General features: G+C 71.9%; 36 protein-coding genes. 28 read left to right on the top strand and 8 right to left on the bottom strand.

The window, feature by feature from the left end:
• The 17 genes from SSP24_RS36340 to SSP24_RS36260 form a co-directional block, all read left to right on the top strand.
• The coding region (locus SSP24_RS36340) for a biotin/lipoyl-containing protein (protein ID WP_141314481.1) at window positions 1–862 on the top strand (862 nt) is incomplete at its 5' end.
• A gap of 5 nt (window positions 863–867) precedes the next feature.
• Window positions 868–1,830 carry a questin oxidase family protein gene (locus SSP24_RS36335; RefSeq protein ID WP_141314479.1) on the top strand — a complete coding sequence of 321 codons (963 nt, stop codon included), beginning with the start codon at window positions 868–870 and terminating at the stop codon, window positions 1,828–1,830.
• A 64-nt stretch (window positions 1,831–1,894) separates the two neighbouring features.
• Window positions 1,895–3,361, top strand: coding sequence for an FAD-dependent monooxygenase (locus SSP24_RS36330; RefSeq protein ID WP_141314477.1), 1,467 nt, complete (start codon window positions 1,895–1,897; stop codon window positions 3,359–3,361).
• A gap of 50 nt (window positions 3,362–3,411) precedes the next feature.
• A complete protein-coding gene (locus SSP24_RS36325) occupies window positions 3,412–3,741 on the top strand; it encodes a TcmI family type II polyketide cyclase (protein ID WP_141314475.1) in 330 nt (109 codons plus the stop codon).
• The gene (locus tag SSP24_RS36320) at window positions 3,738–5,009 is read left to right on the top strand and encodes a beta-ketoacyl-[acyl-carrier-protein] synthase family protein (RefSeq protein ID WP_141314473.1); all 1,272 of its coding nucleotides are present in this window, start codon (window positions 3,738–3,740) and stop codon (window positions 5,007–5,009) included. The genes SSP24_RS36325 and SSP24_RS36320 overlap by 4 nt, the downstream gene beginning before the upstream one ends.
• Window positions 5,006–6,226 (top strand): ketosynthase chain-length factor, encoded by a 1,221-nt coding sequence (locus tag SSP24_RS36315; protein WP_141314471.1) that lies wholly within the window; start codon window positions 5,006–5,008, stop codon window positions 6,224–6,226. The genes SSP24_RS36320 and SSP24_RS36315 overlap by 4 nt, the downstream gene beginning before the upstream one ends.
• Before the next feature lie 398 nt (window positions 6,227–6,624).
• Window positions 6,625–6,897, top strand: a complete 273-nt coding sequence (locus SSP24_RS36310; protein WP_141314469.1) for an acyl carrier protein — start codon at window positions 6,625–6,627, stop codon at window positions 6,895–6,897.
• A 133-nt stretch (window positions 6,898–7,030) separates the two neighbouring features.
• On the top strand, window positions 7,031–7,816 hold the full coding sequence (fabG, locus tag SSP24_RS36305) for a 3-oxoacyl-ACP reductase FabG (protein WP_141314467.1): 786 nt from the start codon (window positions 7,031–7,033) through the stop codon (window positions 7,814–7,816).
• A 54-nt stretch (window positions 7,817–7,870) separates the two neighbouring features.
• Window positions 7,871–8,815 (top strand): aromatase/cyclase, encoded by a 945-nt coding sequence (locus SSP24_RS36300; protein WP_141314465.1) that lies wholly within the window; start codon window positions 7,871–7,873, stop codon window positions 8,813–8,815.
• Window positions 8,767–11,238: an SDR family oxidoreductase gene (locus tag SSP24_RS36295; RefSeq protein WP_373306760.1), complete on the top strand. Its 2,472-nt coding sequence runs from the start codon at window positions 8,767–8,769 to the stop codon at window positions 11,236–11,238. The genes SSP24_RS36300 and SSP24_RS36295 overlap by 49 nt, the downstream gene beginning before the upstream one ends.
• A gap of 4 nt (window positions 11,239–11,242) precedes the next feature.
• Entirely contained in the window at window positions 11,243–12,661 is a 1,419-nt protein-coding gene (locus tag SSP24_RS36290; protein WP_229865694.1) for an MFS transporter, read from the top strand.
• 48 nt (window positions 12,662–12,709) lie between these two features.
• Window positions 12,710–13,159, top strand: a complete 450-nt coding sequence (locus SSP24_RS36285; protein ID WP_141314459.1) for an acyl carrier protein — start codon at window positions 12,710–12,712, stop codon at window positions 13,157–13,159.
• Entirely contained in the window at window positions 13,156–13,965 is an 810-nt protein-coding gene (locus tag SSP24_RS36280; RefSeq protein ID WP_229865711.1) for a 4'-phosphopantetheinyl transferase family protein, read from the top strand. Before SSP24_RS36285 ends, SSP24_RS36280 begins: the two co-directional genes overlap by 4 nt.
• Before the next feature lie 10 nt (window positions 13,966–13,975).
• Window positions 13,976–15,619 (top strand): acyl-CoA carboxylase subunit beta, encoded by a 1,644-nt coding sequence (locus SSP24_RS36275; protein WP_141314457.1) that lies wholly within the window; start codon window positions 13,976–13,978, stop codon window positions 15,617–15,619.
• Window positions 15,616–15,846 carry an acyl-CoA carboxylase subunit epsilon gene (locus tag SSP24_RS36270; protein ID WP_229865719.1) on the top strand — a complete coding sequence of 77 codons (231 nt, stop codon included), beginning with the start codon at window positions 15,616–15,618 and terminating at the stop codon, window positions 15,844–15,846. Before SSP24_RS36275 ends, SSP24_RS36270 begins: the two co-directional genes overlap by 4 nt.
• A gap of 133 nt (window positions 15,847–15,979) precedes the next feature.
• On the top strand, window positions 15,980–16,933 hold the full coding sequence (locus SSP24_RS36265) for a nuclear transport factor 2 family protein (RefSeq protein WP_141314455.1): 954 nt from the start codon (window positions 15,980–15,982) through the stop codon (window positions 16,931–16,933).
• Window positions 16,934–17,100: 167 nt separating this feature from the next.
• Window positions 17,101–18,066 carry an NAD-dependent epimerase/dehydratase family protein gene (locus SSP24_RS36260; RefSeq protein WP_141314453.1) on the top strand — a complete coding sequence of 322 codons (966 nt, stop codon included), beginning with the start codon at window positions 17,101–17,103 and terminating at the stop codon, window positions 18,064–18,066.
• 298 nt (window positions 18,067–18,364) lie between these two features.
• Here SSP24_RS36260 and SSP24_RS36255 read toward each other — a convergent pair whose 3' ends face one another.
• The 5 genes from SSP24_RS36255 to SSP24_RS36235 form a co-directional block, all read right to left on the bottom strand.
• Entirely contained in the window at window positions 18,365–19,528 is a 1,164-nt protein-coding gene (locus tag SSP24_RS36255; protein ID WP_141314451.1) for a serine hydrolase domain-containing protein, read from the bottom strand.
• 66 nt (window positions 19,529–19,594) lie between these two features.
• Window positions 19,595–20,044, bottom strand: a complete 450-nt coding sequence (locus tag SSP24_RS36250) for an organic hydroperoxide resistance protein (RefSeq protein WP_141314449.1) — start codon at window positions 20,042–20,044, stop codon at window positions 19,595–19,597.
• Between the two features lie 69 nt (window positions 20,045–20,113).
• On the bottom strand, window positions 20,114–20,860 hold the full coding sequence (locus tag SSP24_RS36245; protein WP_141314447.1) for an energy-coupling factor ABC transporter ATP-binding protein: 747 nt from the start codon (window positions 20,858–20,860) through the stop codon (window positions 20,114–20,116).
• Complete coding sequence (cbiQ, locus tag SSP24_RS36240) at window positions 20,848–21,609, bottom strand: cobalt ECF transporter T component CbiQ (RefSeq protein WP_141314445.1); 762 nt, start codon at window positions 21,607–21,609, stop codon at window positions 20,848–20,850. The genes SSP24_RS36245 and cbiQ overlap by 13 nt, the downstream gene beginning before the upstream one ends.
• 1 nt (window position 21,610) lies before the next feature.
• Window positions 21,611–22,669, bottom strand: coding sequence for an energy-coupling factor ABC transporter permease (locus SSP24_RS36235; protein WP_141314443.1), 1,059 nt, complete (start codon window positions 22,667–22,669; stop codon window positions 21,611–21,613).
• 167 nt (window positions 22,670–22,836) lie between these two features.
• Between SSP24_RS36235 and SSP24_RS36230 the strand changes: the two genes are divergently transcribed.
• Complete coding sequence (locus SSP24_RS36230; RefSeq protein WP_141314441.1) at window positions 22,837–23,196, top strand: SsgA family sporulation/cell division regulator; 360 nt, start codon at window positions 22,837–22,839, stop codon at window positions 23,194–23,196.
• Window positions 23,197–23,207: 11 nt separating this feature from the next.
• On the opposite strand, the gene SSP24_RS36225 is transcribed toward SSP24_RS36230, so the two are convergent.
• From SSP24_RS36225 to SSP24_RS36215, 3 genes are all read right to left on the bottom strand, one after another.
• Window positions 23,208–24,884 (bottom strand): penicillin-binding transpeptidase domain-containing protein, encoded by a 1,677-nt coding sequence (locus SSP24_RS36225; protein ID WP_141314439.1) that lies wholly within the window; start codon window positions 24,882–24,884, stop codon window positions 23,208–23,210.
• A 133-nt stretch (window positions 24,885–25,017) separates the two neighbouring features.
• On the bottom strand, window positions 25,018–26,649 hold the full coding sequence (locus SSP24_RS36220) for a penicillin-binding transpeptidase domain-containing protein (RefSeq protein ID WP_141314437.1): 1,632 nt from the start codon (window positions 26,647–26,649) through the stop codon (window positions 25,018–25,020).
• Between the two features lie 79 nt (window positions 26,650–26,728).
• Window positions 26,729–28,474: a dolichyl-phosphate-mannose--protein mannosyltransferase gene (locus SSP24_RS36215; protein ID WP_141314435.1), complete on the bottom strand. Its 1,746-nt coding sequence runs from the start codon at window positions 28,472–28,474 to the stop codon at window positions 26,729–26,731.
• 62 nt (window positions 28,475–28,536) lie between these two features.
• Between SSP24_RS36215 and rsmI the strand changes: the two genes are divergently transcribed.
• The 10 genes from rsmI to SSP24_RS36165 all read left to right on the top strand — a co-directional run bounded on the left by rsmI (window position 28,537) and on the right by SSP24_RS36165 (window position 40,721).
• On the top strand, window positions 28,537–29,376 hold the full coding sequence (rsmI, locus tag SSP24_RS36210) for a 16S rRNA (cytidine(1402)-2'-O)-methyltransferase (RefSeq protein ID WP_141314433.1): 840 nt from the start codon (window positions 28,537–28,539) through the stop codon (window positions 29,374–29,376).
• A 205-nt stretch (window positions 29,377–29,581) separates the two neighbouring features.
• The gene (locus tag SSP24_RS36205) at window positions 29,582–29,965 is read left to right on the top strand and encodes a hypothetical protein (protein ID WP_141314431.1); all 384 of its coding nucleotides are present in this window, start codon (window positions 29,582–29,584) and stop codon (window positions 29,963–29,965) included.
• Between the two features lie 34 nt (window positions 29,966–29,999).
• Window positions 30,000–30,875, top strand: a complete 876-nt coding sequence (locus SSP24_RS36200) for a TatD family hydrolase (protein ID WP_141314429.1) — start codon at window positions 30,000–30,002, stop codon at window positions 30,873–30,875.
• A 119-nt stretch (window positions 30,876–30,994) separates the two neighbouring features.
• Entirely contained in the window at window positions 30,995–32,410 is a 1,416-nt protein-coding gene (locus tag SSP24_RS36195) for a resuscitation-promoting factor (RefSeq protein WP_141314427.1), read from the top strand.
• A 21-nt stretch (window positions 32,411–32,431) separates the two neighbouring features.
• The gene (gene rsmA, locus SSP24_RS36190; protein WP_141314425.1) at window positions 32,432–33,292 is read left to right on the top strand and encodes a 16S rRNA (adenine(1518)-N(6)/adenine(1519)-N(6))-dimethyltransferase RsmA; all 861 of its coding nucleotides are present in this window, start codon (window positions 32,432–32,434) and stop codon (window positions 33,290–33,292) included.
• Window positions 33,289–34,191, top strand: a complete 903-nt coding sequence (locus SSP24_RS36185; RefSeq protein ID WP_141314423.1) for a 4-(cytidine 5'-diphospho)-2-C-methyl-D-erythritol kinase — start codon at window positions 33,289–33,291, stop codon at window positions 34,189–34,191. The genes rsmA and SSP24_RS36185 overlap by 4 nt, the downstream gene beginning before the upstream one ends.
• 121 nt (window positions 34,192–34,312) lie before the next feature.
• Window positions 34,313–36,121, top strand: coding sequence for an ABC-F family ATP-binding cassette domain-containing protein (locus tag SSP24_RS36180; RefSeq protein WP_141314421.1), 1,809 nt, complete (start codon window positions 34,313–34,315; stop codon window positions 36,119–36,121).
• Window positions 36,122–36,315: 194 nt separating this feature from the next.
• A complete protein-coding gene (locus SSP24_RS36175; protein ID WP_141314419.1) occupies window positions 36,316–38,061 on the top strand; it encodes an outer membrane protein assembly factor BamB family protein in 1,746 nt (581 codons plus the stop codon).
• 52 nt (window positions 38,062–38,113) lie between these two features.
• The gene (locus SSP24_RS36170; RefSeq protein ID WP_141314417.1) at window positions 38,114–39,838 is read left to right on the top strand and encodes an outer membrane protein assembly factor BamB family protein; all 1,725 of its coding nucleotides are present in this window, start codon (window positions 38,114–38,116) and stop codon (window positions 39,836–39,838) included.
• Window positions 39,839–40,031: 193 nt separating this feature from the next.
• Complete coding sequence (locus SSP24_RS36165) at window positions 40,032–40,721, top strand: helix-turn-helix transcriptional regulator (RefSeq protein ID WP_141314415.1); 690 nt, start codon at window positions 40,032–40,034, stop codon at window positions 40,719–40,721.
• Window positions 40,722–40,765: the final 44 nt, after the last annotated feature.

The raw sequence follows: 40,765 nt of genomic DNA, 5'->3' as shown, positions 1-40,765 counted from the left end.
GGTGCGGGAGATGTTCCGCATCGCCGACGGTGAGGAACTGGGCTACGGCGACCCGGAGTTGCGTGGCCATTCCTTCGAGTTCCGCATCAACGGAGAGGACCCGGGCGGGGGTTTCCTGCCCGCGCCGGGCACGGTGACGCTGTTCGCGCCGCCGTCCGGGCCGGGCGTCCGGCTGGACGCGGGGGTGGAGTCGGGCAGCGTGATCGGCCCGGCCTGGGACTCGCTGCTCGCCAAGTTGATCATCACCGGCCGTACTCGCAAGGAGGCGCTGCAGCGGGCCGCGCGTGCGCTGGAGGAGTTCAAGGTGGAGGGCATGGCAACGGCCGTCCCGTTCCACCGCGCGGTGGTCAAGGACCCGGCGTTCGCGCCCGAAGTCCACGGCGGGGACGGCCCTTTCACGGTCCACACCCGGTGGATCGAGACAGAGTTCGTCAACGAGATCGAGCCCTTCACCGCCTCCGCCGCCGACACCCAGGACGAGGACTCCGACCGCGAGACGGTCGTCGTCGAGGTCGGCGGACAGCGGCTGGAGGTGACGCTGCCGACGTCGCTCGGGCGGGTGCCGGAGCTGAGCCTCGTCGGGGCGGCCGCCGCTCCCAGGCCGCGGCGCCGGAGCGCGGGCGGCGGCGCGGGCGCCGGGGTCTCCGGTGACACGCTCACCTCGCCGATGCAGGGGACCGTCGTCAAGGTCGCCGTGGCGGAGGGGCAGCGGGTCGAGCAGGGCGAACTGGTCGTCGTACTAGAAGCGATGAAGATGGAGCAGCCGCTCACCGCGCACAAGTCCGGCACCGTCACGGGGCTGGCCGCCACGGCCGGTCAGGCCCTGTCCTCGGGTGCCGCCGTCTGCGACATCAAGGACTGATCCACGTGGCAGCACTCACCTACAGCGACGCCGTGAGCGAGGCACTCCAGCGACTGCGCGGCGTGGGCTTCGAGCACGGCGGGTCCTTCGTCAACCACGCGCCGATGGCCGCGGAGGCGCTGGCGCACATGGGGTACGCCGACGAGGTGCCCGGCTGGGTCGACCACAACCTGCGCAACCGGGAGTACCACGACGTCCCCGAACGCCGCTGGGACATCGACCCGGCCGACGAGGTGGACTGGCGTGGCGCGCTCGGGAACTTCTCCCGGGTCGCCGACTGGACCGCCCTGTTCGAGCGGGAGCTGACCGGGGCGCCGTGGACCGAGGTGCTGGCCCGCTGGTGGCCCCGGCTGCTGCCCGGCATGTCGGGGATGCTGACGCACGGGGTGATCCGCACCGCTCACGCGGTGCGGGCCGTCGCCGCCGCGGGCGAGGAGAACAAGCTCCCACTGGCCGAGCTGGCCCAGGGGCTCGGCTACTGGGCTGCGCGGCACTCCACCGGCGGGGTGACCGTCGGCGAGGAGCCGGGGCTGGTCCTGCCGGAGGGGGACGACGGGCGGGAGCCGGTCGTCCGGGCGCTGGACGACCTGGTCGCCGAGTACGCCGGGATCTACGCCACCGTCGCCCAGCGGCACCCGATCCCGCTGATCCACGCGGTCACCGGGCCGGCCGCCGTACGGCTGGTCGTCGAGCATCTGCCCGAGGAGCAGCGGCTGCCGTCGTACCGGGTCGCCCGGGCCGTCAGCCGCAGGATGCTCGACTGGTTCCACGCCAGCCCCCGTCCCACGGCCGCGCTGCCCGAAGCGCCGGGCGTGGCCGAGGTGTTCGCGCGGGCCGCCGAGATCGGCGACGAGCACACCATCAAGCTCGCCGAGGTCGCGGTGCGGCACGAGGCGATCGCACCCGACCCGCGGCACGCGGCCGCCGCCCACGTGGCGAACGAGGGGATCGGCCGCTTCTACCGCTGAACCGACGATTCCTGATCTGACCCGTTCCTTCCCCGCCCGGAGGGCGGGTTTCCCGAGGAGTGTCATGGACGCAACTGTCATCGTCGTGGGCGCCGGACCGGCCGGGATGATGCTGGCCGGTGAGCTGCGGCTCGCGGGCGTCGGCGTCATCGTGCTGGAGAAGCTGGCCGCGCGCACCGGGGAGTCGCGCGGCCTCGGCTTCACCGCCCGCACCATGGAGGTCTTCGACCAGCGCGGACTGCTGCCCCGGTTCGGTGACATCGAGGTCAGCAACGTGGGCCACTTCGGTGGCCTGCCGGTCGACTTCGGTGTGCTCGACGGAGCCCACCAGGCCGCCAAGACCATTCCGCAGTCGGTCACCGAGACCGTTTTGGAGGAGTGGGCCACGCAGCTCGGCGCGGACATCCGGCGCCGGCACGAGGTGCTGTCCGTCAAGGAGAAGGAGGACAGCGTCGAGGTCGAGGTGCGCGGCCCCGAGGGCGTGCACCGGCTGCGCGCCGAGTACCTCGTGGGCTGCGACGGCGGCCGGTCCACCATCCGCAAGGCCGCCGGTTTCGACTTCCCCGGCACGGCGGCCACGCTGGAGATGTTCCTCGCCGACGTCAAGGGCATCCAGCTGGAGCCCCGGATGATCGGTGAGACCCTGCCCGGCGGCATGGTCATGGTCGGCCCGCTGCCCGGCGGGATCACCCGGCTGATCGTGTGCGAGCGGGGCACCCCGCCGCAGCGCCGGGAGAAGCCGCCGACGTGGGAGGAGGTGGCCGCCGCCTGGCGGCGGCTGACCGGCGACGACATCTCGCACGCCGAGCCGGTGTGGGTGTCCTCGTTCGGCGACGCGACCCGGCAGGTCACCGAGTACCGGCGGGGCCGGGTCTTCCTCGCGGGCGACTCCGCGCACATCCATCTGCCCGCCGGCGGCCAGGGCATGAACACCAGCATCCAGGACTCGGTCAACCTCGGCTGGAAGCTCGGCGCGGTGGCACGGGGGCGGGCGCCGGAGGCGCTGCTCGACACCTACCACGCCGAGCGGCATCCGGTCGGCAAGCGGCTGCTGATGAACACGCAGGCCCAGGGGCTGCTGTTCCTGTCCGGGCCCGAGGTCCAGCCGCTGCGCGACGTGCTGACCGAGCTGATCCAGTACCCCGAGGTCAGTAGGCACTTCGCGGCGATGGTGTCCGGCCTTGAGATCCGCTACGACCTCGACGGCGGCCCGCACCCGCTGCTCGGCCGCCGCCTGCCCGACGTGAAGCTGACCGGGCACCGGCTGCTCTCCTCCAGCACCGAGGCCCTGCACGCGGGCCGGGGTGTGCTGCTGGACCTCGCGGACAACGAGCGGCTGCGCGACCGCGCCTGGGACTGGCAGGACCGCATCGACATCGTCACCGCCGAGCCCGTCCTGCCCGCCGACAGCCCCCTCACCGGCACCACGGCCGTCCTCGTCCGCCCCGACGGCTACGTGGCCTGGGCGGCCCCGGGCAGCCACGCGGACCTCCCGATGGCCCTGGAGCACTGGTTCGGCCCGGCGCGCTGAGGACGTCCGCCCCTGCCACCCCCTCCGACGTACCGCTGAATGGAGAGACCATGCACAGCACCTTGATCGTCGCCCGGATGGACCCGGGTCACAGCGCCGAGGTGGCCCGGCTGTTCCAGGAGTTCGACACCACCGAGATGCCGCATCTGATGGGCACCCGGCGCCGTCAGCTCTTCGCCTACCGCGGCCTGTACTTCCACCTCCAGGACTTCGACACCGACAACGGCGGCGAGCTGATCGAGGCGGCCAAGACCGACCCCCGCTTCGTGCAGATCAGCGAGGACCTCAAGCCGTTCATCGAGGCCTACGACCCGGCGACCTGGCGGTCCCCCGCCGACGCGGTCGCCACGCGCTTCTACGACTGGGAGGGCCGGGCGTGAGCGCCAGGCGAGTGGTCATCACCGGGGTCGGTGTCACGGCCCCCGGTGGTGTCGGCACCAAGGACTTCTGGAACCTGCTCAGCGAGGGACGCACCGCCACCCGGGGCATCACCTTCTTCGACCCGTCCTCCTTCCGCTCCCGTGTCGCCGCCGAGATCGACTTCGACCCGGAGGAGCACGGGCTGAGCCCGCAGGAGATCCGCCGGATGGACCGCGCGGCCCAGCTGGCCGTGGTCACCGCACGCGAGGCGCTCGCCGACAGCGGACTGGACCTGACCGGCGCGGACCCGCACCGGGTCGGCGTCACCATCGGCAGCGCGGTCGGCGCCACCATGGGCCTCGACCAGGAGTACCGCGTCGTCAGCGACGGCGGCCGCCTGGACCTGGTGGACCACGCCTACGCCGTACCGCATCTGTACAACTACCTGGTGCCCAGCTCCTTCGCCGCCGAGGTGGCGTGGGCGGTGGGCGCCGAGGGCCCCGCCACGGTGGTCTCCACCGGCTGCACCTCCGGCCTGGACTCGGTCGGCCACGCCGCCGAACTGATCCGGGAGGGCTCGGCCTGCGCGGTGGTGGCGGGCGCGACGGACGCCCCGATCTCGCCGATCACCCTGGCCTGCTTCGACGCCATCAAGGCGACCACCCCGCGCAACGACGACCCCGAGCACGCCTCGCGCCCCTTCGACGGGACCCGCAACGGCTTTGTGCTGGGGGAGGGTTCCGCGGTGTTCGTCCTGGAGGAGCTTCAGGGGGCGCTGAAGCGGGGCGCGCACATCTACGCCGAGATCGCCGGCTACGCCTCGCGCTGCAACGCCTTCCACATGACCGGCCTGCGCCCGGACGGCGTGGAGATGGCCGAGGCCATCACGGTGGCGCTGGCCGAGGCCCGGCTGAACCCCGAGGCCATCGACTACGTCAACGCGCACGGCTCGGGCACCAAGCAGAACGACCGGCATGAGACGGCCGCGTTCAAGAAGAGCCTGGGCGAGCACGCCTACCGGACCCCGGTGTCCTCCATCAAGTCGATGGTCGGGCACTCGCTGGGCGCGATCGGCTCGATCGAGATCGCCGCCTCGGTCCTCGCCATGGAGCACAACGTCGTGCCCCCGACGGCGAACCTGCACACCCCCGACCCGGAGTGCGACCTGGACTACGTGCCGCTGACGGCCCGTGAGCACCGCACCGACGCGGTGCTGACCGTAGGCAGCGGCTTCGGCGGCTTCCAGAGCGCCATGGTGCTCGCCCGACCGGAGAGGAGCGCGGCATGAGCACGGCCGCGACGCGCACCGTCGTCACGGGGATCGGCATCGCCGCACCCAACGGCCTCGGTACGAGCGACTACTGGGCCGCGACCCGCTCGGGCAAGAGCGGCATCGGCCGCATCACCCGCTTCGACCCCACCGGCTACCCGGCCAAGCTGGCCGGGCAGGTGCCCGGCTTCAACGCCGGCGACCACCTGCCCAGCAGGCTGCTCGCGCAGACCGACCACATGACCCGCCTCGCCCTGGTCGCCACCGACTGGGCGCTGGCCGACGCGGGCGTCACGCCCGCCGAGCTGCCCGCGTACGACATGGGGGTGGTCACCGCCAGCTCCTCCGGCGGCTTCGAGTTCGGCCAGGGTGAGCTGCAAAAGCTGTGGAGCCAGGGCAGCCAGTACGTCTCGGCGTACCAGTCCTTCGCCTGGTTCTACGCCGTCAACAGCGGCCAGATCTCCATCCGCAACGGCATGAAGGGCCCGAGCGGGGTGCTGGTCTCCGACCAGGCCGGTGGTCTGGACGCGCTCGCGCACGCCCGGCGGCAGATCCGCAAGGGCACCCAGCTGATCGTCTCCGGGTCGATCGACGCCTCGGTCTGCCCGTGGGGCTGGGTCGCGCAGCTGGCGAGCGGGCGGCTGTCCGAGGGGGAGGAGCCCGACCGGGCCTACCTGCCCTTCGACGCGGCCGCCGCCGGACACGTGCCCGGCGAGGGCGGCGCCATCCTGATCCTGGAGTCCGCGGAGGCCGCCGCCCGGCGCGGTGCCCGGGTCTACGGCGAGATCGCAGGCTACGGCGCCACCTTCGACCCCGCGCCCGGCACCGGGCGCCCACCCGGCCTGCGCAAGGCCATCGAACTCGCCCTCGCCGACGCGGGCGTGGACGCCGGTGACGTCGACGTCGTGTTCGCCGACGGGGCGGCGGTGCCCGAGCTGGACCGCATCGAGGCGGACGCGCTGAACGAAGTCTTCGGTCCGCACGGGGTCATGGTCACCACCCCCAAGACGATGACGGGCCGCCTCTACTCCGGCGCCGCCCCGCTCGACGTCGCGACCGCGCTGCTCGCCATCCGCGACGGCGTCGTCCCGCCCACCACCAACGTGCGCCCCGACGCCACCTACGACCTCGACCTGATCACCGACGAGCCCCGCCCCACCGACCTCCGCACCGCCCTGATCCTGGCCCGCGGCCACGCGGGCTTCAACGCGGCGACGGTGGTTACGGCGGCGTAGCCGTCCGGCGGTTCCGCGAGGGCGCGTTGCGGGCCACGCCGGCTTCATCGCGGCGATGGTTGTGACGGCGGTGTGGGGCTGTCCGGCGGCCGCCCTTGAACGCGACCTGTGGCCAAGGGTCGTTGCGGCGGTCCGGCGGTGCGCCCGAGTGTGCCTTGCGGCAACGGTCGTCACGGCCGCCGCGCAGGCCGCCCGGCGGTCCCCCCGAGCGCCGCCCTGCGGCTTCCCCGTAGTGCCGTCCGGCGGAGCCCCGCGTACGCCCTGCCGCTGCCGCGCAAGGCGCCCCGCGCCGCCCCCCGAACGCGCCCGCGTGTCCGGTCCGTTCGTATCTCCCGCGTCTGGGCCGGGCCGCGGGCGTTCGTACGTTCCCCGAAAGACTCAGACGAGAGGAACCACCCGTGTCCACCCAGTCCTTCAGCCTCGACGACCTCAAGCGCATCCTCCTGGAGTCCGCCGGGGCCGACGAGAACATCGACCTGGACGGCGACATCCTCGACACCGACTTCGAGGAGCTCAGCTACGAGTCGCTGGCCATCCTGGAGACCTGCGGTCGCATCGAGCGCGACTACGGCATCTCCCTGGACGACAGTGTCGTCACCGAGGCCAAGACGCCGCGCGCCCTGCTGGAGATCGTCAACACCCAGCTGGCGGAGTCGGCGCAGGCCGCCTGAGCCACCACGGCGGCGCAGCCCCCGAGGCCGTACCCCTCGACCAGTCACCCCCACCGTGCGCCGGTGCCCGTCCCCGAGTCGGGCACCGGCGCACCCCCAGACATGCACACATGCCGACAAGGGAGCAGCAGACATGTCCGACAAGCACGAGCGGGTCGCCCTCGTCTCCGGGGCCACCAGCGGAATCGGCCTCGCGGTGGCGCGGCTGCTGGCCCAGCAGGGTCACCGCGTCTTCCTCGGCTCCCGCGACGCCGACAACGTCGCCCGGACCGTCAAGGAGCTGACCGCCGAGGGCCTCGACGTCGACGGCGCCACCCTCGACGTGCGCTCGGCGCTGTCCATCCAGAACTTCGTGCAGGCCGCCGTGGACCGCTTCGGCACCGTCGACGTCCTGGTCAACAACGCGGGCCGGTCCGGCGGCGGCGTCACCGCCGACATCGACGACGAGCTCTGGTACGACGTCGTCGAGACCAACCTCAACAGCGTCTTCCGGCTCACCCGCGCGGCCCTCACCACCGGCGGCATGCGGCACAAGAACCGCGGCCGGATCATCAACATCGCCTCCACGGCCGGCAAGCAGGGCGTCGTCCTCGGCGCCCCCTACTCCGCCTCCAAGCACGGCGTCGTCGGCTTCACCAAGGCCCTCGGCAACGAGCTCGCCCCCACCGGCATCACCGTCAACGCGGTCTGCCCCGGTTATGTGGAGACCCCCATGGCGCAGCGGGTGCGCGCCGGTTACGCGGCGGCGTACGACACCACCGAGGACGCGATCATGGAGAAGTTCACGGCGAAGATCCCGCTCGGCCGCTACTCCACCCCCGAAGAGGTCGCCGGGCTGGTCGGCTACCTCGCCTCCGACACCGCCGCCTCCATCACGGCACAGGCCCTCAACGTCTGCGGCGGCCTCGGCAACTTCTGATCCGCCCGATCCGCCCGATCCGCCCGCCCCCCGTACCCTTCGAGGAGTTCACGCATGTCCGCATCCGAGCTGCGGGAAGTCGAGCACGAGATCGCGATCTCGGCCCCGGCCGCCGACGTCTACCGGCTGATCGCCGACGTGGCGAACTGGCCGCGGATCTTCCCCCCGACCATCTACGTCGACCACCTGGAGCGCTCCGGCAACGAGGAGCTGATCCGGATCTGGGCCACCGCCAACGGTGAGCCCAAGAACTGGTCCTCGCGCCGCGTCCTGGACCCGGACGCCCTGCGGATCACCTTCCGCCAGCAGGTCTCCACCCCGCCGGTCGCCTCCATGGGCGGCACCTGGATCATCGAGCCGCAGGACGAGACCACCTCGCGCGTGCGGCTGCTGCACGACTACACGGCCGTCGACGACGACCCGGCGAGCCTGAAGTGGATCGACGAGGCCGTGGACCGCAACTCCCGCTCGGAACTCGCGGCCCTGAAGAGCAACGTCGAACTCGCCACCGCGGCCGAGGAGCTGACGTTCTCCTTCGAGGACACCATCGAGGTCGAGGGGTCCGCCAAGGACGTCTACGACTTCATCAACGAGGCCGGTCTGTGGTCCGAGCGGCTGCCGCACGTGGCGACCGTCCGGCTCACCGAGGACACCCCGGGCCTGCAGACCCTGGAGATGGACACCCGCGCCAAGGACGGCTCCACGCACACCACCCAGTCGTACCGGGTGTGCCTGGAGGGCCGGAAGATCGCCTACAAGCAGACCACGCTGCCGGCCCTGATGAACCTGCACACCGGCTACTGGACGTTCACCGACACCGGCACCGGCTGCACCGCCTCCTCGCAGCACACCGTCGTGCTGCGCCCGGAGAACATCGAGAAGATCCTCGGGCCCGAGGCGGGCGTCGCCGAGGCCCGGGAGTACGTGCGCTCGGCGCTGAGCACCAACAGCTGCGCCACCTTGGGCCACGCCAAGGCGTACGCCGAGGCGAGGCGCTGACCATGGCCGGCGCCGACGCTGTCGATACGGACGTCGTCGTGGTCGGCGCCGGACCCGTCGGGCTGATGCTCGCCGGGGAACTGCGGCTCGGCGGCGCCGACGTGACCGTACTGGAACGCCTGGACGCTCCGACCACGGAGTCCCGGGCCTCCACGCTGCACGCGCGGACCATGGAGCTGCTGAAGCAGCGCGGGCTGCTCGACGGGCCGGACGGCTTCGGCGACCCGCTGCCGCCGCACGAGCCGCGCGGCCACTTCGGCGGACTGCCCCTGGACCTCACGCTGCCCAGCCCCTACCCCGGGCAGTGGAAGGTGCCGCAGGTGCGCACCGAGGAACTCCTCGGCGCCCGCGCGGCCCGCCTCGGCGCGCGCGTCCTGCGCGGCCACGAGGTCACCGAACTGACCCAGGACGAGAGTCATGTGACGGTGACGGCCCGGCACGCCGGGCGGGTGGTGACGTTCACCGCGCGGTACGTCGTCGGCTGCGACGGCGAGCAGTCCGCGGTCCGGCGGCTCGCGGGCGTCGGCTTCCCCGGCAACGACGCCGAGCGGGAGCTGATCCGCGCCGACGTCGACGGCATCGAGATCCCGGGCCGGCGCTTCGAACGGCTGCCGAAGGGGCTCGCCATCGCCGCCCGGCGCGGGGACGGTGTCACCCGCGTGATGGTCCACCGGTTCGGCACCCCGCCCCGCGCCGGCGAGGCCCGCTTCGCCGACATCGTCGCCGCCTGGCGGGAGGTCACCGGCGAGGACATCGCGCACGGCACCCCGCTGTGGGTCAACGCCTTCGGCGACGCCTCCCGGCAGGCCGAGCGCTACCGCTCCGGTCGCGTGCTGCTCGCCGGTGACGCCGCCCACCAGCAGATGCCGATCGGCGGCCAGGCCCTCAACCTCGGCCTCCAGGACGCGGTCAACCTCGGCTGGAAACTGGCGGCGACCGTCCACGGCCGCGCCCCCGAGGGACTCCTCGACACCTACCACGAGGAACGGCACGCGATCGGCCGCCGGGTCCTGTCCAACATCCGCGCCCAGGCCCGGCTGCTGCTGGGCGGGCCGGAGGTGGAGGCGCTTCGCTCGGTGATCGGCGAGCTGACGTCGTACGAGCGGGTGCGGGCGCATCTGGCGGGGACGATCAGCGGGCTGGACGTGCGGTACGCGGCGACGGATTCGCTGCCGCTCGCACCGGCGGGGGCGACCGAGGACGGGCGGCGCCGGGCCGTCGTCGACGGGCGTGCGGAAGCACCGCGACCGGCTGTCGGCGGGAGCGCGGGCGGGCCGCACGGGTCCACCGGCGCGCCCATGCTCGTCGGGTCCCGGCTGCCCGAGGCCTCCCTCCTGGGAACCGACGCTCCACCGACCACCCTGGACCTGCTCCGCCCCGCACGCGGCGTGCTGCTCGTGCTGACCGGCGCCGCGGAGGCGTTCGCAGAGGTGGCGCGGCAGTGGTCCGGTGCCGTCGACACCGTGACCGCGCGCCCCGCCGACGGCGGCGCACTGCCCGACGTGGCCGCCCTCCTCGTACGCCCGGACGGATACATCGCCTGGGCCGGCGACACCCCGGACGGCCTCGAAGCGGCGCTCGCCCGGTGGTTCACACCCGGCGTGCGCACCGCACCCCACTCCCCGCACCGCCACCGACAACACAACGTCAGGAGAAGGAAGATGGGCAACCTGACCGGCAGGACGGCGCTCGTCACGGGCGCCAGCCGAGGCATGGGCCGGGCCACCGCCGAGCGGCTCGCCCGCGACGGCGCGCTGGTCGCCGTGCACTACGGCACCAACGAGGACGCGGCCGCCGAGGTCGTCGCCGGGATCGAGAAGGACGGCGGCCGGGCGTTCGCCGTACGCGCCGAACTCGGCACGCCCGGCGATGTGCACGAGCTGTTCCTCGCCCTGGAGGAGGGCCTGAAGGAGCGCACCGGCTCCACCGAGCTGAACATCCTGGTCAACAACGCCGGTGTGATGGGCGGGGTGAAGCCGGAGGACACCACGCCGGAGCAGTTCGACCGGATCTTCGCGGTCAACGCCAGGGCGCCGTTCTTCATCATCCAGCGCGCCCTGACGAACATGCCCGACGGCGGGCGGATCGTGAACATCTCCTCGGGGCTGACCCGGTTCGCCAACCCCGACGAGATCGCCTACGCGATGAGCAAGGGCGCCATCGAGCAGCTCGCCCTGCACTACGCCAAGGCGCTCGGCCCGCGCGGCATCACCGTCAACAGCGTCGCCCCCGGCATCACCCGCAACGGCAACCCGCTGTTCGACATCCCCGAGGCCGTCGAGGCGATGGCGGCGCTGTCCACCTTCAACCGGGTCGGCGAACCGCGGGACGTCGCCGACGTCGTCGCCTTCCTCGTATCCGACGATGCCCGCTGGGTCACCGGCTCCTTCGTCGACGCCAGCGGCGGCACCCTCCTGGGATGACGCCATGACCAGGACGCACCCCGCGCCCGAGGTCGGCACCGGGGACGGGCGGTGGAGCCCGCGGCTGTGGGGGCTCCTGCTCGTGCTCGCCGGCAACATGCTCATCGACGCGCTCGAAGTGTCCGTGGCGGTCGTGGCGCTGCCCGCGATCGGCACGGACCTCGGGCTGCCGCTGACCGATGTGCACTGGGCGATGACCGGCTTCGCCGTCGGCTTCGGCGGTCTGCTGCTGTTCGGCGCCCGGGTGGTGAGCCTGCTGGGGCGCCGCCGGGTCTATCTGGCGGCGCTGCTCGCCTTCGCCGCCGCCTCCGCCCTGAGCGCGCTCGCCCAGGAGCCGGCGCTGCTCGTTGCCACCCGTGTCGTCAAGGGCTTCTGCGCGGCGCTGACCGCCCCCACCGGCCTCGCCATCATCGCCACCGCCTTCCCGCAGGGCCCGCCCCGCGACCGGGCGGTGTCCGTCTACGCCCTGTTCGGCGCCGGCGGCTTCACCGCCGGCCTGCTGCTGTCCGGCTGGCTCACCGAGTTCAGCTGGCGGCTGTCGTTCGCGTTCCCGGCCCCGGTCGTGCTGATCCTGTTCGCCCTCGGCCTCAAGCTGATCCCGGACGAGGAGACGGGGAAAGCGAACAACGCCCCACGCCGCTACGACATCCCCGGCGCCGTCACCTTCACGGCGGCGCTCCTCGCCCTGGTGTACGGCATCGGCGCCGTACCCGCGCACGGCTGGACCGCGCCCCGGGCCGCCGGGCCGCTCGCCGCGGCCGTGCTGCTGCTCCTGGCCTTCGCGGTCGTCGAACGCAGCACGCCCGAACCGCTCGTGCGGCCTTTGCGCAACGCCGCGCTGATCCGTTCGGCGCTCGGCGCGGCCTGCCTCAACGGCTCCTATCTGGGGCTGCTGTTCGTGCTGACGTATCAGATGCAGACCGTCGCGGGCTGGTCGCCGCTGACGGCCGCGATGGCCCTCGTCCCGGCCGCCGTCCCACCGGCGGTCACGGCGCTCGCGTCCGGGGGCCTGGTCGCCCGCTTCGGCGCACCCCGGCTGATCGCGGCCGGCGCCGCCTGCGCGTTCGCCGGGTACCTGCTCCAACTCGGCCCGTCCTGGCCGCTGGACTACCCCGCCCGGCTGCTGCCGACGCTCCTGCTGGTCGGGGCCGCCTTCGTGCTGTCCTTCGCCGCGCTGAACATGCGGGCCACCTCGGAGCTGAGCCCCGCCGACCGGGGCGCGGGCAGCGGCCTGTACCAGACGGCCGTCCAGCTCGCCGCGGCGATCGCCGTCGCGGCCGTCGCCGCGCTGCTCGCCTCCGCCGCGGTACCCGGCGCCAGTGCCGCCGAGGCGGTCGAGGCCTGCCGGCCCGCGCTGGTGTTCGTGGCCGCACTCGGCGGCGTCGGACTGCTGGTCGGCCTCACCGGTCTCCGGCGCGGATGAGCCATCCCGCCCTTCCTTTCACCCTTCGACTCCCAACGGGGCACGCCCATGGACCAGACAACGAAGACCTGGGTCTTCGACGACCTCGATGATTTCGACGACTTCGACTACGAGTTCGAGCAGGACACCGTCGTCGACGTGGACCCCCCGGACCCGGCCCACCTGGCCGCCTGCGACGAGACCGAGCGGGTCCGGCTGATCGACGCGTACGTACGGGCCGAACTCGCCCGAGTGCTGCGGGTGCCGCCGCACAGCATCGACACCGAGGGCCGCCCGATGAACAGTCTCGGCATCGGCTCCATCAACGGCCTCGAACTCCAGCGCCGGATGGAGGCGGCCCTCCACCTCGACGTCAACCTCAACATGCTGCTGCGCGCCAACAGCGCCGCCGAACTCATCGAGTGCCTGTCCGGGCAGCTCGGCCCCGGGGACAGCCCGCACAAGCGCGGCGGGCAGGGCGCCCACCTGGTCTCGCACGACGGGCCGGGCACGACGTGATTCCGGAGCTGGTGGTCCGCGAGGGACCCGAGACCGCGAGGACGCGGCTGCCGGCCCCGGGGCAGCTCGACGTGTGGCTGGTGCGCCGCCCCCGGCTGGAGACGGCGGCCGAGCTGCTGGACCTGTCCGAGCTGGACGACGCGGAACGCCGGCGCACCGCCTCCTTCGTCCGCCCCACCGACGGCATCACCTACGCCTCCGCGCATGTCGCGCTGCGCCGGCTGCTCGGCGCCTACCTGGGGCTGGCGCCGCGCGAGGTGCCGTTCGTGCGGGAGCCCTGCCCCGGGTGCGGCAAGCCGCACGGGCGGCCCGCCGTCGCCCACCCCGACCCGCCGCTGCACTTCTCCCTGGCGCACAGCCACGGCATGGCCGTCGTCGCCGTCGCCGCCACCGTGCTCGGCGCCGACGTGGAGCGGCTGCCCAGGGACGAGACCGTCGAGGTGTGCACCCCGGCACTGCACCCGGGGGAGCAGGCGGAGCTGGCGGGCCTGGCCGTCGAGGAGCGGCGTGAGCTGTTCGGGCGGATGTGGACCCGCAAGGAGGCCTACCTCAAGGCGCTGGGCACCGGCCTGTCCCGGGATCCGGGCCAGGACTACCTGGGGGCCGACCGGCGCCGCCGCCCGCCCGGGTGGACGCTGCTGGACCTGCCGTCCGGGCCCCGCCACAACGCCGCCGTCGCGGTGCTGGGCGGGCCCCCGGAACGGGTCACCGTGCGCTGGGTACCGCCGACCGCGCTGTACGCGGGCGGGACGGTGGACCTGGACGCCGACGGCATGACCACGCATGAACCTGACTGGGGAGCGTGAGACCCACCAAATGACGACCGACCAGAAGTCCGACCAGAATTCCCATCAGAAGTCCGACCAGGGGTCCGACCGGCCGAGCCTGCACGACCGTGAGCACCGCGGTCAGTGGAGCGCCGCGGAACGGTTGGAGGAACTGAGCCTGATCAAGCAGGCCGCCCGGCACGGCGATCCGCTGGCCACCGAGCGGCAGCACGCCAAGGGCAAGCTCACCGCCCACGAGCGGATCGAACTCCTGCTCGACGAGGGGTCGTTCACCGAGGTCGAGATGTTGCGCCGGCACCGGGCCACCGGCTTCGGGCTGGAGAAGAAACGTCCCTACACCGACGGTGTGGTCACCGGCTGGGGCACGGTCCACGGCCGTACGGTCTTCGTCTACGCGCATGACTTCCGCATCTTCGGCGGCGCGCTCGGCGAGGCCCACGCCCAGAAGATCCACAAGATCATGGACATGGCGGTGGCGGCGGGCGCGCCGCTGGTGTCGCTGAACGACGGCGCGGGCGCCCGGATCCAGGAGGGCGTCAGCGCGCTCGCCGGCTACGGCGGCATCTTCCAGCGCAACACGCGCGCGTCCGGCGTCATCCCGCAGATCAGCGTGATGCTCGGCCCGTGCGCGGGCGGCGCCGCCTACAGCCCCGCCCTGACCGACTTCGTCTTCATGGTCCGCGACATCGCCCAGATGTTCATCACCGGACCTGACGTGGTCAAGGCCGTCACCGGCGAGGAGATCTCCCAGAACGACCTCGGCGGCGCCGACGTGCACGCGACCACCTCCGGCGTCGCCCACTTCGCGTACGACGATGTCCGCGCATGCCTGGAGGACGTGCGCCACCTCCTCTCCCTGCTGCCGTCCAACAACCGCGACCTGCCGCCCAGAGCGCCGAGCGGCGACCCGGCCGACCGGCGCACCGACCGGCTGCTGGACGTGGTGCCCGAGGACCCCAGCCGGGTGTACGACATCCGGGCCGTCATCGAGGAGATCGTCGACGACGGCGACTACTTCGAGGTCCACCCGGGCTGGGCGACCAACGTGGTCTGCGCGCTGTCCCGGCTGGACGGCGAGGTCGTCGGCATCGTCGCCAACCAGCCGGCCTCCTACGCCGGCGTGCTCGACATCGACGCAAGTGAAAAGGCGGCGCGGTTCGTGCAGTTCTGCGACGCCTTCAACATCCCGATCATCACGCTGATCGACGTACCGGGCTTCCTGCCGGGCGTCGACCAGGAGCACAACGGGATCATCCGGCGCGGCGCCAAGCTGCTGTACGCGTACTGCAACGCCACGGTGCCGCGGATCTCGCTGGTGCTGCGCAAGGCGTACGGCGGCGCGTACATCGTGATGGACTCCCGGTCCATCGGCACCGACCTGGCGCTGGCCTGGCCGTCCAACGAGATCGCGGTGATGGGCGCGGAGGGCGCGGCGAACGTCATCTTCCGCCGGGAGATCGCCGCCTCCGCCGACCCGGACGCCACCCGCGCCCAGAAGATCAAGGAGTACCAGGCGGAGCTGATGCACCCCTACTACGCCGCCGAGCGCGGCCTGATCGACGATGTGATCGACCCCCGGGACACCCGCGGGGCCCTGGTCCGCGCCCTGTCCATGCTGCGCAGCAAGCACGCCGACCTGCCGTGCCGCAAGCACGGCAATCCGCCGCAGTGAGCACGGGGGACGCGCTGGTCATCAAGGTCGTCAAGGGCACCGCCACACCGGCGGAACTCGCCGCCCTGACCAGCGTGCTGCTCTCCCGCGCCGCCGCCCTCGCGGCCCTCGGCCCCGGTCTGCAGGACCAGGCCCCCACCCCCACGGCGACCTGGCGCCGTCCGGAACGCGTCCCGGCGCACCGCGATCCACGGGGGTGGCGGGTCTCGGGGAGCCGGGCGGCGTAGGCGCTCTGCCGGAGGTGCCGCGCGGTGCCGTCGATCGTCTGCGGCGCCGTCGTGGCTGGTCGCGCAGTTCCCCGCGCCCCTTTAGGGCGCTGCCGAACCGCCGATCCGATCGTAGAAACGGAGCTTCTTCCCCATGACCTCCCCGCACCTCGAACAGACCGGCACCGTCACCCTCCCGCGGGCCGAACTCGACGCCCTGAAGGAGCGGTTGCGCGAACTGGCCGACCGGGCCGAGATCACCGAACTCGTCGACCGGTACGTCACCCTGCTCGACGCCCAGGACGCCCACGGGTACGACGACGGCTGGCCCCGCACGGTCTTCACCGAGGACTGCCGACTGGAGTTCCCGGTCGGCACGGTGCGCGGCCTGGACACCGCCGCCGCCTTCCACTTCGACCGGAAGTCACGCTTCGCCCGCACCCACCACCTGGCCGCCAACTACGGGATCACCCTGGACGGCGACACGGCTCGGGTCCGCGTCCACATCTTCGCCTCCCACGTCCACCACGACGACGGCCCCGACCCCGGCGGCCGCTTCGACATCGGCGGCTACAGCGAGGGCGAGGCCCGACGCACCCCGGACGGCTGGCGGATCAGCCGCTGGCGTTTCCACCTGGTGTGGTCCGACGGCGCGGGACCGCGCCCGGGCCCCGCACCCGCCGCCCTGCGCAGCTCCCAGCCCCGCCCGCGCGCCCAGCGCCCGACCGCCGACCCCGCATCCCGAAAGGACGACACCGTGTCAGCAACTCCGGCCGCCACCCTGGACCTCGGCAGCCTGCGCACCGCCTCTGGCGAGGCCCGGCTGCGGGCCATCGAGGCGTTCGTCTGCCGCACCCTGGAGACGTACCTCGACGTCCCGCCCGCCCACCGCATCCACCGCAACCGCCCGCTCTACGCCCAGGGCATCGACTCCCTCACCGCCCTGGCCTTCCAACGCAAGCTGGAGAACGCCCTGCGGATCCCGGTACCCACCCACCACCTCCTGCGCGAGCAGTCGGTCAGCGAACTCGCCGCCACGCTCGACGACCTGCTCACGCACGCGGACCGGGCCGAGCGCCGCCGGGAGGCCGCGACGGCCTCCGTGTAGACGGGCGCCACCGAGGGGGTGGCGCCCCCCGCCCCCTGCGGCCCCGACCTACCGACCCAACCGATCCCAAAGACCCTTGCCGCCAGGACCGTTGGTGTAGAAAAGTGACGCCACGACACGTCCGATCACCCACCTGATCACCGACCCCCCCCGGCGGAAGGCCGCACTTGAGCCCCGAACGCATCCTGGTGACCGGCGGCACCGGTTTCATCGGCTCGCACGTCGTTCCCCTCCTGCGCACCGCGTCCGCCACCCCCGACGGCCCCGCCCTCCGCCTGCTCACCCACCGTCGCCCCGGCCCCGACGCCCCCGGCGGCGACCTGGAGACCGTGCACGGCGACCTCGCCGACCCGGCTTCCCTGCACGGCGTCTGCGAAGGCGTCACCACCGTCCTGCACCTGGCCGCCCGCATCGGCGGCACCCCCGAGGAGTGCCGGACCGTCAACGAGGAGGGCACCCGCGCCCTGCTCGACGAGGCCGCCAGGGCGGGCGTACACCGGATCGTGCAGCTCGGCACCGCCGCCGTGTATGGCGACGGACCGCACCGCGGCGAGCGCGAGGGCCGGATCCCCGAGACGCCGGTCTCTCCGACCAGCGAGACCCGCCTCGCCGGCGAACGGCTGGTCCTGGCCGCCGGCGGCACCGTCGTACGCCCGTACCTCGTCTACGGCGAGGGCGACACCTGGGTCGTACCCGGCCTCGTCCAGCTGCTGCGCCGCCTGCCCCACTGGGTGGACGGCGCGGGCGCCCGCCTCTCCCTGATCTCGGCGCCGGTCCTCGCCCACGCCCTCACGGAACTGACCCTCGCCCCCCAAGAGCCGACGCCGCCCGAGGGCCGAGTCCTGCACGCGGCGCACCCCGACCCCGTAACCCTGCGGGACCTGATCACGACCGTCTGCGAATCCCTGGACCTCCCCCTGCCCACAGGCGAGATCACCCTCAACGAGGCCCTGCACCGCCTCGACACCCACGGCCCCGCCGCCCGCCGCCCACTCGCCCTGGTCACCGTCGACCGCTGGTACGACACCGGCACCCTGTGGTCCCTACTGAACACCGACCCGGGACCCCCCTTCACGGAGACGTTCAAGGAGTGCGCCCCTTGGTACCGCCGGGCGTTGACCGACGCCCGGTAGGCCCGTTCAGGTGTCCCAGACCCCGCGCGGCGCCGGACGTCTGCTCGCCTGGTGATCGTCGGCCGTTGGCACGACAGCCACGCGCCGCCTGGTACCGCCGGGCCCTGGCCGACGCCCGGTGGGCCCCGTTCAGGTGTCCCACACCCCACACCCCACACCCCGCTCAGCGCCGGGCGCCTGCTCACCGCCGACCGCTGGCACGACAGCGGCGCGCCCCTGGGACCGCCGGGCCCTCGCCGACGCCCTCTAAAAGACAACCTCAGGCTGAATAGACACCCTCAGGCGCCCAGCTGACCCCTCAGGCCTCCAACACCCCCCGCAGCGCCCGCACCAGTGCCTGTGCCCGGGGATCCGCCGTCACGCTCTTGCGGAAGCCGTTGGTGACATAGCCGAAGGCGATGCCCGACTCGGGGTCCGCGAAGCCGAGGGCGCCGCCGCGCCCCGGGTGGCCGAAGGAGGCGTCGGACAGCAGCGGGGACGCGCTGCCGTGCAGCATGTAGCCGAGCCCGAAGCGGGTGCCGATGACGAGCACCCGGTCCGGGCCCGCCGACTGCTCCGCGCGCGCCAGTTCCATCGTCTCCGGCGTGAACAGCCGTGTCCCGCCGTCCACTTCGCCGATCAGCGAGGCGTAGAAACGGGCCAGTCCGTCCGCCGTCGCGATGCCGTTGGAGGCGGGCAGGGCGGCGGCCTGGTAGACCGGGTCGTTCTCGTCCGGCGTCGGGGATATCGCGCCGAAGGCGCGGCGGGTGAGGGAGTCCCGGTCGGCGTACGCGTCGGCCACCGCCCGCTTGGGCCGCGTCCTCAGGCCGTTCGCCGCCTCCGGGGCTTCCACCTTGCCGACTCGCCCCACGCGCCCCGTCTCACCCTCCGGCAGCCCGAGCCACACGTCTGCCCCGAGCGGTCCGGCGATCTCGTCGGCGATCCACTGCCCGACCGAACGCCCGGTGACCCGCCGTACCACCTCACCGACCAGCCAGCTGTACGTCTGCGCGTGATACCCGTGCGCACTCCCCGGCTCCCACACCGGCGCCTGCGCCGCCACCGCCGCGGCACCGAGGTCGGGGTCGGCGGCCTCGGCAACGGTCAGCGGCCGGTCCAGCACGGGCACCCCGGCCCGGTGCGCGAGCAGATGCCGTACGAGGGTCCGCTCCTTGCCCGCCGCCTTGTACTCCGGCCACAGCTCCCCGACCGGCGCGTCCAGGTCCAGCTCGCCCCGCTGACGCAGCATCAGCACTACGGCCGCGGCGACGCCCTTCGTCGCCGAGCGCACGATCTGCGCGGTGCCGTGCTCCCAAGGCGCCGTACCGTCGACGTCCTTCGTGCCGCCCCACAGGTCGACGACCTTGCGCCCGTCCCGGTAGACGGTCACGGCGGCGCCCCGGTCGCCGAGCACCTCGAAGTTCCGTACGAACGCTTCCCTGACCGGCTCGAAGCCCTCGGCCACTGCGCCGTTCACGTCCACGTCCGTACTCCGTTCACTCCACTCACCGCGACAGTGGATGCAACGCACACGGACAGCCCGCGATTCCTAACCCAGCAGGATCGTGACGTCGATGTTGCCGCGGGTGGCGTTGGAGTACGGACACACCTCGTGGGCCTGGTCGACCAGCTTCGCCGCGATGTCCGGGTCCAGCACCGGCAGCGAGACGCTCAGGGCGACCGCGAGTCCGTAGCCGCGCTGCTTGTTGGGGCCGATGCCGACCTTCGCGGCGACCGTGGAACCGGTCAGGTCGTAGCCGGACCGGTTGCCGACCAGGATCAGGGCGTTGTGGAAGCAGGTGCTGTAGCCGGCCGCGAACAGCTGCTCCGGGTTGGTGCCGTTGCCGTCGCCGCCCAGCTCCGGCGGCATCGCCACCTTCAGCTCGATCTGCCCGTCCTGGCTCGTGACATAGCCGTCCCGGCCGCCGTGCGCGGTGGCCTCGGCGACGTACATGATCTTCGTCGGACGGGTGTCCATGGCGGTGGCCTCGTCGGTCATGCTCGACAAGGTACTGACTGGTAGGGAGCCTGTTGTTACCAGGGGGTAGAAACCGTCGGTAACCCGAGATCAGCGACTCGGGTCGAAGCCGAACGGCAGTTCCAGGCGGTGGGTGCGCATCAGCTCGTCGTTCGCCAGGAGCTCGGCCGTCTTGCCGTCCGCCGCGATGACGCCCTCGCTGAGGACGAGGGAGCGGGGGCACAGCTCCAGGGCGTACGGCAGGTCGTGCGTGACCATGAGGACCGTGACGTCCAATGAGCGCAGGATGTCGGCCAGTTCGCGGCGCGAGGCGGGGTCGAGGTTGGACGACGGCTCGTCCAGGACGAGGATCTCCGGCTCCATGGCGAGCACGGTCGCCACGGCCACCCGGCGGCGCTGCCCGAAGGACAGATGGTGCGGCGGGCGGTCCTGGAACTCGGCCATCCCGACCCGCTCCAGCGCCCGCTCCACCCGCGCCTGAAGCTCCGCCCCCTTCAGCCCGGCCGCCGCCGGTCCGAAGGCCACGTCCTCGCGGACGGTCGGCATGAAGAGCTGGTCGTCGGGGTCCTGGAAGACGATGCCGACCTTCCGCCGGATCTCGGCCATGTGGGCCCGGTCCACGGGCAGCCCGGCGACCCGCACCGAGCCCGTACCGCCGTCGAGGATGCCGTTGAGGTGCAGCACCAGCGTGGTCTTCCCGGCACCGTTCGGCCCGAGCAGCGCGACCCGCTCGCCGCGCTCGATGCGGAAGTCCACGCCGAACAGGGCCTGGTGCCCGTCGGGGTAGGCGAAGGCGAGGCCGGAGACCTCCAGGGAAGCTTCAGTCACAGCATCCATCCCAGCAGACAGACGATCAGGGCGGCACACGGCAGGGCGAGGGCGTACGACCACTGCGCCCGGGACGCGGTCACCTCGTCGATCACCGGCATGACCCCGGCATACCCCCGGCTCACCATCGCCAGATGGACGCGCTCGCCGCGCTCGTAGGAGCGGATGAACAGCGCCCCCGCCGACTTGGCGAGCACCCCCCAGTGCCGCAGACCGCGTGCCTCGAAGCCGCGCGACTCCCGTGCGATCCGCATCCGCCGCATCTCGTCGGTGATGACATCGCCGTACCGGATCATGAAGGAGGCGATCTGCACCAGCAGCGGCGGCAGCTTCAGCCGTTGCAGGCCGAGCAGCAGCTCGCGCAGTTCGGTGGTGGCGGCCAGCAGGACGGACGCGGCGACGCCCAGGGTGCCCTTGGCGAGCACGTTCCAGGCGCCCCACAGTCCGCTGACGCTCAGCGAGATGCCGGCCACCTCGACCCGCTCGCCCTCGGCCACGAACGGCAGCAGCACCGCGAACGCGACGAACGGCACCTCGATCAGCAGCCGTTTGAGCAGAAATCCGAACGGAACGCGCGCGAGCCCGGCCACCACGCCCAGCAGTACGGCGTACATCCCGAACGCCCACATCGCCTCGCGCGGTGTGGAGACCACGACCACCACGAAGGCGAACGTGGCGGCGAGCTTGGTGTGCGGCGGCAGGGCGTGGACGGGCGACGAGGCCCGCCGGTAGAGCTTGTGGGCGTGCCCCGCACCCATGTCAGACGCTCGTGTTGGTGGGCGACGACGCCTCAGGCGCCTCGCCCGTACGACGCCGGCGCACCGCCCAGAAGACCGCGCTGCCCGCCACGATGGTGACGCCGACGCCGATGACACCGGCGAGGCCGCCGGACAGGCGGGCGTTGTCGATGTCCTTGACGCCGTAGTCGGCGAGCGGGGAGTCGGCGGTGTGGTGGTCCTCGGCGGACGCGGCGAAGCCCTTGTCCTCGGCTACCTTCTCCAGGCCGTCGGGGCTGGCGGAGGCGTAGAAGCTGACGAACCCGGCGAGGACGAGGGAGGTGACGAGGCCGCTGATCCACAGCGTGCGGCGGGAGGTCCGGGCGGCGGGCGCGGGCGTCTCGGCGGCGGGGGCGTCGACGAGCTCGCCGCCGACGCGCAGCTTGAGCGGCCGGCGCAGGTCGCGGGCGCCGTAGACCAGGTCCGGTCGTACGGCGATCACGGCGCCCACCGTCAGTGCGGTGATCGCGGCCTCGCCGATGCCGATGAGGATGTGCACGCCGACCATGGCGGTGGCGACCTTGCCGATGGCGACGTCGGTGGTGCCGCCGATCGCGTAGAACGCCGTGAAGGCGAGGGCGGCGGCCGGTACCGAGATCAGTGCGGCGACGAAGGAGGCGGCGGTGATCGACCGCCGGGTGCGCGGCAGCACCTTCACCAGGGCGCGGAAGACGACGTAGGCGACGGCGACACCGACGATCGACATGTCGGTGATGTTCACGCCGAGCGCGGTCAGGCCGCCGTCCGCGAAGAGGAGGCCCTGCATGAGCAGGACGACGGATATACAGAGGGCGCCTGTGTAGGGGCCGACGAGTATCGCGGCGAGGGCACCGCCGAGCAGATGTCCGCTGGTTCCGGCCGCGACCGGGAAGTTCAGCATCTGCACGGCGAAGATGAACGCCGCCACCAGACCGGCCAGCGGCGCGGTCCGCTCGTCCAGCTCACGCCGCGCGCCGCGCAGGCTCACGGCGACGGCACCCGCGGCGACGACTCCGGCCACGGCGGAGGTCGGGGCGTTGATGAATCCGTCAGGTACGTGCACCGTTCGATGATAGTGGCTTAATGCGAATGCCTTGCAAGAGCGAGGCTCTCCCCGTTGTGAAGATGAGATAAGCCGCTCCGGCAGGCATAAGCCGGGAAATATGGGACATTGGATGGGAAGCGGATTCATAGTTTCCGCATAGGTGACGCACGGTAAGGGGTCGTCCGATGTCCGTAGTCGAGCAGTACGCGCGAGCCCATATCGTCATGGACACCGACGTCCAGGTGCTGGATGAGCGAGGAGCGATTCCGGTCGTCCTGCGCTACGACCCGGACCAAGATCCGCGCGCGGTGCGCATAGGCCTGCCCGGCCCGCACGAGTGGACCTTCGCCCGTGACCTCCTCGAACAGGGCCTGCGCGCACCCGCCGGGTCCGGCGAGGTCCGGGTGTGGCCGTGCGGGCGGGTGCAGGCCGTCGTCGAGTTCCACTCCCCGCAGGGGACCGCGGTCGTCCAGTTCGACACCAAGGCGCTGATCCGCTTCCTGCGGCGCACCTACCTGGTCGCCGCCACTCCCGTACGAAGCTGATCGCTTCGCCGTCAGCCGCCCTGCTTCAGCAGCGCCGCCACGATCGGGCCCGCCGTCTCCCCGCCGTGCCCGCCCGCCTGGACGACACCGGCGGCGGCGAGATCGCCCCGGTACGCGGTGAACCAGCCGTTGGGCTTCTTCTGCCCGTCGACCTCCGCCGAGCCGGTCTTGGCGCCGACGTCACCGGTGACCCCCGCCATCGCCTCCGCCGCCGTACCGTACGCCGCCGTGTAGGCCATCAGCTCGCGCAGCTTCGCCAGGGTGTCCGCGGACATCGTGCGCGAGGCCGTGGCCAGGGTGCGGTCGTCCACGGACGGGGCGACCAGGTACGGCTGGTGGAAGACGCCCGCCTTGACCGTGGCCGACACCGACGCCATGTTCAGCGGGTTCATCCGGACCCCGCCCTGACCGATGAGCGACGCCGCCATCGGCGCCTTCGACTGCACCGGTACGGAACCGTCGAAGGTCGGCACGCCGACCGCCCAGTTGTTCAGCGACAGGCCGAACACCTGCTGCGCCTGCTTGGTCAGGTCGTCGTCGTCCAGCTCGGGCGCCTGACTGATGAACGCGGTGTTGCAGGACCGGGCGAAACTCGCCTTGAACGTGCCGTCCTTGATCTCGAACTTGTCGTCGTTCTGGAACTTCCAGCCGCCGTACGTGAAGTACTTGGGGCACGGATGCGCCTTCTCCGGCGAGGCCAGCCCCTTCTCGATGAGCAGCGACGACGTGATGACCTTCATCGTCGAGCCCGGTGCCAGCGAGCCCTGCAACGCTGTGTTGAAGCCGGGGTTGGAGTTCGCGACCGCCAGGATCTCGCCCGTGGAGGGCCGCAGTACGACCACGGAGGCACGCGCGCGGGAGGCGACCTGCTGCTCCGCGGCCGTCTGCATGCCGGCGCTGAGCGTCGTTTTCACCTCGCCCGGCGTGCCCTCGCTCAGCTCCAGGACCGTCTTGTCGGACAGCTTCTGCTTCTGGGAGGCCGCGCCGCGCACCACCCGGAGTTCGACGCCGGCCGTTCCGCCCGCCGTCTTGCCGTACTTCTCGCGCAGCCCGTCCAGCACGGGACCCAGTGACGCGTACTTCTCGGTGGTCAGCTCGTCGCCGTCCCGGTCCAGTGCCTTGACCGGCGGCGTGCCCGCTTCGCCGGTGACGAGCCGGTCGCCCTCGCGCAGATCGGGGTGGAGGACCGACGGCTGCCAGCCGACCAGCGGCGTGCCGTCCGCCGCCCGCCGTACGACCTTCAGTGAACTCCGGTACGTCAGTGGCTTGCTGACGTCCTCGTACGTCACCGTGCCCTTCACCGTGAACGGCACGGTGTCGCCCGTGCGGGCGCCCGGGGTGAGCGTGAGGTCCTTGATGTGGGCGTCCTTGGCGTAGGCCGCCAGCAGCGTCTTCGCCGCAGTGGCGTCGTCGGTGGCGGCCGCGGCGCCGGTCGTCTCGCCCTGCTGCCAGGCCGTGAGGAACGCCTGGGCGGCGGTGGTGACCTCCTTCGCGGACAGCGGGCCGGTCTTCACCGACTTCTCCCGCCCGGCGGCGGCCGTCGTGGCCGTGCCGTCCTCGGCCGCGGCCCCGGTGCCGAACAGCGCGTAGGCACCGATGCCGGCGCCGCCCACGACCACGGCGATCACCCCGCCGATCACGGCGGGCCTGGTCTTCCGTCGCTCGGCGACGCGCCTTCTCTTGCCCACTGCTTCCCGATCCTCCGCGTGATCCCCGGGCCCGCCCCTGCGCGCGGCGTGGTCCTTACGGCCGTACCGGCCTCGTGGTCCTCACAGTCCCAACGACGGCACCACCCTAGAGTCCCCGCCTGTGCGGGTGACGTCAGCCACCCGCGCGCAGCACGGCCGCCACGATCGGGCCCGCCGCCTCGCCGCCCCGCCCGCCCTGCTGGGCCATGGCCGCCGCGGCGACGTCGTCGCGGTAGCCAGTGAACCAGCTGTCCGCCTTGGCGTTGCCGTCGACCTCGGCCGACCCGGTCTTCGCGCCGATGCTGCCGGACAGCCCGGACATCACGGAGGCGGCGGTGCCGCTGGTGGCGGTGCGGTTCATCATGGCGCGCAGCTGGGCGACGGTGTTCCCCGACAGGCCCTGGGCCTTGGCCAGTTCACGTCCGTCCAGGCTCTGCGGCACGATCACCGGCTGCCGGAAGGCACCCGTCGTCGCGGTCGCCGTGACCGACGCCATGTTCAGCGGGCTCATCTGCACCTGGCCCTGCCCGATCAGGTTGGCGGCGGTGTCCGGGCCGCCGGAGGCGGGGACCGAGCCGTCGAAGGAGGGGACGCCGATCTTCCAGTCGTTCCGGCCGATACCGAACCGTTCCTGCGCCTCCCGGGTCAGGGAGTCCACCTTCAAGTCGTCCGCGAACTTGATGAAGGCGGTGTTGCAGGAGCGGGCGAAGCTCTCGGAGAGGGTGGCGTTGTCGTTCGGGGTCATACCGGTGAGGTTGTGGAAGGTCTGGCTCTGCCAGGTCGCCGTGGGCGGGCAGGGCGCGGGCCCGTTCATGGTGGTGAGGCCGTTGTCGATGAGGGTGGCCGCGCTGAGGATCTTCATCGTGGAGCCGGGCGCCACCTCACCGAGGAACGCCGCGTTCCAGCCGTCCGCGCGGTGGTTGGCGACGGCCAGGATCTCGCCGGTGCTCGGCTTGACGGCGACCACGGAGGACTCGTCGTACTGCGCGACCGCCTTCTCGGCCGCCGCCTGCGCGGTCGCGCTCAGCGTCGTGCGCAGCTTGCCGGGCTCGCCCTCGGAGAGGGTGAGCAGCGTGGTGTCGGCGGCCTCGGTGGTGGTGTGCCGGACGGCGAGTTCGACGCCGGGCGTGCCGCCGGCCTTGTCGCCGTAGCGGGCGCGCAGTTCGTCCAGGATCGGGCCGAGAGAGGGGTACTTGTCCTTCGACAGTACGGTGCCGTTGCGGTCCACCGCCTCGATCTGCGGGGTCGCCGACTCCTCGGTGACAAGGATGTCGCCGTCCTTCAGACCGGGGTGCACGACCGACGGGTCCCAGTCGACCAGCGCCCGCCCGGTGGTCTCCCCGCGCACCACGGTGAGCCGGCTGTCGTACGCCAGCGGCTTGGACTTCCCGTCGTACGACACCGTCGCCTTCACCGAGAACGGCACGGTACGGCCCTGCGCCTGGCCCGGCGTGATCTTCACGTCGGTGATGTGCGCGTCCTGCCCGAAGGACGCCAGCACGGGCTCGGCCGCCTCCGCGAAGTCCGTGTACGACGCCGCCTTCGCGCCCTGCCCCTGCTCCCAGGCCGCGAAGAACTGACGGCTCGTCTCCTGGACCTCCGCACTGCTCGGCGGCCCGGTCCGCACCGGCTCGGGTTCGCTCGCGGACGCCGTCCCGCCGTCACCGTTCAGCGCGGAGACGAAGTTGTAGGCGCCGTACCCGGCCCCTCCCACCATCACCGCGAACACACTGCCGACAACGGCAGCCTTGACCCCCTTGCGCATGGCGCGTCCCCTCCCCGTTCACAGATCTCCGCACTCTAAGCGGGAGATGTGGAGAACGGGGCCGGTGTTTCTCAGATTGTTAGACCCATGTATCCAGCCACATGCGTGAACGCCAGTCGTCTATGGGGATCGCCTGCCCGGTGTAGAGCGGCCAGAAGTAGACGAAGTTCCAGGCGATCAGCAGGACGAGGACGCCCGCGCCCGTGGCGCCCGCGACGCGGCGGGTGTCGGTGGAGCCGGGTGGGCCGACCAGGGCGCCGATCAGCATCGCGACCGCCAGGCAGAGGAACGGCACGAAGATCACGGCGTAGAAGAAGAAGATCGTCCGCTCCTGGTAGAGGAACCAGGGCAGATAGCCGGCCACGACGCCGCAGGCGATGGCGCCCGCCCGCCAGTCGCGACGGAAGAACCAGCGCCACAGCACGTACAGCAGCGCGAAGCAGGCCACCCACCACAGCAGCGGCGTACCCAGCGCCAGCACCTCGCGCGCGCACTTCTCGCCCGCGTCCACCGGGCAGCCGTCCGTGCCGGGGGCGGGGGACTCGTAGAAGTACGACACCGGGCGGCCCAGGACGAGCCAGCTCCACGGGTTGGACTGGTACGTGTGCGGCGAGGACAGCCCGACGTGGAACTCGTAGACCTGGGTCTCGTAGTGCCACAGGCTGCGCCACCAGTCCGGGAACAGCCACGACCAGCTGCTGTCCTTGCCGTCGGTCGCCGCCCAGTTGCGGTAGTAGCCGCCCTTGCCATTGGTGGCGGAGAGGATCCAGCCGGTCCAGGACGCGATGTAGGTGACGATCGCGACCGGCACCGTCGACAGGAACGCCCAGCCCAGGTCGCGCCGGAGCACCGCCTTGTACGGGTGCCGGGCGCCCGCCACCTTGCGGGCCCCGACGTCCCACAGCACCGCCATCACACAGAACGCGGCCAGGATGTACAGGCCGTTCCACTTGGTGCCGATGGCCAGGCCCAGCATCAGGCCCGCCGCGATCCGCCAGGGCCGCAAGCCGATGCGGGTGTGCTCGGCCGTGTGCGCGTGCGGGCGGACCCGGCCGTCGGCGTCCACGGGCAGCGCGGCGGCCAGTTTCGCCCGCGCCCGGTCCCGGTCGACGAGCAGACAGCCGAACGCCGCCAGCACGAAGAACATCAGCACGCCGTCCAGCAGCGCGGTGCGGCTCATCACGAAGTGCAGCCCGTCCACCGCCATCAGCGCGCCCGCGAGGCAGCCGAGGAACGTGGAGCGGAACAGGCGGCGGCCGATCCGGCAGAGCAGCAGGACGGACAGCGTGCCCAGCAGGGCGGTCATGAAGCGCCAGCCGAACGGGTTGAACCCGAACATCAGCTCGCCCAGCCCGATGACGTACTTGCCGACCGGCGGATGCACGACGTACGCCGCGTCCGTCGGGATGGGCACGTTGCCGTTCTGGGACAGGAGGAGATCGTTGACGTTCTTGTCCCAGTTGACCTCGAACCCGCGGTGGACGAGCGCCCACGCGTCCTTGGCGTAGTACGTCTCGTCGAATATCACCGCCTTCGGGCTGCCCAGGTTCCAAAAGCGCAGCAGCCCCGCGAACAGCGTCACCAGCAGCGGCCCGCCCCAGCCCGACCAGCGGGTGATCCGCTCGGCCAGCGGATACCGGATGCCGAGCGCCGCCCACAGCCGCGGGCTCGGCTCGGCGTACGGCGGCACGAGCCGGTCCCTTACGTCGCCGCGGGGTCCGGCCGGCGTGTATCCGAAACGGCGCAGCCGCTGCTGCCACGAGGGCCGCTGCTCGTGGGAGGCCTGGTCCTGCCGGGTGTCCGTGGAGGACGCGGTACTGGTCACCGCGCCATCGTAGGGAACCCTTCTGTGGGAGTCCCGTGGACCGCCCCTGCGAGGATGGAAACGTGACAGGAACCCTTGTTTTGGCAGGCACCCCCATCGGCGACATCGCGGACGCGCCGCCGAGGCTCTCCGAGGAGCTGGCGCGGGCGGACGTGGTCGCCGCCGAGGACACGCGGCGGCTGCGGCGGCTGACCCAGGCGCTGGGGGTGACGCCCAAGGGGCGGGTCGTGTCGTACTTCGAGGGGAACGAGGCGGCGCGCACGCCGGAGCTGGTCGAGGAACTGGTGGGGGGTGCGCGTGTGCTGCTCGTCACGGATGCCGGGATGCCGTCGGTGTCGGACCCCGGGTACCGGCTGGTGGCGGCGGCCGTGGAGCGGGACGTCCGGGTCACCGCGGTGCCGGGGCCCTCCGCTGTGCTGACCGCTCTCGCGCTGTCCGGGCTGCCGGTGGACCGGTTCTGCTTCGAGGGGTTTCTGCCGCGGAAGGCGGGGGAGCGGCTGTCGCGGCTGCGGGAGGTGGCCGAGGAGCGGCGGACGCTGGTCTATTTCGAGGCTCCGCATCGGCTGGACGACACCCTTGCCGCGATGGCCGAGGTGTTCGGTGCGGAGCGGCGGGCGGCTGTGTGTCGTGAGCTGACCAAGACGTACGAGGAGGTGCGGCGGGGGGCGCTGGGGGAGTTGGCGGTGTGGGCTGCGGAGGGGGTGCGGGGGGAGATCACCGTTGTTGTCGAGGGCGCGGGGGAGCCTCCGGCGGTTGAACCGGAGGAGCTTGTGCGGCGGGTGCGGGTTCGGGAGGAGGCGGGGGAGCGGCGTAAGGAGGCCATTGCGGCGGTGGCTTTGGAGGCTGGGGTGCCTAAGCGGGTTGTTTTTGATGCTGTGGTTGCCGCGAAACGTGCGTTGTGAGCTGCGGGTGGTTTGTGGCTGATCGCGCAGTTCCCCGCGCCCCTGAGGGCGTTGTGCCAACCGCCGGTAAAGGGTGACGGGGCGTTTGGCAAGGTAGCGCCAAGGTCCGTCCAATACTGGACAGATCGCGTGCTTTCGGTCTCGGTCGGCAGTCCACTGGGTGACGGAACGCAAACCGTTCCTCCAGCGGACAACAGGAGCTGGTATGAGCGAGATCACAGGACACACCGGCCTTCGCAACGGGGCGACCGCCGTCGTCAACGAGTCGTACTCCTTCGCCTGCATGCGCTGCGGGCACGGTTGGGAGCAGTCGTACGAGATAGAGCACCACGTCGACGGTGCGGGGCATGAGTTCGTCCTGTACGTGGCGGACGGGCGGGTCGTGCCGTCGCCGCTGAGTCAACCGACGTGCGCCAGGTGCGGCGGTCACGTCGTGCGGATCATGCGGCCGGGCCGGGTCTCGGCGGCGCGCAATGCGGCGCGGCGGCACGAGACGCGTCCGCCCGTGGAGGTGCCGTCGGTCCCCCGGCAGCGGCACCACTGGCATCTTTCCGATCTGCTGCACCCCTTCCAGCGCCGGGCGAGCTGAACGGTGAGGTGTGCCCCTTTCGTAGGATCGGGGCATGCCCACCTCCGACAAGAACGCAGCCCCGCCCCTCCCGCCGCCCCTCACGGTGCCCGTCGCCGACTCGCACACGCACCTCGACATGCAGTCCGGCACGGTGGAGGAGGGCCTCGCGAAGGCCGCGTCGGTCGGTGTCACCACGGTCGTGCAGGTCGGCTGCGATGTGAACGGCTCCCGGTGGGCGGCCGAGACGGCGGCGGCGTACGAGAACGTGCACGCGGCCGTCGCGCTGCACCCCAACGAGGCCCCGCGCATCGTCCACGGCGACCCCGACGGCTGGTCCCGGCAAGGGGCGCGCGAGCCCGGCGGGGACGCGGGGCTGGACGAGGCGCTCGCCGAGATCGAGCGGCTGGCCGCGCTGCCGCATGTGAAGGCGGTCGGCGAGACGGGGCTGGACTACTTCCGTACCGGGCCCGAGGGCAAGGCGGCGCAGGAGCGGTCGTTCCGCGCGCACATCGAGATCGCCAAGCGGCACGGCAAGGCGCTGGTCATCCATGACCGTGACGCCCACGCGGACGTGCTGCGCGTCCTCAAGGAGGAGGGTGCGCCGGAGCGGACGGTGTTCCACTGCTACTCCGGGGACGCGGAGATGGCCGAGGTGTGCGCCCGCGCCGGGTACTACATGTCCTTCGCGGGCAACGTCACCTTCAAGAACGCCCAGAACCTGCGCGACGCGCTGGCGGTGGCCCCGCTGGAGCTGGTCCTGGTGGAGACCGACGCGCCCTTCCTGACGCCCGCGCCCTACCGCGGACGGCCCAACGCCCCGTATCTCATTCCGGTCACGGTGCGCGCGATGGCCGCCGTACGCGGTATCGACGAGGACGCCCTGGCCACCGCCATCGGCTCGAACACGGCGCGCGCCTTCGGTTACTGACCTCCAACGCGCTCACGCTGCGCAGTCGCGTCGCTTTGGAGAGTGACGACCGCTCCGCTAGGTTCTGGGGGCCCGATCCGGACCCCTCTGGACCCCTCCGGCCCCTGGAGCGTGTCGGCGTGAGCAACTCGCAGTTCGAGACATACGGGACCAATCAGCCTTACGAGCCCTTCGAGGCATATGAACCGTCGCCGGTGTACGGCGGATTCGACATGCACGGCGCGCCGACGCTTCCCCACGGCGCCACGTACGCCACCACCGCCACCTACGCCGCGTACGGCACATACGGCAGCACATACGGCGACACCTACCGGCCCGCCTACGAGACCGCCGAGCCCGTGCTGCCCCGGCAGGGCGCGCCGGAGGCCGCCGCGGCCGTCGCGCGCCCCCGCGTGGATCGGCGGGCCGCGCGCCGGCGCAGGGGTCGGTACGCCGAGCGCCCGGACGTCTCCGTGCGCCGGCTGCTGCCGCGGGCGCTGGTCGTCGCGTTCCTCGCCGGTGGCACCTCCGCCTTCGTCGCCGAGGACAAGGCCGTCGAGCTGAACGTCGACGGCGAGCCCCGTCGCCTGCACACCTTCGCCGACGACGTCGGTGAGCTGCTCGCCGAGGAGGGCGTCGAGGTCGGGACGCGCGATGTGGTCGAGCCCGCTCCGGGCACCGAGCTGGGCAGCGGCGACGAGATCGCCGTGCACTACGGCCGTCCCGTGCGGCTCACCCTCGACGGTCAGCGGCGTGAGGTGTGGACGACGGCGCGGACGGTGGAGGGGGCGCTCAGGCAGCTCGGGGTGCGTGCGGACGGCGCGTATCTGTCCATCTCGCGCTCCCAGCGCATCGGACGTGCCGGTCTCGCCCTCGACGTGCGCACCGAGCGGTCGGTCACGGTGATGGCCGACGGCCGTGCCCGCACCATCCGCACCAACGCCGCCACCGTCGGCGAGGCCGTCCAGGAGGCCGGGATCGTCCTGCGCGGCCAGGACACCACGTCCGTCCCGCAGGACAGCTTCCCGCGCGACGGGCAGACGGTCACCGTGCTGCGGATCACCGGCGGCAAGGAGGTCCGGGAGGAGGAGATCCCGTTCGAGGTGCGGCGGATCGCGGACGCGACGGTGCTCAAGGGCACCGAGGTGGTCGAGCAGGCGGGGCAGCCGGGGCTGCGCCGGGTCACGTACTCCGTGCGGACCGTCAACGGGGTCCGGCAGAAGCCGCGCCGGCTCGGGACCGAGGTGGTGCGTGAGCCGACCGCGCAGATCGTGAAGGTCGGCACCAAGCCGTTGCCGGCCTCCGTGAAGGGCGCCGACGGCCTCGACTGGCAGGGCCTCGCCGCCTGCGAGTCCGGCGGCCGCGCGAACGCCGTCGACCCGTCGGGCACGTACGGCGGCCTCTACCAGTTCGACGCCCACACCTGGCGCAGCCTCGGCGGCACCGGCCGCCCCCAGGATGCCTCGGCGGCAGAACAGACGTACCGCGCGAAGAAGCTGTACACCAGGCGCGGGGCCAGCCCCTGGCCGCACTGCGGGGCGCGGTTGCATCGCTGAGCCGCGGCTAGGCTTGTCGCCGTGAGCAGCCCCTCCCCCGACGCCCTCCTGGGTCCCGCCGATGTCCGTGAGCTGGCGGAAGCCCTCGGCGTACGGCCCACCAAGCAGCGCGGTCAGAACTTCGTCATCGACGCGAACACGGTCCGCCGTATCGTCCGCACCGCTCAGGTCCGGCCCGACGACGTGGTCGTGGAGGTCGGGCCGGGGCTCGGTTCGCTCACGCTGGCGCTGCTGGAGGTGGCCGACCGGGTCACCGCCGTGGAGATCGACGACGTACTGGCCGCCGCGCTGCCCGCCACCATCGCGGCGCGCATGCCGGCGCGCGCCGACCGTTTCGCGCTGGTGCACTCGGACGCGATGCACGTCACCGAGCTGCCTGGCCCGGCGCCGACCGCGCTGGTGGCGAACCTGCCGTACAACGTGGCCGTCCCGGTCCTGCTGCACATGCTCGACACCTTCCCGAGCATCGAGCGCACCCTGGTGATGGTGCAGTCGGAGGTCGCCGACCGGCTGGCGGCGCCGCCCGGTTCGAAGGTGTACGGCGTGCCGTCGGTGAAGGCCAACTGGTTCGCCGAGGTCAAGCGGGCCGGTGCCATCGGCCGCAACGTCTTCTGGCCCGCGCCCAACGTCGACAGCGGGCTCGTCTCGCTCACCCGCCGCACCGAGCCGATCAAGACCACCGCCTCGCAGCGCGAGGTCTTCGCCGTCATCGACGCGGCGTTCGCCCAGCGCCGCAAGACGCTGCGGGCCGCGCTCGCCGGGTGGGCCGGGTCGGCGGCCGTCGCCGAGGCGGCGCTGGTCGCCGCGGGTGTCTCGCCGCAGGCGCGCGGAGAGTCGCTGACAGTCGAGGAGTTCGCACGGATCGCGGAGAACAAACAGTGAGCGTCACGGTACGCGTCCCCGCCAAGGTCAACGTCCAGCTCGCCGTCGGCGCCGCCCGCCCCGACGGCTACCACGACCTGGCCAACGTCTTCCTGGCGGTCGGGCTCTACGACGAGGTCACGGTCACCGAGTCCGACGAGCTGCGGGTCACCTGCGAGGGGCCCGACGCGGACCAGGTCCCGCTGGACCGCACGAACCTCGCGGCTCGCGCCGCCGAAGCGCTCGCCGCGCGGTACGGCCGTACCCCGGACGTCCATATCCACATCGCCAAGGACATCCCCGTCGCCGGCGGAATGGCGGGCGGCAGCGCGGACGGTGCGGGCGCGCTGCTTGCGTGTGACGCGCTGTGGGGCACGGGCGCCTCGCGTGCTGAACTCCTCGAAATCTGCGCCGAGTTGGGCAGTGACGTGCCGTTCAGCCTGATCGGCGGGGCGGCGCTCGGCACCGGGCGGGGTGAGCAGCTGACGGTGCTCGACGTCGGCGGGACCTTCCACTGGGTGTTCGCGTTGGCGGACCGGGGGCTGTCCACCCCGGCGGTCTTCCGGGAGTTCGACCGCCTCGTCGAGGGCACGGACGTCCCCGAGCCCGTCGCCTCCCGGGATGTCCTTCAGGCCCTCGCCAAGGGCGACCCGGACGCGCTCGCCGCCGCCGTCTCCAACGACCTCCAGCCCGCCGCCCTCTCCCTCTTCCCGACCCTCGCCGACACCCTCACGGCGGGCCGCGCCGCCGGCGCCCTCACCGCGCTGGTCTCCGGTTCCGGCCCGACCACCGCCTTCCTCGCCCGCGACCCGGAGTCCGCGGCGAAGGTGGCGGAGACGCTGCGCACGTCGGGGACGTGCCGGACGGTGCGTACGGCGTCGGGACCGGCGCCGGGCGCGACGGTGACTACAGGGCGTTAGCGGGCGTCACACCTTCCTCACCGAGGTCGGCACGGCTGCCGCCCGCTGAGCTGCGCGGATCGGTCGGCTTCCGGCGACCGTTAGGCTGGGAGGCTGACCGATCCCCGCGAGCAGGAGCGAAATGGCCGTCAACCTGGTCAATGTCGAGAACGTCAGCAAGGTGTACGGCACCCGCAGCCTCCTCGACGGCATCTCCCTCGGCGTCTCCGAAGGGGACCGCATCGGCGTCGTCGGCCGCAACGGCGACGGCAAGACGACCCTGATCCGGATGCTCGCCAAGCAGGAGGAGGCGGACTCCGGCCGGGTCACCCACTCCGGCGGCCTGCGCCTGGGCGTCCTCACCCAGCACGACTCCCTCGACCCCGAGGCCACCGTCCGCCACGAGGTCATCCGCGACCTGGCCGACCACGAGTGGGCGGGCAACGCCAAGATCCGCGACGTACTGACGGGCCTCTTCGGCGGCCTCGACCTGCCCGGCTTCCCGCAGGGCCTCGACACCGTCATCGGCCCGCTCTCCGGTGGCGAACGGCGCCGCATCGCGCTCGCCAAGCTGCTCATCGACGAACAGGACCTGATCGTCCTCGACGAGCCCACCAACCACCTCGACGTCGAGGGCATCGCCTGGCTCGCCCAGCACCTGCGCGAGCGCCGCTCCGCGCTGGTCTGCGTCACCCACGACCGCTGGTTCCTCGACCAGGTCTGCACCCGCATGTGGGACGTGCAGCGCGGAGTGGTCCACGAGTACGAGGGCGGCTACTCCGACTACGTCTTCGCCCGCGCCGAGCGCGAGCGGATCGCCGCGACCGAGGAGGTCAAGCGGCAGAACCTGGTCCGCAAGGAGCTGGCCTGGCTGCGCCGCGGTGCCCCCGCCCGTACGTCGAAGCCGCGGTTCCGCGTGGAGGCCGCCAACGAGCTGATCAAGGACGTACCGCCGCCCCGGGACAGCTCCGAGCTGATGAAGTTCGCGTCCTCGCGGCTCGGCAAGACCGTCTTCGACCTGGAGGACATCACCGTCCAGGCCGGTCCCAAGGTGCTGCTGAAGCATGTGACGTGGCAGCTCGGCCCCGGTGACCGCATCGGCCTCGTCGGCGTCAACGGCGCGGGCAAGACCTCGCTGCTGCGCGCCATGGCCGACGCGGCACGGACGCAGGGCGAGGCGCAGCCGGTGGGCGGGCGGATCGCCGTCGGCAAGACGGTCAAGCTCGCGTATCTGTCGCAGGAGGTCGCCGAACTGGACCCGAACTGGCGGGTCCTGGAGGCCGTGCAACAGGTCCGGGAGCGCGTCGACCTCGGCAAGGGGCGCGAGATGACCGCGGGCCAGCTGTGCGAGACGTTCGGCTTCAACAAGGAGAAGCAGTGGACGCCGGTGGGCGACCTCTCCGGTGGTGAGCGCCGCCGGCTCCAGCTGCTGCGGCTGCTGATGGACGAGCCGAACGTCCTCTTCCTCGACGAGCCGACCAACGACCTCGACATCGAGACGCTGACCCAGCTGGAGGACGTCCTCGACGGCTGGCCCGGCTCGATGATCGTGATCTCCCACGACCGGTTCTTCGTCGAACGCACCACCGACCGGGTGTTCGCCCTGCTCGGCGACGGCACACTGCGGATGCTGCCGCGCGGGATCGACGAGTACCTGGAGCGGCGCCGGAAGATGGAGGAGGCCGCCGCTGCCGCCGCGTCCCCGGCGGCTCCCGTGAAGCCGGCGACCGAGAAGAGCGCGGCCGACCAGCGGGCCGCGAAGAAGGAACTCCAGAAGATCGAGCGGCAGCTGGACAAGATCTCCGAGCGGGAGACCAAGCTGCACGCCCAAATCGCCGACAACGCCACGGACTTCGCGAAGGTGGCCGAACTGGACGCCGAGCTGCGGCAGTTGGCCGGGGAGCGGGAGGAGCTGGAGATGCGGTGGCTGGAGCTGGCAGAGGACGCGTGAAGGGCGCGTGAAGGCGCGTAACAAGGGCATCACGGGCCGGTGCTCCCTTGGGAACAGGGGCGTATCGGGCCCGGGTTGTTGTCGGTCCCGGGTGATAGAAATGGGCGGTCTGAGAACCGTCTGAGAATCATGGGTGTGGCGGAAACGCAGCGCCACGGGCGCGGCGCCACATCAGTCACAAGGGGGAACCGCTGATGACCCAGCCGCCCAACCAACCGCCGGGTGGCGGCTTCGGCGCGCCACAGAACCCGGGGCAGGCCGGTGGTTTCGGCCCGCCGCAGGACCCGAGTCAGGGCACACCCCCTCCGGCGCAGCCCCCGCAGGGCCCGCCGCAGCCGGGTTACGGCTATCCGCAGCAGCCCGGTCCATACGCGCAGCCCCAGCAGCCGGGGCCGTACAACACCCCGGGCCCCTACGGTCAGCCGCAGCCTCCGGGGCCGTACGGTCAGCAGCCCGGTTACGGCTACCCGCAGCCCCAGTACCCCGCCGCCCCGGGCACACCCCCCGGTTCCGGCTCGCGCAACCCCTTCCGGGGCAAGCCCGCGCTGGCCGTCGGGGCCGCGGTGGCGGCGCTGCTGCTCATCGGCGGCACCGTCTACGCCGTGACCAGCGGCGGCGACGACAAGAAGCCGGTCGCCGAGCAGAGCAACGACGCCAAGCCCTCCGCCTCAGACTCCCCGGTCAACCCCGGTGACGGCAGCGGCGGCGGCGCCGACCCGGACAACCTCAACGAGGGCCGCAAGGCGGGCGAGGCGCGGGTGCTCTGGTACAAGGAGGCGCCCGACGCGCCCGGTTCCGGCGCCGACGCCCCCGGCATGTGGATCACCGACAAGACGGCGGTGAAGGCGGCGTACAAGGAACTCGTCGCCTACAACGTCGACGACGGCAACCCCACTTGGGACCCGATCAGCTTCCCGCAGGAGATCTGCGCGGTCACCCCGCAGAAGACCGCCGACGACAAGATCGTCGTGGCGTACATGAGCGGCTCCAGCGACCGCGCCGACTGCAATCAGCTCCAGCTCGTCGACCTGAACACCGGTGAGAAGGGCTGGAGCGGCGAGGTCGAGGACGGCGCGCTGTTCGACAGCACGGTGTCCATCGAGCTGAGCCTGGCCGGGAACACGCTGATGGTGGGCCGCTCGCAGTCCGGCACGGCGTACGACGTCACCACCGGCAAGAAGCTGTTCGACAAGAAGAAGTACGAAGGCGCCTGCTTCCCGAGCGCGTTCGCGGGCGGCAGTCGGCTGATCTCCGTCGCCTCCTGCGGCGCCAGCACGGACAACGAACACAACGAGATCCAGGAGCTGGACCCGAGGACCGGCAAGGTCAAGTGGACCCGGGCCTTCGGCAAGGGCTGGCGCATCATGCGCACCTACTCCGTCGACCCGCTGGTGGTCTACAGCGTCAACGAGGACGAGAAGACCTGGAACATCTCCGCGCTGGACGACAAGGGCGAAATCCGTTCCCAGGTCAAGATCGACGAGGACTTCGCGCCCGAGTGCGGCTTCTCCGTCATCCAGCGCGACCTGACCGGCTGCCAGGGCGTCGCCGCCGACGCGAGCACGCTCTACCTGCCCACGGAGGCCACCAGCGGCGCCAACGAGGTCCTCGCGATCAACCTCGCCGACGGCAAGGAGAAGTGGCGCGTTAAGTCACCCGCGGACGAGTCGATGCTGCCGCTGCGGGTCGAGGGCGACCAGCTCATCGCGTACGTCGAGGCGTCGTACGACGCGGGCGGCCAGATCGTGTCCGTGCCGACGACCGGCGGCAGCCACCAGCCGACGAAGCTGCTCCAGAACCCCACGGGTGCGGCGGAGGTCGAGGACGGCTTCTTCTCGCGGGACATCGCTTGGGTGGACGGCCGCTTCTACATCTCCACCACCCGGCTGTCCGGCGAGGACCAGGCCAAGGAGAAGCTGATGCTCGCCTACGGCAAGTGATGCGCCCTTCCGACTTGTTCCGCTGTCCCCGTCTCCCCGAGGTACTCACGTCATGACCCAGCCGCCGCCTCCGCCGCCCAACCAGCCCCCGCCGGGGGGTGGGTTCGGCTCACCTCAGCCCCAGCCCCAGCCGCCGCAGCCGCCGCCGGTGCCGCCGCAGCAGCCGGGGGTCGGTTACGGATATCCGCAGCCGCCTCAGCCACCTCAGCCGCAGCCCGGGTACGGGTATCCGCAGCCTCCGCAGCCGAATCCCTACGGGCAGCCCGGCTACGGCTATCCGCAGGCGACCGTGCCGCTGCACCCGCAGCCCGGTCAGCCGGGGCAGGCGGCCGGTGGTGGGCGGAAGTTCAACGCGCAGGTGGCCATCATCGTGGCCGCCGTCGTGGCGATCGCGCTGATCATCGGCGGGGGTGTCTGGTACTCCAAGTCGTCCGGTACGGGCGGCAAGGACGACACCGCGAGTTCGAGCGGGGGCACCGGCGACGGCAAGGGCGGTGCCGAGGGCACCTCCAAGGGCAGCGAGAAGGTGCCGGCCGACCCGAACTCCAAGGTGCTGTTCCAGGTTCCGCAGCCCAAGCTCGACAAGGACGACTCCGTGGTCGTCACCGGCTCCTGGCTCACCGACAAGGTGTACGCCAAGTCCGGTGTGGCCGAGATCGTCGGCTACGACCGGGACAAGGGCACCGAGCTGTGGACCATTCCGCTGCCCGGGCCGGTGTGCGAGGCCAGCCGGCACATGACCGCGGACGGTAAGACGGCCGTCGTCTTCCAGCCCAGGATGCCCGCCAAGAACCGCTCCGAGGGATGCAGCCAGGTCGCCGCGATCGACCTGAACGCGGGCAAGAAGCTGTGGACCGAGACCGCCACGTCCGGTGACCGGCCGATCAGCTTCGACAACGTCACCGTGAGCGCGAGCACGGTCGCCGTGGGCAGTACGAACGGCGGTGCGGCGTTCGACATCAACAGCGGCGAGGCGCTGTGGACGCCGAAGGCCGCGGACACCTGCTACGACGCCGGGTACGGCGGTGGCGCGAAACTGGTCGCGGTGCGCAAGTGCGGGCAGTTCGAGGCGCGTGAGCTGCACATCCAGACCATCGACCCGAAGTCCGGGAAGGTGGTCTCGGAGTACAAGATGGCCAAGGGCATCGAGTACGCCAGTGTCGTGTCGACCGAACCGCTGGTGGTGGCGGCCGACGTGGGTGAGTCGGCCGGGGACGGCAGTGGCATCTCGGACTTCTTCTCCATCGACAACAAGACGGGGAAGCTGCGGGCGCGGATCTCGGCGCCGGGTGATTCCTATGCCGCCGAGTGCGACGGGATTACGCGGGTCGAGGACTGCGCGGGGCTGGCGGTCGGCAACGACCGGCTGTATGTGCCGACGGAGGACCAGGAGGGCTCCAGTGGTTCGGGCCGGACGAATTCGGTCGTGGCGTTCGATCTGGCGAGCGGGAAGCTGACCGGGCAGCGGGCGGACGCGGGGGACGGGTACACGATCATGCCGTTGCGGATGGACGGCGGGAACGTGATCGCGTACAAGAGCGGGCCGTACGACAAGGGTGGGCAGGTCGTCAGCATCGACGGCGGCAGCTTCGAGCAGGTGAAGCTGATGGAGAATCCGGGGACCGATTCGGTGCGGGACGTGGCGTCGGGGAAGGAACCGGGGTACGGCGAAGTCCTCTACGCGCAGGGGCGGTTGTATATGTCCGAGCGCTATGCCAGCGGGCCGCGTTCGGGTGAGGTCGAGTACCTCGCGATCGCGTTCGGGGTGAGTGGTTGAGGGGGAATTTCGGCGATCTGGGGCACTTCTCACGAGTACGGGCAGCGCGACGTCGAACAGGCGTGTAGCTTCCGGGGAGCATGGCGGACGTCGGTGTTTGTGCTGGGTCTGTCCGTAGGGTCTTTGGGCATCCATAGTGGGCGTCCACTGGGGGGACTGGTGGGGCACTGGTGGGGGACTGGGGGGTTGCTCGATGGGAGTGCGGCTCATGGTGGTCGACGACCACCGATTGCTCGCCGAGGCGTTGGCGTCGGCGCTGAAGCTGCGGGGGCACCGGGTGCTGGCCGCGGCGGCGCCGGCCGCGGGGGCGGCGGAGCTGGTGATCGCGCGGGCGCCGGAGGTGTGTCTGTGGGGGACTGCTACGCCGGCCGAGACGGGGGCGTTCGATCCGGTGGGGCGGATCAAGCGGGAGCGGGGGCAGGTGGCGGTGCTGGTGCTGGGGCCGGTGCCGAGTCCGCGGGGGATCGCGGCGGCGTTCGCTGCGGGGGCGTCCGGGTATGTGCGGCACGACGAGCGGATCGAGGGTGTCGAGCGGGCGATCATGAAGGCGCGGGCGGGGGAGGCGGCGGTGGCGCCGCAGTTGTTGCAGGGGGCGTTCGGGGAGCTGCTGAATCCTGCGGCGCAGCCGGATGACGAGGGGCAGCGGTTGTTGCAGATGCTGACGCCTCGGGAGGTGGAGGTGCTGGTGCGGGTGGCGGACGGGGAGGATACGCGGCTGATCGCGGCGGGGATGGGGATTGCGCCGTCCACTGCTCGGACGCATGTGCAGCGGGTGCTGATGAAACTGGGGGTGGGGTCGCGGTTGGAGGCGGCGGCGTTGGCTGCGCGTACTGGGTTGCTCGATCGGGCTGGGCCGCTGCCGGGGCGGGGTGCGGAGGGCTGAATGCCTGCGGCGGCCTGTGCGGGTGGTGTGCGTGGTTGCTGTAG

Source organism: Streptomyces spinoverrucosus (assembly GCF_006539505.1).
Taxonomy (GTDB): domain Bacteria; phylum Actinomycetota; class Actinomycetes; order Streptomycetales; family Streptomycetaceae; genus Streptomyces; species Streptomyces spinoverrucosus.
This window is presented reverse-complemented; position numbering and strand designations above follow the sequence as displayed.

Bases quoted from the DNA above. Each gene is read 5' to 3' on its own strand.
- SSP24_RS36330 (WP_141314477.1), top strand. From the start codon at position 1,895: ATGGACGCAACTGTCATCGTCGTGGGCGCCGGACCGGCCGGGATGATG.
- SSP24_RS36325 (WP_141314475.1), top strand. From the start codon at position 3,412: ATGCACAGCACCTTGATCGTCGCCCGGATGGACCCGGGTCACAGCGCC.
- SSP24_RS36315 (WP_141314471.1), top strand. From the start codon at position 5,006: ATGAGCACGGCCGCGACGCGCACCGTCGTCACGGGGATCGGCATCGCC.
- fabG (WP_141314467.1), top strand. From the start codon at position 7,031: ATGTCCGACAAGCACGAGCGGGTCGCCCTCGTCTCCGGGGCCACCAGC.
- SSP24_RS36300 (WP_141314465.1), top strand. From the start codon at position 7,871: ATGTCCGCATCCGAGCTGCGGGAAGTCGAGCACGAGATCGCGATCTCG.
- SSP24_RS36290 (WP_229865694.1), top strand. From the start codon at position 11,243: ATGACCAGGACGCACCCCGCGCCCGAGGTCGGCACCGGGGACGGGCGG.
- SSP24_RS36285 (WP_141314459.1), top strand. From the start codon at position 12,710: ATGGACCAGACAACGAAGACCTGGGTCTTCGACGACCTCGATGATTTC.
- SSP24_RS36275 (WP_141314457.1), top strand. From the start codon at position 13,976: ATGACGACCGACCAGAAGTCCGACCAGAATTCCCATCAGAAGTCCGAC.
- SSP24_RS36265 (WP_141314455.1), top strand. From the start codon at position 15,980: ATGACCTCCCCGCACCTCGAACAGACCGGCACCGTCACCCTCCCGCGG.
- SSP24_RS36250 (WP_141314449.1), bottom strand. From the start codon at position 20,044: ATGACCGACGAGGCCACCGCCATGGACACCCGTCCGACGAAGATCATG.
- SSP24_RS36245 (WP_141314447.1), bottom strand. From the start codon at position 20,860: ATGGATGCTGTGACTGAAGCTTCCCTGGAGGTCTCCGGCCTCGCCTTC.
- cbiQ (WP_141314445.1), bottom strand. From the start codon at position 21,609: ATGGGTGCGGGGCACGCCCACAAGCTCTACCGGCGGGCCTCGTCGCCC.
- SSP24_RS36230 (WP_141314441.1), top strand. From the start codon at position 22,837: ATGTCCGTAGTCGAGCAGTACGCGCGAGCCCATATCGTCATGGACACC.
- SSP24_RS36220 (WP_141314437.1), bottom strand. From the start codon at position 26,649: ATGCGCAAGGGGGTCAAGGCTGCCGTTGTCGGCAGTGTGTTCGCGGTG.
- SSP24_RS36205 (WP_141314431.1), top strand. From the start codon at position 29,582: ATGAGCGAGATCACAGGACACACCGGCCTTCGCAACGGGGCGACCGCC.
- SSP24_RS36200 (WP_141314429.1), top strand. From the start codon at position 30,000: ATGCCCACCTCCGACAAGAACGCAGCCCCGCCCCTCCCGCCGCCCCTC.
- SSP24_RS36180 (WP_141314421.1), top strand. From the start codon at position 34,313: ATGGCCGTCAACCTGGTCAATGTCGAGAACGTCAGCAAGGTGTACGGC.
- SSP24_RS36175 (WP_141314419.1), top strand. From the start codon at position 36,316: ATGACCCAGCCGCCCAACCAACCGCCGGGTGGCGGCTTCGGCGCGCCA.
- SSP24_RS36170 (WP_141314417.1), top strand. From the start codon at position 38,114: ATGACCCAGCCGCCGCCTCCGCCGCCCAACCAGCCCCCGCCGGGGGGT.
- SSP24_RS36165 (WP_141314415.1), top strand. From the start codon at position 40,032: ATGGGAGTGCGGCTCATGGTGGTCGACGACCACCGATTGCTCGCCGAG.